This window comes from Avibacterium sp. 20-132 (genome assembly GCF_023611925.1).
In the GTDB taxonomy this organism is placed as follows: domain Bacteria; phylum Pseudomonadota; class Gammaproteobacteria; order Enterobacterales; family Pasteurellaceae; genus Avibacterium.
This window is the reverse complement of sequence record NZ_CP091456.1, coordinates 1,037,335-1,095,005: the sequence shown is the minus strand read 5'-3', so window position 1 is coordinate 1,095,005 and position 57,671 is coordinate 1,037,335. Positions and strand designations below refer to the sequence as shown.

60 protein-coding genes (2 of these 60 only partly in view) are annotated in these 57,671 nt (G+C 40.8%); 19 read left to right on the top strand and 41 right to left on the bottom strand.

The genetic code is table 11. The features are described 5' to 3' along the window. The 4 genes from tsaD to L4F93_RS05135 form a co-directional block, all read left to right on the top strand. Positions 1-732 carry the 3' portion of a tRNA (adenosine(37)-N6)-threonylcarbamoyltransferase complex transferase subunit TsaD gene (gene tsaD, locus L4F93_RS05150; RefSeq protein ID WP_250351420.1) on the top strand. The gene continues 300 nt to the left of window position 1, outside the view, so the window shows 732 of its 1,032 coding nt (coding positions 301-1,032); the start codon falls outside the window, past its left edge; it ends in the stop codon at positions 730-732. Between the two features lie 9 nt (positions 733-741). Beyond that, positions 742-975, top strand: coding sequence for a hypothetical protein (locus L4F93_RS05145; RefSeq protein WP_250351419.1), 234 nt, complete (start codon positions 742-744; stop codon positions 973-975). Between the two features lie 12 nt (positions 976-987). Continuing rightward, positions 988-1,569, top strand: coding sequence for a thymidine kinase (locus tag L4F93_RS05140; RefSeq protein WP_250351418.1), 582 nt, complete (start codon positions 988-990; stop codon positions 1,567-1,569). Between the two features lie 115 nt (positions 1,570-1,684). Then, positions 1,685-2,440 (top strand): class I SAM-dependent methyltransferase, encoded by a 756-nt coding sequence (locus tag L4F93_RS05135; RefSeq protein WP_250351417.1) that lies wholly within the window; start codon positions 1,685-1,687, stop codon positions 2,438-2,440. A 175-nt stretch (positions 2,441-2,615) separates the two neighbouring features. Here L4F93_RS05135 and L4F93_RS05130 read toward each other — a convergent pair whose 3' ends face one another. The 9 genes from L4F93_RS05130 to L4F93_RS05090 all read right to left on the bottom strand — a co-directional run bounded on the left by L4F93_RS05130 (position 2,616) and on the right by L4F93_RS05090 (position 13,468). Beyond that, entirely contained in the window at positions 2,616-4,412 is a 1,797-nt protein-coding gene (locus L4F93_RS05130) for a DEAD/DEAH box helicase (protein WP_250351416.1), read from the bottom strand. 141 nt (positions 4,413-4,553) lie between these two features. Next, positions 4,554-5,450: a lipoprotein NlpI gene (gene nlpI / locus L4F93_RS05125; RefSeq protein WP_250351633.1), complete on the bottom strand. Its 897-nt coding sequence runs from the start codon at positions 5,448-5,450 to the stop codon at positions 4,554-4,556. A 104-nt stretch (positions 5,451-5,554) separates the two neighbouring features. Then, positions 5,555-7,690 carry a polyribonucleotide nucleotidyltransferase gene (gene pnp, locus L4F93_RS05120; protein WP_250351415.1) on the bottom strand — a complete coding sequence of 712 codons (2,136 nt, stop codon included), beginning with the start codon at positions 7,688-7,690 and terminating at the stop codon, positions 5,555-5,557. 272 nt (positions 7,691-7,962) lie between these two features. Further along, a complete protein-coding gene (locus L4F93_RS05115) occupies positions 7,963-8,565 on the bottom strand; it encodes a NapC/NirT family cytochrome c (RefSeq protein ID WP_250351632.1) in 603 nt (200 codons plus the stop codon). An 11-nt stretch (positions 8,566-8,576) separates the two neighbouring features. Then, a complete protein-coding gene (locus L4F93_RS05110; protein WP_250351414.1) occupies positions 8,577-9,008 on the bottom strand; it encodes a nitrate reductase cytochrome c-type subunit in 432 nt (143 codons plus the stop codon). 1 nt (position 9,009) lies between these two features. Further along, positions 9,010-9,873 (bottom strand): quinol dehydrogenase ferredoxin subunit NapH, encoded by an 864-nt coding sequence (napH, locus tag L4F93_RS05105; protein ID WP_250351413.1) that lies wholly within the window; start codon positions 9,871-9,873, stop codon positions 9,010-9,012. Next, positions 9,873-10,625, bottom strand: coding sequence for a ferredoxin-type protein NapG (gene napG, locus L4F93_RS05100; RefSeq protein ID WP_250351412.1), 753 nt, complete (start codon positions 10,623-10,625; stop codon positions 9,873-9,875). The genes napH and napG overlap by 1 nt, the downstream gene beginning before the upstream one ends. Positions 10,626-10,670: 45 nt before the next feature. After that, positions 10,671-13,151 (bottom strand): nitrate reductase catalytic subunit NapA, encoded by a 2,481-nt coding sequence (napA, locus tag L4F93_RS05095; RefSeq protein WP_250351411.1) that lies wholly within the window; start codon positions 13,149-13,151, stop codon positions 10,671-10,673. Positions 13,152-13,177: 26 nt separating this feature from the next. Next, positions 13,178-13,468: a chaperone NapD gene (locus L4F93_RS05090; RefSeq protein WP_250351410.1), complete on the bottom strand. Its 291-nt coding sequence runs from the start codon at positions 13,466-13,468 to the stop codon at positions 13,178-13,180. Positions 13,469-13,782: 314 nt separating this feature from the next. On the opposite strand from L4F93_RS05090, the gene narQ reads away from it, so the two are divergent. The 5 genes from narQ (at position 13,783) to rpoH (ending at position 18,875) form a co-directional block, all read left to right on the top strand. Continuing rightward, positions 13,783-15,486, top strand: a complete 1,704-nt coding sequence (gene narQ, locus L4F93_RS05085; protein WP_250351409.1) for a nitrate/nitrite two-component system sensor histidine kinase NarQ — start codon at positions 13,783-13,785, stop codon at positions 15,484-15,486. A gap of 15 nt (positions 15,487-15,501) precedes the next feature. Beyond that, positions 15,502-16,536 carry a UDP-N-acetylmuramate dehydrogenase gene (gene murB, locus L4F93_RS05080; protein WP_250351408.1) on the top strand — a complete coding sequence of 345 codons (1,035 nt, stop codon included), beginning with the start codon at positions 15,502-15,504 and terminating at the stop codon, positions 16,534-16,536. A 33-nt stretch (positions 16,537-16,569) separates the two neighbouring features. Continuing rightward, positions 16,570-16,893 carry a DUF2322 family protein gene (locus L4F93_RS05075; RefSeq protein ID WP_250351407.1) on the top strand — a complete coding sequence of 108 codons (324 nt, stop codon included), beginning with the start codon at positions 16,570-16,572 and terminating at the stop codon, positions 16,891-16,893. Beyond that, positions 16,893-17,843 (top strand): dicarboxylate transporter/tellurite-resistance protein TehA, encoded by a 951-nt coding sequence (tehA, locus tag L4F93_RS05070; RefSeq protein WP_250351406.1) that lies wholly within the window; start codon positions 16,893-16,895, stop codon positions 17,841-17,843. The genes L4F93_RS05075 and tehA overlap by 1 nt, the downstream gene beginning before the upstream one ends. Positions 17,844-18,029: 186 nt before the next feature. Further along, positions 18,030-18,875 (top strand): RNA polymerase sigma factor RpoH, encoded by an 846-nt coding sequence (gene rpoH / locus L4F93_RS05065; RefSeq protein ID WP_250351631.1) that lies wholly within the window; start codon positions 18,030-18,032, stop codon positions 18,873-18,875. A 431-nt stretch (positions 18,876-19,306) separates the two neighbouring features. On the opposite strand, the gene lptD is transcribed toward rpoH, so the two are convergent. Both lptD and L4F93_RS05055 read right to left on the bottom strand, forming a co-directional pair. Next, positions 19,307-21,652, bottom strand: a complete 2,346-nt coding sequence (lptD, locus tag L4F93_RS05060) for an LPS assembly protein LptD (protein WP_250351405.1) — start codon at positions 21,650-21,652, stop codon at positions 19,307-19,309. 65 nt (positions 21,653-21,717) lie between these two features. After that, positions 21,718-22,275: a DNA-3-methyladenine glycosylase I gene (locus L4F93_RS05055; RefSeq protein ID WP_250351630.1), complete on the bottom strand. Its 558-nt coding sequence runs from the start codon at positions 22,273-22,275 to the stop codon at positions 21,718-21,720. A gap of 165 nt (positions 22,276-22,440) precedes the next feature. On the opposite strand from L4F93_RS05055, the gene tal reads away from it, so the two are divergent. Continuing rightward, positions 22,441-23,394: a transaldolase gene (tal, locus tag L4F93_RS05050; RefSeq protein WP_250351404.1), complete on the top strand. Its 954-nt coding sequence runs from the start codon at positions 22,441-22,443 to the stop codon at positions 23,392-23,394. A gap of 187 nt (positions 23,395-23,581) precedes the next feature. Here tal and L4F93_RS05045 read toward each other — a convergent pair whose 3' ends face one another. From L4F93_RS05045 to hslR, 16 genes are all read right to left on the bottom strand, one after another. Continuing rightward, on the bottom strand, positions 23,582-24,544 hold the full coding sequence (locus tag L4F93_RS05045; protein WP_326938206.1) for an asparaginase: 963 nt from the start codon (positions 24,542-24,544) through the stop codon (positions 23,582-23,584). A gap of 174 nt (positions 24,545-24,718) precedes the next feature. Beyond that, positions 24,719-24,973, bottom strand: coding sequence for a 30S ribosomal protein S17 (gene rpsQ / locus L4F93_RS05040; RefSeq protein ID WP_250351402.1), 255 nt, complete (start codon positions 24,971-24,973; stop codon positions 24,719-24,721). Further along, positions 24,973-25,164 (bottom strand): 50S ribosomal protein L29, encoded by a 192-nt coding sequence (gene rpmC / locus L4F93_RS05035; protein WP_017805230.1) that lies wholly within the window; start codon positions 25,162-25,164, stop codon positions 24,973-24,975. The genes rpsQ and rpmC overlap by 1 nt, the downstream gene beginning before the upstream one ends. After that, complete coding sequence (rplP, locus tag L4F93_RS05030; protein WP_103853558.1) at positions 25,164-25,574, bottom strand: 50S ribosomal protein L16; 411 nt, start codon at positions 25,572-25,574, stop codon at positions 25,164-25,166. The genes rpmC and rplP overlap by 1 nt, the downstream gene beginning before the upstream one ends. A 13-nt stretch (positions 25,575-25,587) precedes the next feature. Next, entirely contained in the window at positions 25,588-26,292 is a 705-nt protein-coding gene (rpsC, locus tag L4F93_RS05025) for a 30S ribosomal protein S3 (RefSeq protein ID WP_250351401.1), read from the bottom strand. Positions 26,293-26,310: 18 nt separating this feature from the next. After that, positions 26,311-26,643 carry a 50S ribosomal protein L22 gene (rplV, locus tag L4F93_RS05020; RefSeq protein ID WP_250351400.1) on the bottom strand — a complete coding sequence of 111 codons (333 nt, stop codon included), beginning with the start codon at positions 26,641-26,643 and terminating at the stop codon, positions 26,311-26,313. 10 nt (positions 26,644-26,653) lie between these two features. Beyond that, positions 26,654-26,929, bottom strand: coding sequence for a 30S ribosomal protein S19 (gene rpsS, locus L4F93_RS05015; protein WP_005539416.1), 276 nt, complete (start codon positions 26,927-26,929; stop codon positions 26,654-26,656). Between the two features lie 25 nt (positions 26,930-26,954). After that, the gene (gene rplB, locus L4F93_RS05010; protein ID WP_103853556.1) at positions 26,955-27,776 is read right to left on the bottom strand and encodes a 50S ribosomal protein L2; all 822 of its coding nucleotides are present in this window, start codon (positions 27,774-27,776) and stop codon (positions 26,955-26,957) included. Positions 27,777-27,797: 21 nt separating this feature from the next. Further along, on the bottom strand, positions 27,798-28,100 hold the full coding sequence (rplW, locus tag L4F93_RS05005) for a 50S ribosomal protein L23 (protein WP_035687397.1): 303 nt from the start codon (positions 28,098-28,100) through the stop codon (positions 27,798-27,800). After that, complete coding sequence (rplD, locus tag L4F93_RS05000) at positions 28,097-28,699, bottom strand: 50S ribosomal protein L4 (RefSeq protein ID WP_250351399.1); 603 nt, start codon at positions 28,697-28,699, stop codon at positions 28,097-28,099. Before rplD ends, rplW begins: the two co-directional genes overlap by 4 nt. A gap of 15 nt (positions 28,700-28,714) precedes the next feature. Then, the gene (gene rplC / locus L4F93_RS04995) at positions 28,715-29,344 is read right to left on the bottom strand and encodes a 50S ribosomal protein L3 (protein WP_035687403.1); all 630 of its coding nucleotides are present in this window, start codon (positions 29,342-29,344) and stop codon (positions 28,715-28,717) included. A gap of 16 nt (positions 29,345-29,360) precedes the next feature. Continuing rightward, positions 29,361-29,672, bottom strand: coding sequence for a 30S ribosomal protein S10 (gene rpsJ, locus L4F93_RS04990; protein WP_001181005.1), 312 nt, complete (start codon positions 29,670-29,672; stop codon positions 29,361-29,363). A gap of 244 nt (positions 29,673-29,916) precedes the next feature. After that, positions 29,917-30,234 carry a met regulon transcriptional regulator MetJ gene (gene metJ, locus L4F93_RS04985; protein ID WP_250351398.1) on the bottom strand — a complete coding sequence of 106 codons (318 nt, stop codon included), beginning with the start codon at positions 30,232-30,234 and terminating at the stop codon, positions 29,917-29,919. A gap of 186 nt (positions 30,235-30,420) precedes the next feature. Continuing rightward, on the bottom strand, positions 30,421-32,037 hold the full coding sequence (pckA, locus tag L4F93_RS04980) for a phosphoenolpyruvate carboxykinase (ATP) (RefSeq protein WP_250351397.1): 1,617 nt from the start codon (positions 32,035-32,037) through the stop codon (positions 30,421-30,423). A gap of 228 nt (positions 32,038-32,265) precedes the next feature. Next, positions 32,266-33,126, bottom strand: coding sequence for an Hsp33 family molecular chaperone HslO (gene hslO / locus L4F93_RS04975; RefSeq protein WP_250351396.1), 861 nt, complete (start codon positions 33,124-33,126; stop codon positions 32,266-32,268). 105 nt (positions 33,127-33,231) lie between these two features. After that, a complete protein-coding gene (gene hslR, locus L4F93_RS04970; RefSeq protein WP_250351395.1) occupies positions 33,232-33,645 on the bottom strand; it encodes a ribosome-associated heat shock protein Hsp15 in 414 nt (137 codons plus the stop codon). Positions 33,646-33,779: 134 nt separating this feature from the next. Between hslR and L4F93_RS04965 the strand changes: the two genes are divergently transcribed. The 8 genes from L4F93_RS04965 to L4F93_RS04930 all read left to right on the top strand — a co-directional run bounded on the left by L4F93_RS04965 (position 33,780) and on the right by L4F93_RS04930 (position 41,738). Next, a complete protein-coding gene (locus L4F93_RS04965; RefSeq protein WP_250351394.1) occupies positions 33,780-35,804 on the top strand; it encodes an OPT family oligopeptide transporter in 2,025 nt (674 codons plus the stop codon). A 166-nt stretch (positions 35,805-35,970) separates the two neighbouring features. Further along, the gene (cysQ, locus tag L4F93_RS04960; protein WP_250351629.1) at positions 35,971-36,741 is read left to right on the top strand and encodes a 3'(2'),5'-bisphosphate nucleotidase CysQ; all 771 of its coding nucleotides are present in this window, start codon (positions 35,971-35,973) and stop codon (positions 36,739-36,741) included. Positions 36,742-36,811: 70 nt separating this feature from the next. Next, positions 36,812-38,305 (top strand): glucose-6-phosphate dehydrogenase, encoded by a 1,494-nt coding sequence (gene zwf / locus L4F93_RS04955; RefSeq protein ID WP_250351393.1) that lies wholly within the window; start codon positions 36,812-36,814, stop codon positions 38,303-38,305. Positions 38,306-38,345: 40 nt separating this feature from the next. After that, entirely contained in the window at positions 38,346-39,044 is a 699-nt protein-coding gene (gene pgl / locus L4F93_RS04950; RefSeq protein ID WP_250351392.1) for a 6-phosphogluconolactonase, read from the top strand. A gap of 49 nt (positions 39,045-39,093) precedes the next feature. Continuing rightward, complete coding sequence (locus tag L4F93_RS04945; RefSeq protein WP_250351391.1) at positions 39,094-39,528, top strand: nucleotidyltransferase substrate binding protein; 435 nt, start codon at positions 39,094-39,096, stop codon at positions 39,526-39,528. Continuing rightward, positions 39,521-39,832: a nucleotidyltransferase family protein gene (locus L4F93_RS04940; RefSeq protein ID WP_250351628.1), complete on the top strand. Its 312-nt coding sequence runs from the start codon at positions 39,521-39,523 to the stop codon at positions 39,830-39,832. The genes L4F93_RS04945 and L4F93_RS04940 overlap by 8 nt, the downstream gene beginning before the upstream one ends. 46 nt (positions 39,833-39,878) lie before the next feature. Next, the gene (gene gnd, locus L4F93_RS04935; protein WP_250351390.1) at positions 39,879-41,333 is read left to right on the top strand and encodes a decarboxylating NADP(+)-dependent phosphogluconate dehydrogenase; all 1,455 of its coding nucleotides are present in this window, start codon (positions 39,879-39,881) and stop codon (positions 41,331-41,333) included. 120 nt (positions 41,334-41,453) lie between these two features. Continuing rightward, complete coding sequence (locus L4F93_RS04930) at positions 41,454-41,738, top strand: YfcZ/YiiS family protein (RefSeq protein ID WP_250351389.1); 285 nt, start codon at positions 41,454-41,456, stop codon at positions 41,736-41,738. Positions 41,739-41,899: 161 nt separating this feature from the next. On the opposite strand, the gene iolG is transcribed toward L4F93_RS04930, so the two are convergent. The 13 genes from iolG to yiaK all read right to left on the bottom strand — a co-directional run bounded on the left by iolG (position 41,900) and on the right by yiaK (position 56,294). Next, on the bottom strand, positions 41,900-42,910 hold the full coding sequence (gene iolG / locus L4F93_RS04925; RefSeq protein WP_250351388.1) for an inositol 2-dehydrogenase: 1,011 nt from the start codon (positions 42,908-42,910) through the stop codon (positions 41,900-41,902). Position 42,911: 1 nt separating this feature from the next. Continuing rightward, on the bottom strand, positions 42,912-43,808 hold the full coding sequence (gene iolE / locus L4F93_RS04920; protein WP_250351387.1) for a myo-inosose-2 dehydratase: 897 nt from the start codon (positions 43,806-43,808) through the stop codon (positions 42,912-42,914). 27 nt (positions 43,809-43,835) lie between these two features. After that, entirely contained in the window at positions 43,836-45,776 is a 1,941-nt protein-coding gene (gene iolD / locus L4F93_RS04915; RefSeq protein WP_250351386.1) for a 3D-(3,5/4)-trihydroxycyclohexane-1,2-dione acylhydrolase (decyclizing), read from the bottom strand. Positions 45,777-46,009: 233 nt separating this feature from the next. Further along, positions 46,010-48,007, bottom strand: coding sequence for a transketolase (tkt, locus tag L4F93_RS04910; protein ID WP_250351385.1), 1,998 nt, complete (start codon positions 48,005-48,007; stop codon positions 46,010-46,012). A 168-nt stretch (positions 48,008-48,175) separates the two neighbouring features. Then, a complete protein-coding gene (locus L4F93_RS04905; RefSeq protein ID WP_250351384.1) occupies positions 48,176-48,853 on the bottom strand; it encodes a 3-keto-L-gulonate-6-phosphate decarboxylase UlaD in 678 nt (225 codons plus the stop codon). 12 nt (positions 48,854-48,865) lie between these two features. After that, positions 48,866-49,561, bottom strand: coding sequence for an L-ribulose-5-phosphate 4-epimerase (araD, locus tag L4F93_RS04900; protein ID WP_250350878.1), 696 nt, complete (start codon positions 49,559-49,561; stop codon positions 48,866-48,868). Then, positions 49,555-50,415, bottom strand: coding sequence for an L-ribulose-5-phosphate 3-epimerase (locus L4F93_RS04895; protein WP_250351383.1), 861 nt, complete (start codon positions 50,413-50,415; stop codon positions 49,555-49,557). The genes araD and L4F93_RS04895 overlap by 7 nt, the downstream gene beginning before the upstream one ends. 46 nt (positions 50,416-50,461) lie before the next feature. Beyond that, the gene (locus tag L4F93_RS04890) at positions 50,462-51,913 is read right to left on the bottom strand and encodes an FGGY-family carbohydrate kinase (RefSeq protein WP_250351382.1); all 1,452 of its coding nucleotides are present in this window, start codon (positions 51,911-51,913) and stop codon (positions 50,462-50,464) included. A 123-nt stretch (positions 51,914-52,036) separates the two neighbouring features. Continuing rightward, positions 52,037-53,023, bottom strand: coding sequence for a TRAP transporter substrate-binding protein (locus L4F93_RS04885; RefSeq protein WP_250351381.1), 987 nt, complete (start codon positions 53,021-53,023; stop codon positions 52,037-52,039). A 16-nt stretch (positions 53,024-53,039) separates the two neighbouring features. Beyond that, positions 53,040-54,320: a TRAP transporter large permease subunit gene (locus L4F93_RS04880; protein ID WP_250351380.1), complete on the bottom strand. Its 1,281-nt coding sequence runs from the start codon at positions 54,318-54,320 to the stop codon at positions 53,040-53,042. Beyond that, positions 54,317-54,799, bottom strand: coding sequence for a TRAP transporter small permease (locus L4F93_RS04875; protein ID WP_250351379.1), 483 nt, complete (start codon positions 54,797-54,799; stop codon positions 54,317-54,319). The genes L4F93_RS04880 and L4F93_RS04875 overlap by 4 nt, the downstream gene beginning before the upstream one ends. Positions 54,800-54,807: 8 nt before the next feature. Continuing rightward, positions 54,808-55,272: a YhcH/YjgK/YiaL family protein gene (locus L4F93_RS04870; RefSeq protein ID WP_250351378.1), complete on the bottom strand. Its 465-nt coding sequence runs from the start codon at positions 55,270-55,272 to the stop codon at positions 54,808-54,810. Positions 55,273-55,295: 23 nt separating this feature from the next. Further along, entirely contained in the window at positions 55,296-56,294 is a 999-nt protein-coding gene (gene yiaK, locus L4F93_RS04865) for a 3-dehydro-L-gulonate 2-dehydrogenase (protein WP_250351377.1), read from the bottom strand. A 234-nt stretch (positions 56,295-56,528) separates the two neighbouring features. On the opposite strand from yiaK, the gene L4F93_RS04860 reads away from it, so the two are divergent. Beyond that, complete coding sequence (locus L4F93_RS04860; RefSeq protein ID WP_250351376.1) at positions 56,529-57,344, top strand: IclR family transcriptional regulator; 816 nt, start codon at positions 56,529-56,531, stop codon at positions 57,342-57,344. 212 nt (positions 57,345-57,556) lie between these two features. Here L4F93_RS04860 and L4F93_RS04855 read toward each other — a convergent pair whose 3' ends face one another. Then, positions 57,557-57,671: the 3' end of an ammonium transporter gene (locus L4F93_RS04855; RefSeq protein ID WP_250351375.1), read on the bottom strand. It continues 1,181 nt past the right edge of the window; only the last 115 of its 1,296 coding nucleotides appear in the window; its start codon lies beyond the right edge, outside the window; its stop codon occupies positions 57,557-57,559.

The window sequence follows — 57,671 nt, the reverse complement described above, 5'->3', positions numbered from 1 at the left end:
GCGTGGAATGTGCCAGCCATTGGGATTCATCATATGGAAGGGCATTTACTCGCCCCAATGTTAGAAGAAAATGCACCGCACTTTCCTTTTGTTGCCTTGTTGGTATCAGGCGGTCATACTCAGCTTGTACGGGTTGATCGCGTAGGACAATATGAAGTGCTTGGCGAAAGTATTGATGATGCTGCAGGCGAAGCCTTTGATAAAACAGCGAAATTACTTGGTTTGGATTATCCTGGGGGGGCGGCATTGGCACGCTTAGCGGAAAAAGGCACGTCTAATCGCTTTACTTTTCCACGCCCAATGACAGATCGCCCCGGCCTTGATTTTAGTTTTTCTGGCTTAAAAACCTTTGCGGCAAATACCATCAATCAAACCATTAAAGAAGAAGGAACACTCACCGAGCAAAGCAAAGCAGATATTGCTTATGCGTTCCAACAGGCGGTGGTAGAAACCTTAGTGATTAAATGCCGCAGAGCCTTGAAAGAAACGGGCTTTAAACGCTTGGTTATTGCAGGTGGGGTGAGTGCTAATCAACAATTACGCCAAGCCTTGGCAGAATTAATGGTACAGTTGGGTGGGGAAGTTTTTTACCCACAACCGCAATTTTGTACGGATAACGGGGCAATGATTGCCTATACAGGATTTTTACGCCTGAAACACGGTGAGCATTCACCATTAGAAATTGAAGTGAAACCACGTTGGGCGATGACAGAATTAAACGAAATTAAATAAGGAGCATTTATGCAATCTCACCAATCTAACGCAATGCGTGCCGCTGGCATCGGCTGCGTGCTTATGCTTATCGCTATCGCTGTTGTCTTGATCAAATTACCGACTGCACAGGTGATGGATCTACTTACCCTTGCAGGACAATGGGTAGGGCAAGGCACTACTGTTGGCATTTTTATGCTTGCCACGCTCCCACCATTGACGGGGCTGGTGTTTTACTTTATTTGGAAATGGCTAACAAAATAACCGCACTTTATTATGGCTAAACTTTATTTTTATTATTCTACGATGAATGCGGGCAAATCCACGACCCTGCTACAATCAGATTACAACTACCGTGAAAGGCAAATGAATACGCTGGTTTACACCGCTGCCATTGATGATCGCTTTGGGGTGGGCAAGGTAACCTCTCGCATTGGGATTAGCCAGCAAGCGAAATTGTTCCATAAAGAAACGGATCTTTTTGCCGACATTGCCCTGCACCTTGAACAAGAAAGTCTGCATTGTATTTTGGTGGACGAAGCACAATTCCTCACCAAAGCGCAGGTTTATCAACTAAGCGATGTGGTGGATAAATTACATATACCCGTTTTATGTTATGGATTACGCACCGACTTTCAAGCGGAACTCTTTGAGGGTAGTAAATATTTACTTGCTTGGGCTGATCAGCTAGAAGAATTAAAAACCATCTGCCATTGTGGACGCAAAGCCAATTTCGTATTGCGTTTGAATGATCAGGGTGAAGTGGTCAAAGATGGCGCGCAAATTCAAATTGGTGGCAATAATCATTATGTTTCCATATGCCGTCGTCATTACAAAGAAAAAATTGAACAGGCATAAAACAGACCATTTTTTCACCGCACTTTATTTGTAAACAAGAATTGATCGCATTTAACTAGGAAGGACACAGGAAAGCTGATATAGTTGAATGATGATTAATCCTAAGGGAGGTAATATGAAAAAAGAAGAAATGGGACATAATTTTCTTGCCCGATTAGGCAAAACACGTTTACGCCCGGGCGGGCGCAAAGCCACAGAATGGCTGATTGCTAACGGCGATTTCAACGCGCATAAAAAAGTCTTAGAAGTGGCGTGCAATATGGGAACAACGGCCATTGAGTTAGCCAGTAAATTTGGCTGCCATATTGAAGGTGTGGATCTTGATGAAAACGCATTAGAGAAAGCAAGAAAAAATATCGCTGAAAAAGGGCTACAAGATAAAATTCACGTTCAACGTGCCAACGCAATGAAATTGCCCTTTGCCGATAACAGTTTTGACATCGTTATCAATGAAGCAATGCTCACAATGCTACCAGTGGAAGCCAAAATTAAAGCGGTACGCGAATATTATCGCGTTCTCAAGCCCAACGGCTTTTTGCTCACTCACGATGTCCTTCTTACCACAGACGATGCAGACAAGGTGCTCCAACAGTTACGCGAAGCCATTAACGTTACCGTAACCCCATTGACAAAACAGAACTGGAAATCACTCTTTTTAGACGCAGGATTTCGCAACGTGGAAACCTATTCGGGCAAGATGAGCTTACTTTCTCCAACAGGAATGATTTATGACGAAGGGGTATTCGGCACAGCCAAAATTATCCGCAATGCCTTAAAGCCAGAAAATCGCCCAACATTTACAAAAATGTTTAAGGTTTTCAATGATCCTGAGAAAAAATTAGGCTTTATCGCCCTATGTAGTCAGAAATAAATTAAGCGGAAATCCTCCGCCCTTATCACACTAAAGTGCGGGGATTTTTTAGTGAATTTTGGTTTTTATACAAACAAATTTATGTGCAAGTTCCCGCTTTACGGAAAATGTACCGTCTTATATTTTACTATAAAAATAAAAAATAGCCCCAAGGGGCTATTTTCAACAACTAAAATTATCTTTTTCTTGAACGAGATTTAAAACCGCCTTCATCAAAAGTGCGGTGATTTTTTTCTTTAAATTTGCGTTCACCTTTGCCGCGGGCAAAACGCTCATCAGCGCGACTTTTGCCTTTTCCAGAAAAGCCTTTTCCTTTCCCCTCGCCCCCTTTCACTTCACCAAGGAAAGACATTTGCATTGGTTTGTTCATTACACGAGTTTTCGCGAAATGATTGAGCAATTCTTTCGGCATTCCTTGTGGTAATTCAATGGTGGAATGACTATCGTAAAGTTTGATATGCCCAATATAACGGCTGTTAATATCCCCTTCATTGGCAATGGCACCAACAATATGACGCACTTCAACACCATCTAAACGTCCAACTTCAATGCGGTATAAATCCATCGGCTGCGGATTACCATAGCCACGGCGTTCAGCTGAACGTGGATTCTCACGGCGGCTACGCTCCCTTGGGGTATGTTTATCAAATACAGGATCTGGTGGGAGAATTAATTTTTGTTTACCTTGTAATAGCATTAGCATTGCAGCAGCAATATCTTCCTGATCTTGATCAGCGGTGAATAGATCTTCTAATAAGCTACGATATTGTTCTAGATCGTGATGCTCTAGCTGTTTGGTAATTTGTGCCACAAATTTTTTACGACGGCAAGCCTGTAATGCTTCGTGGTTTGGAATTTCCACTTCTTCAATTGGCTTTTTGGTTAAGCGTTCAATATTTTTTAACAAGCGGTTTTCTCTTGGTTCAACAAAAAGTAAAGCTCGCCCTGCGCGTCCTGCACGACCAGTTCGCCCAATACGGTGAACATAACTTTCTGCATCAAGAGGAATATCATAATTTACCACTAAACTAATACGCTCAACATCCAGACCACGCGCAGCAACATCAGTTGCAACTAAAATATCTAAGCTTCCGCTACGTAAACGTTCAAGGGTTTGCTCACGCAATTGTTGCGTCATATCCCCATTTAATGCAGCGGCACGGAAGCCGTGTTTTTCCAGTAACTCAGTAATATCAAGGGTGGCAGTTTTAGTACGTGCAAAGATAATCGCCGCATCAAATTCTTCCACTTCAAGAAAACGTAATAATGCCTCGTTTTTACGAAATCCGCGAACATACCAACAGCTCTGTGTAATATCCGGTGCGGTGCGTTGTGTAGATTGAATTTTCACCTCTTTTGGCTCGTGCATAAAGCGTTTCGTAATACGGCGAATAGGTTCGGGCATTGTTGCCGAAAATAAGGCTGTTTGATGCTTCTCTGGCAGTGCTGCCATTACTGTTTCCACATCGTCAATAAAGCCCATACGTAACATTTCATCTGCTTCATCTAAAACAATGGCTTTTAACTCAGAAAGATCGAGGGTGTTACGTCTAAGGTGATCTAAAATACGCCCCGGTGTCCCCACCACCACTTGTGCCCCTTGTTTTAAGGCGCGCAATTGAATGTCATAACGTTGTCCACCGTAAAGGGTAACAATATTGATGCCTTTGGCATATTTCATAAATTGCTCACAAGCATCTGCCACTTGAATAGCAAGCTCGCGGGTTGGTGCCATCACTAACATTTGTGGCATTTTTTTATTTGGCTCAATTTGAGCTAAGAGTGGGAGAGAAAAAGCAGCGGTTTTTCCACTCCCTGTTTGTGCCATTCCCAGCACATCATCACCCGCCAAAAGGTGAGGGATACAAGCCTGTTGGATTGGTGAAGGGGATTCAAATCCCATATCTGTTACAGCATTAAGGATAAATTCAGGAAGTCCTAAATCATTAAAAGTGATGTTTGTTTCAGTCATTAAAATACTCGAATATAAAAGGAAAGCTCAATTACTTTCAGTTTGGCAAAGCCGAGGTGTTACTAATAGATAGCAGCTTTGCGGATAACATTGTTGAAAATTTTTACGTTTTACAACACCAAATCTAGGTAAATACCTAGCTTATTTTGCTTGCTGACGTTTTAATTTCGCCAATTCAAGCACTGCAAAACGATACTCAACAAAGTTATACACCTGATTCGCTATGGTCAGTTTAAACAGATTTTCTGCTTTTTCTTTTTGACCCAAATTGAGTTGTTGTTTTGCTAGATAAAAATAGGTTTCGGTCAATACTTCGGCATAAGGGATTTTTTGCGTTTCAGCAAATTCTCTCCCTTGCTGTTGTAGCTCTGCAAGCGATAACTGACCTAAATAATATTGCACAATATAACTGCCCCACTGCTTTTGCGAGAGTGCAGGGGCTTGTTGTGCTAACTGCTGTTTAGCCTTTTTAGGATTGATTTCTAGTTCATTGAGGTATAACCATAATGCACGGTAAGCATCGCTTTGATCTTGTTGATAAAACTGCAAAAAGTCCTGCTGTGCAAGTGGGTAACGCGCTATATAATAAAAACCTAAACCTCGATTGAATAAGCTATATTCATCTTTTGGATTAAATTCCAATGCCACATTAAACGCTTCTAAAGCCTCATCATAATTTTCATTAATAAGCTGATAGACGCCTAAATAATCATAAAGTGCGGCATTTTTTGGCTGAAAAATTAAAGACTGCAAAAAGTCATAACGTGCTAATCCCCAAAGACCAAGAGCGTCATACAGCACGCCTCGCTCAAAATGTAAGGAAGCACGATCTTTTTTATCCATTCCGCCAATTTGTAATACTTGGCTAATCCGAGCAATCATAATTTCTTGCTCAAGATGGCCATTTGGTGTCTGCGTCGCAATGAGCAATTTATTTTTTGCCATAAATGGTTGCGAATCTACACAGCCGACAAGTAACAACGTAAAACACCAGATTGAAAACAACCTGAAAGATTTTATACGCCAATTACATTGCATCATTGTTTAGCCTTAGTTTTTTAGCTTAAGTATGCCTGACTGACAATGTCAGCCAGTTTTCCATTAAGGAAAATAGCTCCCTAACAAGTAGGGAGCAGAGTTTGTTATTCTTGCTCGCTCACGTCAAGCACAATCTCTTCTGATTGGCTTGTTTCTTGTTTTGGAGCAATATCTTTCATCGTTAAACGGATACGACCTTGACGATCAATTTCAACCACTTTCACGCTCACTTCCTGACCAACAGTCAAGTAATCACTTACTTTCTCTACACGTTCATCAGCAATTTGTGAAATGTGAACTAAGCCTTCTTTATTGCCTACTAATGAAACAAATGCACCGAAATCAGCAAGGCGAGTTACTTTACCTTGATAGATTGCACCTGCTTCCACTTCCGCAGTGATATCTTCAATGCGAGCCATTACTTCTTTCACCGCATTATTATCCACGGCTGCGATTTTCACTGTACCGTCATCATCAATATCAATCGAGGTACCCGTTTCTTCCGTTAATGAGCGGATCACAGCGCCACCTTTACCGATCACATCTTTAATTTTCTTCGGATCGATTTTCATCGTGTGAATACGCGGTGCAAAATCTGAAATATCTTCACGCGGTGCGGGAATGGCTTGTTCCATTACACCAAGAATGTGCATTCTTGCCCCTTTCGCTTGATTAAGCGCAATTTGCATAATTTCAGGCGTAATTCCTTCAATTTTGATATCCATTTGCAGTGCAGTTACCCCTTCGCGTGTCCCTGCAACTTTAAAGTCCATATCACCTAAGTGATCTTCATCACCTAAAATATCAGAAAGCACGACAAATTTTTCGTCTTCTTTCACTAAGCCCATTGCAATACCCGCAACCGCCGCTTTAATTGGTACACCTGCATCCATTAAAGCTAATGATGCACCACATACTGAAGCCATTGATGAAGAACCATTTGATTCGGTAATTTCAGAAACAACACGAACAACATAGGGGAATTCGCTCAAACTAGGCATTACCGCAGCCACCCCACGTTTTGCCAAGCGACCGTGACCAATCTCACGACGTTTTGGTGAGCCGATCATACCCGTTTCACCCACAGAATATGGCGGGAAGTTGTAGTGGAATAAGAAATGATCGGTTTTTTCACCGGTTAATTCATCAATAATTTGTGCATCACGCTCTGTACCTAAGGTTGCCACTGCCAACGCTTGAGTTTCACCACGAGTGAAAATCGCTGAACCATGTGTACGTGGTAATACACCGGTACAAATATCCAGCGCACGCACCGTATCCACGGTACGACCGTCAATACGAGGCTCACCATTTAAAATGCGTGAACGAACGATTTGACTTTCAAGTGCGGTAATAATATCAACAATTTTTCCTTCGCTGATGCTTTCATCTTCCGCTGTGAGTTGGCTCACAACATCTGCTTTAATCGCATCAATTTGCTCATAACGTGATTGTTTTTCGGTAATACGATAAGCATCGCCTAAACGGCTTTCGGCTAATGCTTTCACTTTATCAATCAACGCGGTATCTGGTGCTGGAGGCTGCCAATCCCAACGAGGTTTACCTGCTTCTTGAGCAAATTCTTTAATCGCTTCAATCACCACTTGTTGCTGTTGATGACCGAACACCACTGCGGCTAACATTTGTTCTTCGGTTAAAATATCCGCTTCCGATTCCACCATTAATACGGCTTTATCAGTGCCTGCTACCACTAAGTCTAAACGGCTTTGTTTTTGTTCGCTCGTGGTTGGGTTTAAAACAAATTGACCATCAATAAAACCAACGCGCGCCGCACCAATTGGTCCGTTAAATGGCACGCCTGAAAGAGTAAGTGCCGCAGAAGCCCCTATCATCGCGACTAAATCAGGGCTAATTTGTGGATTTACCGAAACCACGGTTGCCACGATTTGAATTTCGTTGAAAAAGCCTTCAGGGAATAATGGACGAATTGGACGATCGATTAAACGAGCAATTAAGGTTTCGCCTTCTGATGGACGGCCTTCACGTTTGAAAAATCCTCCTGGAATACGTCCCGCTGCATAAGTACGCTCTTGATAATTTACCGTTAATGGGAAGAAATCTTGTCCTTCTTTAACCTCTTTTTTCGCTACCACAGTAACGAAAACGCTGGTATCGTCCATACTCGCCATCACTGCTGCCGTGGCTTGACGGGCAATTGCACCGGTTTCTAAGGTTACCGTGTGCTGACCATATTTAAATTGTTTAACAATTGGATTCACAATATTTTCCTTTCAATTAAATGAAATAAGTGCGGAATATTCCGCGTGAAATGCTTTTCGTAAATCAACCTTTTATCTAACCAGTTGATTTTACTACTTTTCCCAATTGCGACTAGCAAAAATCATCTCAAAAAAAGACCGCACTTAATCTCTTACCAAAGATCATTTTTGATAGCCGCACGCCAACGGGAAAATAAAAGCCCTGCTATTATACAGGGCTTTTTCGTTTATTGATACCAATTCAACCAAATATCTTTTTCGCTGAGGAAAAATTAGTGTTCTTTGCTACCTTCAGCTTTCTCTGGAAGGAAACCTGATCTCACGTCTTTCATATTCGGTAAGTGGTGAGCAATCCCTTTATGGCAATCAATACAGGTTTTCCCTTCTTTAATCGCCATCGCGTGCATTTTCTCTGCCACTGTTTTTTGTTGCGTGAAATCCATTGCTTCAAAATTATGACAGTTGCGACATTCTTGTGAGTTATTGGCTTTCATTCTTGCCCATTCACGTTCTGCCATTTCTAGACGAGCAGCTTCAAATTTTTCTTTGGTGTCCACTTTACCTGTAAGGTGTGCATAAACTTCTGTTGCTGCTTTGATTTTTCTTGCCCATTTAGGAATAAATTCGTGCGGTAAATGGCAGTTCGCACAAGTAGCTTTCACGCCTGTGCGATTCATATAATGCACAGATTGGCGATATTCTGGTACAACATCATTCATATGACAGCTTGAACAGAATTCTTCCGTATTGGTATGTTCAAGAGCGGTGTTAAATCCTCCCCAAAAGAGAATACCAGCAATAAACGATAACGTGATTAAAACACCGACTGCCATACGACTCGGTGAGCGAAACCAATGCCAAAACTTTTTGATCAATTTCAACATTTTTATTCTCCGTAACCTTTCATAGGTTTAAATTCATTTGGCACGATTGGCTCGACATCCGACTGTGAAACGTGGCATTGCAAGCAGAAATAACGTCTTGGTGAGGTTTCACCGCCGACAATATTGCCTTGGCGATCCATAAAGTGCGTTGGGCTAATGCGTGTTGCCCCTGTAATGCGTGATGCTTCAACACTGTGGCAGTTTAAGCACTGATTGACATTTTTCGTCACTTGATAATTTTTCACACTATGTGGAATTGTTGGTGGCTGATTGACATAGTTAAGTGCTGGCAGCTCACTTTGTTTTGGTACATTGTGGAAAGCTGGCTTCACATCTTCTGCCGCCCCTTGTAAATAGTTGTCAATTTTATCTTCCGCAGCCATTACGCTGGTGGCGAAAAGTGCGGTTAAAATTACTAAGGTTTTTTTAATCATTTTATTCCCCCGAATGATTAAATCTAGTGGTAAAAGTAAATACATTTTCAGCACAAACATCAATGCAACGTCCGCAACTGATACAATCTTTAGAAAGTACGAGCAGGCTTTCATCTTTTTTGCCGTGCAATGGGCTGCGTAACACTTGTGGCTCAGGGCAAACATTGTAGCAATCCATACAATTATCACAGCGTGAGCGATCAATGACTTTAATACGCGCAATGCTTTTCGCACCAATTAAGCCATAAGTCGCCCCGATAGGGCATAAATGCCCACACCAGCCATGCTCTGCAATCAATAAATCAAATAAAAATATCGCTAAAATTAACCAAGTTGTTGCACCAAAGCCATAAATTAACGCACGTCCAAATGCACTCACTGGGTTGATCCATTCCCACAACATAATGCCACTCATTGCACTGCCGATAAGAATCATCAATAAAATACCGTAGCGTAATCCACGTGGGATTTTGGCATTTTGCCGAATGCCTAATTTACGTCTTAACCAAGCTGCACTGTCGGTAACAAGGTTTAACGGGCAAACCCAGCCACAAAATATTTTGCTCCCTAACAAAGCATAAAGGGCGATCACAATACTCGCACCAAGTAGCGTTGTGAAGTTTGGTAAATGGCCTGTTGCAAGGCTTTCTGCGGTAATGAGGGGATCACTCATTGGGATTAAATCTAAAAATAGACTCCCACTATAATTGCCACGCAAAATCCACACACCAAGCCAAGGGCCACTTAGAAACATTGCGAGAATGCTTAACTGGGTTAAACGACGCCAAAACAAAAAGCGATTAGCACGCCATAAACCAAGCTTTTCTCTTGCTTCTCTTCCTGCATATTTCGGTGAATTTGCCATTAACGCCCCTCCGGTTTGCGTACAGGTAAAGAAATCATATCCTCAGGGGCAAGAGAATGCCCAGCCTTTTCTTTTTCTTGCCAACCTAAGCGATAATGTTTACCCAACATTCCTTTTGCTAAAGAGAGAGGTAACACTTTAATTGCCGCCTCGTCCAGTACACAGGCCTCTTCACATTTTCCGCAACCTGTGCAAGCATCAGAATGCACAGTTGGGATAAATAATGCGTGTTTACCCGTGCGATCATTACGTTGCATTTCTAACGTGATCGCTTTGTCAATAAGCGGACAAACGCGATAACACACATCACAGCGTAAGCCTTGCCAATTTAAGCAAGTTTCGTGATCTAGCAACACCGATAAACCCATTCGAGCGTCATTAATATTATCCTGTGTAGAATCTAACGCCCCACTTGGACAGGCTTTTGCACAAGGAATATCTTCACACATTTCGCAAGGTTTCTCCCGTGCGATAAAGTAAGGTGTGCCAGCTTCCATAGGTGAAAGCAAGGAAGCAAGGTGTAACATTTCATAAGGACAGGCTTGCACACATTGTCCGCAGCGAATACAGGCAGCGGCGAATTTTTTCTCATCTTCAAGGGCAAACGGTGGACGTAATGCCACGCCTTGACGTGCAAGGCTTTGCTCTTGTTGAAGTCCGAGTAAAATGCCAAGACCTCCTAATCCGCCCGCAGTACGAGCAGCGTCTTTAAAAAATTTACGGCGTTCCGGTGTTTGGGTTAATTTTTTCATCGTTTTTTCACCGCACTTTAGCTATATCAAAGTGCGGTTATTTTTTTAAGCTTTTTCCACTTTAACGGCACATTTTTTGAAGTCCGTTTCTTTAGAAATAGGATCGGTTGCATCTAACGTAAGTTTATTAGCAAGCTGACCTGCATCAAAGAAAGTGGTAAAGACTAAGCCTTCAGGACATTTATTACGTCCACGGGTATCCACATAAGAAATAATTTCACCGCGACGTGAAGACACTTTGATCTTATCACCGTGACGTAATCCCCGTTTTTTCGCATCATTTGGGTGCATCCAAACGACGTTATTCGGGAATGAACGGTGTAATTCAGGAACACGGCGAGTCATTGTGCCAGTATGCCAATGTTCTAATACACGCCCCGTAGATAACCATAAATCATATTCTTCATCAGGCACTTCCGCTGGTGGCTCATAAGGAACCGCTAAGATCACGGCACGTTTGTCAGGCTGACCATAGAATGCTACGCCTTCACCAGCTTTGACATAAGGATCATAGCCTTCACGATAACGCCACAATGTTTCTTTGCCATCAACCACAGGCCAACGTAAACCACGCGCTTTATGATAGAGATCATAATCTGCTAAATCATGCCCATGTCCACGACCGAAAGAGGCATATTCTTCAAATAATCCTTTTTGAATGTAGAAACCAAAATCATAAGCTTCATCATTTAGGCGATCATTTAGCTCTGCATTAGAATATTTATCTACATTACCGTTACGGTATAACACCTCATATAATGTTTTGCCTTTAAATTCTGGATTTGCATCTAAAATGTCAGCGGGCCAGACTTCATCCGTTGTGAAGTATTTTGAAAATTCTACTAATTGCCATAAGTCAGATTTTGCTTCACCCGGTGCTTTCACTTGCTGACGCCATACTTGTGTGCGGCGTTCGGCATTACCGTAAGCCCCTTCTTTTTCTACCCACATTGCGGTTGGTAACATTAAATCTGCAGCTAATGCGGAGACTGTTGGATAGGGATCGGAAACCACGATAAAGTTTTCAGGATTACGCCAACCCGGGAAAGTTTCTTGATTGATATTTGGGCCACCTTGCATATTGTTAGTACACATTTGCCATAACACACGCATTTTGCCATCTTTTAATGCACGGCTTTGTGCCACAGCGTGATAGCCTAGTTTATCGGTGATCACACCTGCTGGAATTTTCCACGTTTTCTCTGCTTTAGCACGATGTTCAGGTTTTGTTACCACCATATCAGCGGGTAAGCGGTGGATAAAGGTACCTACTTCACGCGCGGTACCACAAGCAGATGGCTGACCGGTTAATGAGAATGGTCCACAGCCCGGAATGGAGATTTTCCCAGTTAATAAGTGAATGTTATAAATCAAGTGGTTTGCCCACACACCACGCGTATGTTGGTTAAAGCCCATTGTCCAGAACGAAACAATTTTGCGTTTTGGATCGGCATAAAGCTGCGCCAAACTTTCAAGTTGCTCTTTTGGTACGCCTGACATTTCGTGTGCTTTATCAAGGGTATATTCAGACACAAGGGCTTTGAGTTCTTCAAAGTTACTGTCATACATTTTACCGCTATTAGCATTTTTTGCTGCTTTCTGGCGCGGATCGCTATCACGCAAGCCATAACCAATATCGGTTTCACCACGTTTAAATTTAGTATGTTTATTAACGAAATCCCAATTAATGGCATCATTTTGAATTAAATAATTAATGATGTAGTTCAAGATCACTAAATCTGATTGTGGTGTGAAAACCATTCCATTATCGGCAAGTTCAAAACTACGATGCTCAAAGGTAGAAAGCACGGCCACTTTAACATCAGGATTAGATAAACGGCGATCAGAAATACGCGACCATAAAATTGGGTGCATTTCTGCCATATTTGAACCCCATAACACGAAAGCTTCCGCTTCTTCAATATCGTTATAGCAACCCATCGGCTCATCAATACCAAAGGTACGCAAAAATGCAACCGCCGCAGAAGCCATACAATGACGCGCATTTGGATCAATATTATTAGAACGGAAACCGGCTTTCCAAAGTTTGGCTTTCGCGTAACCTTCAAAAATGGTGCTTTGCCCAGAGGTGAACATTCCCACTCCATTCGGTCCACGTTCTTTCATTGCCGCCAAGAATTTTTCTTTCATCGTTTTGAAAGCGGTATCCCAAGTTACTGGCGTGAAATCACCATTTTTATCATATTTACCGTCTTTCATACGTAACATTGGCTGAGTTAGACGGTCTTTTCCATACATAATTTTTGGTAAGAAGTAACCTTTAATACAGTTTAATCCACGGTTTACTTCCGCATCAGGATCCCCTTGTGATGCCACAACACGTCCATTTTGCGTACCAATTAATACTCCACAGCCTGTACCACAGAAACGGCAAACACCCTTGTCCCATTTGATACTGTTATCCTGTGTGGCTTCCACATTTTTTACTGGAATGGTTAATCCAGCAACCGCCGCAGCGGCAACGGCTGCATTGGTTTTCATAAAGTCTCGGCGACTTAAATTCATCTCATTTCCCCCACGAGTATGATTAATTATTCATCATTGCCTTCATCTTGTTGATGATAGACTAAAGATACGGTAATCACGCCATCAATATTGCGCGCTTGCTCCATTTGCTCGAGCAAAAGATGTTGATCGTGCGATTGCATCACCACCACCAACTTGCCTTTTTCAACATCTTCGGCAGGCACTTCGGTATAAGGTACAGCTAAAAGTGCGGTCTTAATTTTTTCAATTTTTTGCGGATTACATTGAACAATCACGCCACAAACGTGCCAATCTTCCGCTTTATCCATTGGGATAGTCGAGTGTTTATTTAACATTTTTATTCCTGTGGATATATCATATATTGAGTGCTAGTAGGTTCACTCAATTTTATTTAAATGGTGATATTGACCACGACTCAAATAACTTTTACTAGGCTTACTATTTTCTTGAGGGATTGATCTATTTTTAATAACCTAAATTAAGTATTTATCCGATTAAAAACTAATTTATTGTTTTAGATCAAAATTATTCCAGTATCAGATAAGGGGATAAATTACTTTCTTTAACTCATTGACTAACATTTCTATGAAAAAAGAATTTTTTTGTTAAAATGCTGGAAGATTAGAATTATATTTGATACTAAAAATTCGTGAAAATAAGAAAACACTCTGTTGCCACCAAAATTGCTAATTACTTGCTACTTATTATTATTTTTGCAACGGTGATTAGTGTATTAAGTTTAATTATTATGCTAAGTAATAAATCTGATGCCGAATTAATCAATATATCCGGTTCATTACGAATGCAAAGTTATCGTATTTTATACGAAATGGAACATGCACCTGAGTTAGTGTCAAAAAATTTACTTCAATACCGTTCCACCTTACATTCCTCTACCTTAACGGATATTAACCATCAGTTTTTTATGCCCAATGATATTAAGCAGGCTTATCAACATCTGATTGTACGTTGGAAGGAAATGGAGAATTATGCCAAACAAATGAATTATCCTTCCTATCAAAAAGAAGTAGCAAACTACGTTGCTGAAGTGAACCAATTTGTTGAAGATTTACAACATTTTGCTGAGAAAAAACTTTATCTTGCAGTATATTGCATTCTTTTTGCAATGCTTTCTATTGTCGCAATGGTGTCTTATGTGGTGTGGTTTACCAAAAAACAAATGGTAAAACCGTTGGAAAAATTAGCCTTAGCAAGTACCCAAGTGCAAATTGGGCAATTCAACCACATTCCACTAGATAGTAATAATAATGATGAAATCGGACGACTTGCGTTAGTTTTTACCCAAATGGCGAGTGATTTGAAAAAGCTGTATGCAGGGCTGGAAGAAAAGGTCAATGAGAAAACACAAAAATTGAGCCAAGCTAACCGCTCTCTTTCAATGCTTTACCAATGTTCTCAATTAGTTACCACGAATAATATCGATCCTACGTTACTCAAGCAAGTCTTAAAACAAATAAAAGTCAATGAACATTTACGCTATATCGAATTACTGGTATATGGCGCAGAACATTGGAATATCCAGCTCGGTGAGAAAGAAGCCCCACTCTCGACACAACAAATGGAACTTTGTGTTGAAGGGGATAAACTTGGGCGACTATCTTGGCAAGCGGGGCTGCCTTGCCCTGATTTACGCACAATGCAAAATGTCTCACAAATGTTGAGCCGTTCACTGTATTTTCACTATACGCAACGTCAGCAACAACAGCTTTTATTAATGGAAGAGCGGTCAATTATTGCACGAGAATTACACGATTCATTGGCACAAGTGCTGGCGTATTTACAAATTCAACTCACCTTGCTAAAGCACAATCTGAACAAGGATGGCGAGCAAAATAAAGAAAAAAGCCTGACAATTATTCGTGATTTTGAACAAGCCTTAAATGATGGTTATGTTCAACTGCGCGAATTGCTTGCCACCTTCCGTTTAACGGTGCAAGAAGCAAATTTACAGCTTGCACTTGAACAAGTGATTGACTCTTTACGCAATCAAACAACAATGAAAATGCGCGTGGAATGTAGTTTGCCGTCTCACACTTTCAATGCGCAACAGCTCGTACACGCCTTGCAAATTGTCCGCGAGGCAGCATTAAATGCGATTAAACATTCTCAAGGTACAGAAATTGAAGTGGTTGCTCACACCAATGAAGACGGAGAATATGAGCTGTTGGTGCGCGATAATGGCGTGGGTATTCCTAGCCTCGATGAACCAGCTGGGCATTACGGTTTAAATATAATGAATGAACGCAGCGCCCAACTCAATGCTATACTAAGCATCAATAATCGCCCTGAAGGCGGTACAGAAGTGAAAATGACACTGCCAAATAAATTATAGACGTTAAGGAATAAAATGGAAAATCTTCAACCATTTCATACATTTGGAATAAATGCGCAAGCAAAAATGGTAAAAAAAATCACCGCACTTGAACAAATCCTCCCTCTTTGGCAAGAAGCCCAACAGCAACAGCTTCCCGTGCTTTTTCTTGGGCAAGGTAGCAATGTGTTATTTGTGGAAGATTTTAACGGAATCGTACTGATAAACGCATTAAAAGGCATTGAACATCACCAAGATGAGCACTTTCATTATCTTCACGTCCAAGGGGGCGAAAATTGGCACGAGCTGGTTCAGTGGAGCTTGGAACAAGGTATTTATGGTTTGGAAAATTTGGCATTAATCCCCGGCTGTGTCGGCTCCGCCCCAATCCAGAATATCGGTGCTTACGGGGTAGAATTTAAAGATCTGTGCGATTATGTAGAGGTACTTAACCTTAATACAGGCGAAATCTTCCGTTTAAACAAGGCTGAATGTCAATTTGGCTACCGTGAAAGCCTCTTCAAACATCAATATAAAGAGGGGTATATGATTGTTGCAGTCGGATTAAAATTAGCTAAAGATTGGCAGCCTGTATTAAGTTATGGCACCCTTTCGCGTTTTGATCCTGCCACGGTAAAAGCCGAAGACATTTTCAATGAAGTCTCTACGGTACGCCGTGCGAAGTTGCCTAATCCACAAGAATTCGGCAACGCAGGAAGTTTTTTCAAAAACCCCGTTATTTCCAGCGCACTTTTTGCACAATTAAAACACCAATACCCCGAGATACCGAACTATCCGCAGCCAGATGGCACGGTGAAGTTAGCCGCCGGTTGGCTGATTGATCAATGTGGCTTAAAAGGCTATCAACTTGGTGGTGCGGCAGTGCATCAAAATCAAGCGTTGGTACTGATCAATAAGGCACAAGCAAGTGGTAAAGATGTGGCAAACCTTGCCCATCATATTCGTCAAACTGTGGCAGAAAAATTTGCGGTGTATTTACAACCTGAAGTTCGTTTTGTCGGTGCAAAAGGCGAAATTGACAGCGAACAATTTATTTCATCGCAACATTAATCATTATTCTCATTTAACTAAAAAGGAAACAAAATGGATTTCAAAACAATTTTAGAAACGTTACCTACTATCGATCACCTTTCGGGCTTAAGCGTATTTGACGGTGAAACACCACTTCATCACATTCCTGCCATTGCTGGCAAACTTGGCTCATTACGCGTGTATCATGCCCTTGCGCAAGAATTTAACGGAAAATTAGACCGCACTTGCGCAGAGAAAGGCTTACAACTTTTTGCTGAACATACCGCGGATGCGAAACAATTCCCCGGTAAACACCCCAATATTGATTTATTGTTTGCTATGATAACAGAAGGAAAAGAATACCGCCTTGTACCTGAAATAGCAGAGGGAAAATAATGTCGCAAGCCAAGCCTTTTCCTATTGGGGTAAACTATTTCAGTATTGTATTGGGCATTTCTGCCCTCGGTTTAGCGTGGCGTTATAGTGCTAATGTGTTGGCTGTGCCAACGCTTATCGCAGAAACCTTGATCGGCTTTGCAGCCTTGCTTTGGGGACTACTATTTTCGATTTATGTGTATAAATGGATACGCTATCCCACCCAAGCTAAAGCCGAATTGCATCACCCAATTTTAGGTTGTTTTGTTAGCCTGATCCCAATTACACTTTTATTAATCGCGATGGGATTATCACCTTATAGTAAAGGATTGGCACAATATTTAGCTGGGCTTGGCATTGTGGCACAACTTGCATTTTCTACCTACCGTTACGGTGGATTATGGCGTGGTATTCATCCGCAAGATGCCACGACCCCTGTGCTATATTTGCCAACCGTCGCAGCAAATTTCGTCAGTGCAACGGCATTAGGCTTATTAGGTTATTCAGAATTAGGAATGTTATTTTTCGGTGCAGGAGTGATTGCGTGGATTATTCTTGAACCCGCCGTGCAACAACGTTTACGCAATTTAACTGAATTGCCAACAGTAATTCGTCCAACGATTGGTATCCAACTTGCGCCTGCTTTTGTTTGCTGTTCAGCCTATCTTGCCTTAAATGGCGGTCATATTGATTGGATAGTGAAAAGTTTGATCGGATACGGCCTGCTACAATTATTATTTTTAATTCGCCTACTACCTTGGATCGGCAAACAATTCCGTCTCACTTATTGGGCCTTTTCATTTGGCTTAGCCTCAATGGCTGGAGTAGGCATTCGTCTTTACGGCAAAGGTGAGAACCTCAGCCTTGCCCTACAACATTTAGGTTTAACGATGTTCATCATTGCCAGCTTGTGCATCGGATTTCTCATTGTGGCAACACTTAGATTAGTCATAACAAAGCAAATTCCCTAGCTTTGCAATTGACTAAAATAGATTTATTTTATTGCGTAAAAATTTAATCAAAAGAAATGAACTTTCTGATCCCACAATAGTCTAAATTTACAAGAAAAGGATAAATTAATCGTTATAATCGATTGACCTTATAATAAATTATGTTATAAATAGACCCAAATTGGGCATAAAATAAGAAGGAATATGATGAACAAAGATACACAAGCTCTAATGTTAGTTCCTCAAGGCAGCTTAGAAGGCTATATCCGTGCTGCAAACGAATATCCTATGCTAAGTGCAGAGGAAGAAAAGGAATTAGCGGAACGTTTGTATTATAAAGAGGATCTTGAGGCAGCCAAAAAATTGATTTTGTCTCATCTTCGCTTTGTGATCCACGTTGCGCGTGGTTATTCTGGTTATGGATTGCCACAAGCGGATTTAATTCAAGAAGGTAACATTGGCTTAATGAAAGCGGTAAAACGCTTTAACCCTGAAGTGGGCGTTCGCCTTGTTTCCTTTGCTGTACATTGGATTAAAGCAGAAATTCACGAATATGTACTACGTAACTGGCGTATCGTCAAAGTGGCAACGACGAAAGCACAACGTAAATTGTTCTTTAACCTACGCAAAACTAAACAATGCTTAGGTTGGTTCAATGATAATGAAGTGGATATGGTGGCTGAGGAACTAGGCGTATCAAAACAAGATGTCATTGAAATGGAAAGCCGTATGACAGGGGCAGATGTTGGCTTTGATCTGTCTAATGATGACGATGATGAAAGTTATGCTCCAGCGCTTTATCTTGAGGATAGAAACTCAAATTTTGCCGCAGAATTAGAAAATGAAAATTACGAAACCCAAGCCGCAGATCAGGTTGCCGCAGCGCTTGAAGGTTTAGATGAACGTAGCCAAGATATTATCAAAGCACGTTGGTTAGATGAAAATAAAGCAACGCTACAAGATTTAGCTGCGAAATATAATATTTCCGCTGAACGTGTTCGCCAGCTTGAAACCAATGCACTGAAAAAACTTAAAAGTGCGGTAACGTTCTAAAGCCAAACAATATAAAAAGCACTGGATTACATCAGTGCTTTTTCAGTTATTTTCTTTACATTTTCCCATTACCCATCCTAAATACGAAGAAAAATCAATGACGACTGCTATTGCTCCTTAAAAACAAATCTTGACAGTTTCTATGTAACTCTCACATTCTTAGGAACTTAAATTCCGTTACCCACCATTTTAGGTTTGAGTAATAAACCATTTACTGACGCTTCTCAAGAACCTACAACTATTAGCTTATAACATCTAAATGACCTATTCCAAAATATAAAATAGGGATATTCCGTGCTAAATAACAGATTATTTGAACTGCTAAGTTTTATTACGTAATACAAAAAGTCTGCACCTTAATAAATTGCTTGTTGATTCCAACTTTTAAGATGCAGCTAAAACAATCTATTTTTTACTTTCTTATGATTACTTTAATATAGGCTAAATGATTGAATATAAGGCAATTTTCCTGCTTTTAGCATTTTTTCAATGCCGCTGCGGTGATCGGTGGTGCCTAAGCCACGTAACTCAAAGTTTACCCCAAAACTATGATCGTAAAGCACTTCGTTTGACGTTTGTCCTTCTTTGCTTGTTACATAACGGCGTGCGCCCACTCCCACCGACCAACAGCAGGTGTTGTATTTTACCCCGAGATATTGCTCAACAGGCTTTTTCAAGGCTAGATCTTGGTAATAATGTCCAACCACTGCCCATTTGTCCGCAATTTCCCACGCTGCCACTAAACCAAGCTGTTTAATGTCTTGATTATACGCATTTGCACCAGTGAGATTTTGGTCAATATATTGCTGGCTGGCATAGCGATAACTTAATTGAACGAGGTTATTACCACTTGGATTAAATTCTAATACAGTATTTGCCAAAGAAGTTTGATGCAAGCTTGTATCATATTGGTAACTTGCACGCCAGTTCCATTGTTTATTAATTCGCCAATTGGTTTCTAATGACCAAGAGGAGGTGGAACGATCACTACTGTTGTTTGAGTTATTATCAATCCTTGAATCACTGAGGTAATAAATTTGCCCTAAAGAGAGGTTAAAACGTTCATTTCCTTCTTTATCATAAAAACGCGTTGTTCCCCCGAGGGTAAACTGATTCGCTGAGGCAATGCGGTCTAATCCACTATAACGGCGATCACGGAACAAGGAAAAATAATCTTGTTGCAATAATGCGGAATCATAACCAAAACCAAGATATTGGCTATTTAATTTTGAACCGATATTGCTTTGGTCCTTATAAGGGCGATAAAGATATTGAATATGCGGCTCAATCGTTTGTGTATAGCCATCAAACAAGGTTTCTTTGCTTGCAAGTAAGGTTTGAAAATCAACCTTCACTTGTGGCAAGACACGGGTTACCGAGCGTTCAACCTCTTCCGCATTTTGCCCTTTTCCTTTTGTTTGATTATAGTGAGTTGCGTAAAGTTTTGTTTCAATATTCACACTGCCGTAACGGTTCGTAAGCGGAATATTAAGGCTTGGTTCAAGATGATAACGCCAAGCTTTCGGCATTAAGGCACTGTCATTCTCAAAACGCGAAATTTGTGAGAATACGCGAAAATCCATTAAGCCGTTGGCAAGTCCATCGCGATAATAATTAAAATCTAATTGTGGAAAAACACGATAAGGTCCGATATCCACATCGTCAAACACTTGGAACTGTTTCGCTGATAAAGCGAAATTGTAGTTCGGCTGATAGTAAGCAATACGGAAATTTTGATCGGCATAACCGTCTGTACTGCTCCCATAAGCAGAATCAAAATCAGAGAAATAACGTTTATCGCTTACCCTTGTGTAATCCACATTTAAACGCCAATTTTCTAAGAAACTGGAACTATGTCGCCAGTGGAATAAATGACGAGAGCGGTTGTCTCCTTGGTAATCATCATAGCGATCACGTGCTAAATATTCTCCTGCAATTAGTCCCTCACCAATTTGCGTGAGATAACGTGTTTCACCGTTAAATTGCCAGCCTCGTTTTGACATATATTTTGGTGTTACGGTCATATCAAAATTGGGGGCAATGTTCCAATAAATTGGCTGTGCATACGAATAACCATCACGGCTAGACATTCCCACATTTGGAATTAACAAACCAGAACGGCGACGATCGCCGATAGGAAGTTGCAAATAAGGGGTATAGAAAATCGGCACGCCATGTACTTTAAAGCGTGCGTGCCACATTTCGGCGTATTCTTCTTGGATATGCTGACGCATTTCACTTGCTTCAATCGACCAACTATTATCATCAGGCAAACAAGACGTAAAAGTCGCATTTTTAAGTAAGCGATAATCATTGCGTAGCTCAACGTGTTGTGCATTACCTCGCCCTTGACGCCCAACAAATTGGTAATCTGCGCCCTCTACATCCGCATCTTTATTATTCAAGTTTATCTTGGCAGAATGCCCTGACAAATTGATAAGATTATCTTTATAATCAAACCCCTTTTGGGCATAGGCAAAACGCTGTACATTAGCCCCTTCGCCACGTTGAACAATTTCTGCAATTTGGGTAGTTAAATGGCGATTACCCTGTTTAATCTCAACATCACCCTCATAACGCGCACTAACAGGCTGATTTAATTCTGCGCGATCTGCCTCGATATAAACAGGCAATTGGTTTGGATCGCCCTGCACCACCTCACCTTGAAACTGTGGTACGCCAGCTAAGCATTGCTGCTGTAAACTTGCCCAACTTGGTACACCATAAAGTGCGGTCAAAATTGAGAAAGAAAGCATCGTGTAGTAATTTTTTTTCATTAATAACCCATTTTTTAAGGTGTGAAATTAAGCCGATTATAAAGAAAAATGATGAAAAAAGCATTTTATTTATACTTACAAAAACAGCTATTCAGATGATCGTTTACCAGCCCCATAGATTGCATAAAAGCATAACAAGTGGTCTCTCCAACAAAGACAAAACTACGTTTTTTTAAAGCCTTTGAAAGCTGTTTTGAAACCGCTGTCTTCGCTGGCACTGCGGATAAATCAGGGACATCATTTATTTGTGGCTGGTGATTAACAAAGGCCCAAATAAAATCGCTAAAATTTTCACCGCACTTTTGCATGGCTAAATAGGCTTTTGCATTCTTTACAATTGCCTCTAATTTCGCACGATGACGAATAAGCCCAGCATTTTGCATTCTCTCATCAATATCTTGTGCCGTCATTTGCGCAATCTTTTCAGGATTAAAGTGAAAAAATGCCTGACGATACTGTTCCCGTTTTTTCAAAACGGTAATCCACGAAAGCCCTGCTTGCTGTCCTTCTAAACAAATTTTCTCAAATAATTTCAGACTATCATATTCTGGCTTGCCCCATTCATTATCGTGATAATCTTGATAAATAGACGAGCCTTCTGCCCAACTGCAACGTGTTTTCATCATTCATTCCTTATATTGTGATCAGGATCACAGATTTTCTTTTCCTCATTCATTGAATTTAATTTAGAATCTACCTATTAATACTAGAGCTAAAATAGCTATATGCTCATCAATAAGATGTGATATTGTATTCCAACTTAACCAACAATCAAATTAGAGGTAAATATGACAACACAATTAGACGCATTACGCGAAATGACCGTAGTTGTGGCAGATACAGGAGATATCGAAGCCATTAAAACCTACCAACCACAAGATGCCACCACGAACCCATCACTCATTTTAAGCGCCTCCGCATTGCCTCAATATGCGCCGTTAATTGACGAAGCCATAGCCTATGGCAAAAGCAAAAGTGCTGACAAAGCACAGCAACTTATTGATGCCGAAGATAAATTAGCGGTAAATATCGGTTTAGAAATTCTTAAAATCGTACCCGGACGCATTTCTACCGAAGTGGATGCACGTCTTTCTTACAATACCCAAGCCACTGTTGAAAAAGCACGTAAATTAATCGCACTTTATAATGAAGCTGGGGTTTCCAATGATCGTATTTTAATTAAAATTGCCTCCACTTGGCAGGGTATCCGTGCAGCAGAAATTCTTGAAAAAGAAGGCATTAACTGTAACTTAACCCTCTTATTCTCAGAAGCCCAAGCTCGTGCTTGTGCTGAAGCGGGGGTATACTTAATTTCACCATTCGTCGGTCGTATTCTTGACTGGTACAAAGCCAACAGCGATAAAAAAGAATATGCACCAGCAGAAGATCCCGGTGTGATTTCAGTAACTAAAATTTACAACTATTACAAACAACACGGCTATCAAACCGTAGTAATGGGCGCAAGTTTCCGTAATGTGGGCGAAATTACTGAACTTGCCGGTTGCGATCGCTTAACCATTGCTCCTGCTTTATTAAAAGAATTACAAGAAAATAACACCGCACTTGCTCGCAAACTAGAATATAAAGGTGAAGTGAAAGCTAAGCCACAACCACTTACAGAAAGTGAGTTCTACTGGCAACATAACAGCGATCCAATGGCTGTCGAAAAACTGGCTGAAGGTATCCGTAAATTTGCCATTGACCAAGAAAAATTAGAAGCGATGTTATTGGCGAAGTTCTAATCTCCTCTCAATAAGACAAAGCTCCAACTCACTGGGGCTTTTGCTATATATGAAAATTCTGCCAAAAATCTCACCGCACTTTTAATACTTGTAATGGGACAAACGCAAAACATTCGACCGCTTTTAGCGGTTTCTTACAATGTGTCTCACCACAATAAAGTGCGGTGCAAATGTTAAACTTTTTTCTTTATCCTTCCATATAGCTTTTTAGTGCCTCGCCTTGCAATCCTGCATTCAGCGCGATGAGTAATTTTAAGCGAGCTTTCGGGGCATTCAGTTCTTTCACAAACATTACGCCCTGTTCCTGCAAACTTGCCCCACCGCCATCATAACCATAAACCGGCTCAGCAATACCGTTAAAACAACGAGAAACTAACGCAACAGGAATATTATGAGCTAGCAATCGCTGTAATCCTTTCGCAGCTTGCGGTGGAATATTTCCTGCCCCTAATGCTTCAATCACTAAGCCGTCCAATTGTTGCAAATCTAATTGCTCAAACAGCCAGCTATCCATTCCCGCATAAGTTTTGATGACTTGCACATTTCCACTCACTGTTTCTAAATCAAAACGCACGCGAGGCTCGGCGGTTTTGAAAAAGAGAATATCTTTTTTCATAATCACCCCCAAAGGACCGTGAGTGGGTGTTTGAAAGGTGGAAACATTAGTGGTATGGGTTTTGGTTACATATTTCGCCGCGTGAATTTCATCATTCATAACAACTAACACGCCTTTATCTGCGCTTTTCTCAAAAACTGCCACGCGCAATGCAGAAAGGTAATTATAAATGCCATCACTGCCTAACTCATTATTTGAACGCATTGCTCCCGTAATGACGATAGGTATTTTAGGAAGTTGCATTGTATCAAGAAAATAAGCCGTTTCTTCCAGTGTATCCGTCCCGTGTGTAATCACCACACCATCATAATTTTGTGCCTCTTGCTTAATTTTCTGGCTTAGGGCAAGCATATGTTCAAGGCGAATATGCGGGCTGGGTAAGTTGAGAAAATCCACCGATTCCACTTCAACATTATGTAAATCCAAACCGACTTTGGTCATAGGATTACGGCTATTTGGCGTCACTTTTCCACTGCTATCCGCGTGCATTGAAATTGTGCCTCCTGTGTGGAGGACGAGGAGTTTTTTCATTATTATTTGATCTATAGGTTATTTTAATTACGCTATTTTAGCATAGCTATCAACAAAAAATTTTTACAACCTTCACATAAATAAAAGAGCGGTCAAAATTTTTATTATTTTTATCAACAAAAAAGCCAATGGTATTCACCATTGGCTATTATTTTATTTAAAGCGATAACTAATAAATTAGATTACTGCTTTTTCAACAACGCGAACCAAAGTATGTGATTTAGTTTTTGAAAGAGGACGACATTCCTTAATTTCAACAACATCACCTAATTTTGCTTCGTTATTTTCATCGTGCACATGTAATTTAGTTGTACGACGGATAAATTTACCATAAAGAGGGTGTTTCACTTTGCGTTCAATTGCAACTGTGAATGATTTATCCATTTTGTCGCTAATTACACGACCTTGCACAGTACGAATTTTATCAGTCATTACTCACCCGCCTTCTCGGTTAATACAGTTTTCACTTGTGCAATACTGCGACGCACTTGTTTTAACTGATGGGTTTGTTGAAGCTGACCGGTGGCTGCTTGCATACGCAATTTGAATTGCTCACCTAACAAGTTAACCAATTCAGCATTCAGCTCTTCAACAGTTTTTGTACGTAGTTCTTGAGCTTTCATTACATCACCGTTTTAGTTACGAATGTGGTCTTAATTGGCAATTTAGCCGCTGCAAGTGCAAATGCATTTCTTGCTAGCTCTTCAGACACACCATCCATTTCATAAAGTACTTTACCCGGCTGGATTAAAGCTACCCAGTATTCAACGTTACCTTTACCTTTACCCATACGGACTTCTAATGGTTTTTCAGTAATTGGTTTATCTGGAAAAACACGGATCCAGATTTTACCTTGACGTTTAATCGCACGAGTCATCGCACGACGTGCTGCCTCAATTTGGCGAGCTGTTAAACGACCACGGCCAACTGCTTTCAAACCGAAGGTACCGAAGCTAACTTCTGTACCACCTGCAATTCCACGGTTACGACCTTTTTGGACTTTACGGAATTTTGTACGTTTTGGTTGCAACATTTAGCAATTCTCCTTACTTACGACCTTTACCACGTGGCTTTTTAGGCGTGGTAGGTTGTTGTTCTGGTTGTTGTGCAATTGCAGCCATTCCACCAAGAATTTCACCTTTGAAGATCCACACTTTAACGCCGATTACGCCGTATGTAGTATGTGCTTCAGCAGTGTTATAATCGATGTCCGCACGTAGTGTATGTAATGGCACACGACCTTCACGATACCACTCTGAACGAGCAATCTCTGCACCACCTAAACGACCGCTAACTTCAACTTTGATACCTTTGGCACCTAAACGCATTGCATTTTGTACCGCACGTTTCATTGCACGACGGAACATTACTCGACGTTCAAGTTGAGAAGCGATGCTATCTGCAACTAATTTCGCATCTAATTCAGGTTTTTTCACTTCAGCGATGTTGATTTGAGCTGGAACACCTGCGATAGCTGCAACAGCGTTACGTAATTTTTCAACATCTTCGCCTTTTTTACCAATTACGATACCTGGGCGAGCTGTGTGAATTGTTACACGAATACTTTTCGCTGGACGCTCAATAGTGATGCGTGAAACGGAAGCATTCGCTAATTCTTTATTTAAGAATTGACGCACTTTGAAATCGCCGTCTAAGTTAGACGCGAAGTCTTGTGTATTCGCAAACCAAGTAGAGCTCCAAGGCTTAACAATACCTAGGCGAATACCATTTGGATGGACTTTTTGACCCATTGCTATTCCTCTACTAAATTAACGATCTGACACAACCACAGTAATGTGGCTTGTACGTTTTAAAATACGATCTGCACGACCTTTAGCACGTGGCATAACACGTTTCATACTAGGACCTTCGTCTACGAAAATCTTAGTCACTTTTAGATCATCGATATCTGCACCGTCATTATGCTCTGCATTAGCAATTGCAGACTCAAGCACTTTCTTAACAAGCGATGCTGCTTTTTTGTTAGTGAAAGTTAAAATTTCTAATGCTTGACCTACTTTTTTACCACGGATTAAATCCGCAACTAAACGAGCTTTTTGCGCTGAAGTGCGAGCGTAACGATGTTTTGCGATAGTTTCCATCTTTTACCCCTTACTTCTTAGCTTTCTTATCCGCAGCGTGTCCGCGGTAAGTACGAGTCGGTGCAAATTCACCGAGTTTATGACCAATCATTTCGTCCGATACATAAACTGGAACGTGCTGACGACCATTATGGACTGCGATGGTCAATCCGATCATTGATGGAATGATCATTGAACGACGGGACCAAGTTTTAATTGGCTTTTTATCCCCGCTTTCCACCGCCTTCTCTACCTTCTTCAACAAGTGTAGGTCAAGGAAAGGACCCTTCTTGAGAGAACGTGGCATGGCTAATCCTCTTATTTAATTAATATTATTTACCACGACGACGTACGATATATTTATCAGTACGTTTGTTATGGCGAGTTTTCTTACCTTTGGTTTGAACGCCCCAAGGAGTAACTGGGTGTTTACCGAAGTTACGACCTTCACCACCACCGTGTGGGTGATCAACAGGGTTCATTGCTGTACCACGAACTGTTGGGCGAACGCCTCTCCAGCGGTTAGCACCAGCTTTACCAAGAACGCGAAGCATATGCTCTGAATTACCCACTTCACCAATGGTTGCAGAACATTCAGCTAATACTTTACGCATTTCACCTGAGCGAAGACGTAAAGTAACATAGTTACCTTCACGCGCAATAATTTGTACATAAGCACCAGCAGAACGTGCAAGTTGTCCGCCTTTACCTGGTTTTAATTCGACGTTATGTACAGTTGAACCAACAGGGATATTACGCATTGGTAATGAGTTACCAACTTTAATTGGAGCGTTTACACCTGCTTGGATTTGATCGCCTGCGCTTAAACCTTTAGGTGCTAAGATATAACGGCGTTCACCATCTTTATAAAGCACTAAAGCAATATTTGCAGAACGATTTGGATCATATTCAAGACGCTCAACAACCGCTGGGATATCTAACTTGTTACGTTTGAAATCGATTAAACGGTAATGTTGTTTATGACCACCACCAATATGGCGAGTAGTAATACGTCCTAAATTATTACGACCACCTGTTTTAGATTTGCTATCTAATAATGGTGCGTAAGGTTTCCCTTTATGTAATTCAGGGTTTACGATTTTAACAACGTGACGACGACCAGCGGAGGTCGGCTTACATTTTACGATAGCCATTTATTTCTTTCTCCTCCGTAATTACTCTGCACCTTCAACGAAGTCAAGTGATTGACCTTCTTGAAGAGTTACATAAGCTTTTTTCCAGTCACTGCGATGTCCCATCTTAGTACCACGACGTTTAGTTTTACCTTTAACGACAACAGTACGAACAGAATCTACTTTCACTTCAAATAATTCAGCAACAGCTTTTGCAATTTCTGCTTTGTTGGCATCTAAAGCGACTTTGAAAACGATGGTGTTTGACTTCTCAGCGTTATTTGTTGCTTTCTCAGAGACGTGAGGTGCTTTTAACACTTTTAGCAAACGTTCTTGTTGAATCATGCTAACATCTCCTCAATTTGTTTCACTGCATCAACAGTTACAACCACTTTATCAAAAGCGATTAAACTGACTGGATCAATACCTTGCACATCACGTACATCAACTTTATATAAGTTACGTGCAGCTAAGAATAAATTCTCATCTAAACTTGCAGTGATGATAAGCGCGTCAGTTAACGCCATATCTTTTAATTTTTGAACTAAGGCTTTTGTTTTTGGCGCATCAATTTCGAATTTTTCAACTACAACTAAACGATCTTGACGAACAAGCTCAGATAGAATGCTTTTGATTGCACCACGGTACATTTTTTTGTTCACTTTTTGGCTGTGATCTTGTGGTTTCGCTGCAAAAGTTACACCACCAGAACGCCAAATTGGCGATTTAATATCACCAGCACGAGCGCGACCAGTACCTTTTTGACGCCAAGGTTTTTTACCTGAACCAGACACTTCAGCACGAGTTTTTTGCGCACGTGAACCTTGACGAGCACCTGCTGCATAAGCAACAACTACTTGGTGGATCAATGCTTCATTAAACTCACGTCCGAAGGTAGTTTCAGAAACAGTTAGTGCGTTTGCACCTACAACTTGTAATTCCATCTCTATCTCCTAGACTTATGCTTTAACTGCTGGTTTTACGATAACATCACTATTAGTTGCACCAGGTACAGAACCTTTAACTAATAATAAATTACGCTCAGCATCAACACGAACAACTTCAAGTGATTGAACGGTTACACGCTCAGCACCTAAGTGTCCAGCCATTTTTTTGCCTTTAAACACACGACCTGGAGTTTGGTTTTGACCAATAGAACCAAGCACACGATGTGATAAAGAGTTACCATGGCTCGCATCTTGAGTACGGAAATTCCAACGTTTAACACCACCTTGGAAACCTTTACCTTTAGATGTACCAGTAACATCAACTTTCTTAACATCTGCGAAGATGTCAACATTAATTTCTTGACCTAAAGTGAATTCTTCACCTTCAGTTGTACGAAATTCCCATAAACCGCGACCAGCTTCAACACCTGCTTTCACGAAATGGCCTGCTTCAGGCTTAGTTACACGGCTCGCTTTTTTAGAACCAGTAGTAACTTGAATTGCAGTATAGCCATCGTTTTCAAGAGTTTTAACTTGAGTTACACGGTTTGCTTGGATTTCGATAACAGTAACAGGTACAGAAACGCCATCTTCATTGAAGATACGAGTCATACCAACTTTACGACCGACTAAACCAATCATTGTCATAACCTCTTAATTAACCTAGGCTGATCTGCACGTCAACGCCGGCAGCCAAATCTAAACGCATTAATGCATCAACAGTTTTTTCTGTTGGTTCTACGATATCTACTAAACGTTTGTGAGTACGAATTTCGTATTGGTCACGTGCGTCTTTATTAACGTGTGGAGAAATCAACACGGTAAAACGTTCTTTACGCGTTGGTAAAGGAATTGGACCACGAACTTGTGCGCCAGTACGTTTAGCTGTTTCTACGATCTCCGCTGTAGATTGATCAATTAAACGATGATCAAATGCTTTTAAGCGGATACGGATTCTTTGGTTCTGCATTAGACCAGAGCTCCAATAATTTTTAGCTAAAATAAAACTGACACCATCACCTTTCATAAACTTCATTGAAAGGGAAGTGCAGTAACCTAATATTATAGTCCCCCAATCGGGGACATTTTATGTATTACAAAATCTGTAATACGCCTTTAATAAATGATTACATCAAAGGGCTTTCTAAGAAAGCGTGTGGATTATACTTAGCTCAAATAGGAATTGCAACCTATTTCTCAGCAAAATCTGAAATTTAGTATTCCCATTCTTCAGGCTTCAAGCCTAACTCACGCATCATTTTTTTCGCCTGCTCAGGTATCTCGTCGTGGCGCTCTTTTAACAAATCGTCATCGGTTGGTAACGGCTGCCCTGTAAATGCGTGCAAAAATGCCTCACATAATAATTCACTATTTGTCGCGTGACGTAAATTTTTCAGCTGACGTCTTGTCCGCTCATTAGTCAAAATTTCTAACACTTTAATTGGAATAGACACCGTAATCTTCTTTACTTGCTCACTTTTCTTACCGTGTTCTGCATAAGGACTAATATATTTACCATCCCAATTCACCATAATGACACCTTAAATCTCCACAAAAATTGTGTTTATTCTAATGAAAAATTGCTGAAATCACAATCTAGACATTAAGACTGCTAGATAGCTAGATGAATGATTAAAAATCCACAAAAAACACCGCACTTTGATTTTTCTCCAAAATCATCAGTGCGGTGTAAATTTTAGCAAATTTTTGTTATGTAATTAGGCTTTTGGTCCCGCGTTGATCAATGCTTTCCCTTCTTCGTTTGTTGCATATTTTTCAAAGTTTTTCACAAAACGCCCCGCCAAATCTTCGGCTTTCGCTTGCCATTGTGCTTTATCTGCATAAGTATCACGCGGATCTAAAATGGCCGGATCGACACCCGGCAACGCATTTGGAATGGCTAAGTTAAAGATTGGTAATTCAGACATTTCCGCACTATCAATAGCACCATCTAAAATCGCATCAATAATGCCACGAGTATCTTTAATAGAGATACGTTTACCTGTGCCATTCCAGCCTGTGTTTACAAGATATGCTTCCGCCCCCGATGCTTCCATACGTTTTACTAACACTTCTGCATATTGTGTTGGGTGAAGTGATAAGAATGCCGCCCCAAAACACGCAGAGAACGTTGGAGTTGGTTCGGTAATACCACGTTCTGTCCCCGCTAATTTCGCTGTAAAACCAGATAAGAAGTAGTATTTGGTTTGCTCTGGTGTCAATTTTGCTACTGGTGGTAACACCCCGAAAGCATCAGCGGTTAAGAAAATCACTTTTTTCGCATGACCCGCTTTAGAAACGGGTTTTACAATGTTCTCAATGTGATAGATTGGGTAAGAAACACGGGTGTTTTCTGTTTTTGATCCGTCATCATAATCCACGGAGCCATCTGCTCTCACCACCACATTTTCTAACAAAGCATCACGCTTAATTGCACGATAAATATCTGGCTCACTTTCTTCCGATAATTTGATGGTTTTAGCATAACAACCACCCTCATAGTTAAATACGCCATCATCGTCCCAACCGTGTTCATCATCACCGATCAATTGGCGTTTTGGATCTGTTGAAAGCGTGGTTTTCCCTGTACCAGATAAACCGAAGAAAATTGCCACATCACCTTCTTTGCCAACGTTGGCAGAACAGTGCATTGAGGCGATACCTTTAAGCGGAAGGAAATAATTCATCATTGAGAACATTCCTTTTTTCATTTCACCGCCGTACCAAGTTCCACCAATTAGTTGAATACCTTCTGTAATATTAAACGCCACAAAGTTTTCAGAATTTAAGCCTTGTTCTTTCCAATTTGGATTAGTCACTTTAGACCCATTCATTACCACAAAATCTGGTTTAAAGTTCGCTAATTCAGCAGCAGATGGGCGGATAAACATATTCGTTACAAAGTGGGCTTGCCACGCAACTTCAGTGATAATACGCACCGCTAAACGGGTATCTGGATTTGCCCCACAGAACGCATCCACCACAAACAGACGTTTGCTAGAAAGTTGTTTGGTGACTAATTCTTTTAAACTTTGCCAAGTGGCTTGATTCATTGGTTTGTTATCGTTTTTCGCCGCATCACTTGTCCACCATACGGTATCTTTGGTTTTTTCATCTAAAACAATATATTTATCTTTTGGCGAACGTCCGGTAAAAATCCCCGTATCCACAGCGACTGCCCCCGATTTTGTTACCGTACCTTTTTCAAATCCCTCTAGGCCTTCTTTGGTTTCTTCCTTGAATAATTGTTCATAGCTTGGGTTATAAACGACTTCTTTTACATCATAAATGCCTAACTCACCAAGTTCTTCAACTAATTTAGTTACATCTGTCATAATACACCTCAATTAAAAGTTAATATTTAAAATTAAAAGGAAAGTGAGGGCTATTTTATGCAAAGAAGATGAAAAAAAATGTTAGGTAGATCGCAAAATCAGAAAAAAACAGCTTACTCACTCAAAATAGTTAATTTTTATGACCTTAATCAAAAAATAAATTGAAAAATATGAGAAATAAAAAAGCACGAACCCAGTCCGTGCTTTCTTTGTTATTGTTTATGAGGGTTACTCTCGCAATTTCTCAATTGCTTCTTTATTAAAGAAATAATGCGTGCCGCAACATTCACATTGCATATCAATGCTACCATTATGCTCTGCAAGAATTTCATCAATTTCATTTTCTGGTAGTAAAAGCAATGCACTTCCTGAACGCTCTTGGGTGCAGCCACAGAAAAATTCCACATTTTGTGCGGGATAAATTTCTACGGTTTCTTCGTGATATAAACGGTAAAGTAGCTCTTCGGCACTTAATCCAAAGATTTCCTCATCTTTTACCGTCGCAGTCAGCGTAGCAAGATGCTCAAAATCCCCTTCTTCGCCCACGCCGTCAGGCATTACTTGCAATAACATTCCTGCTGCCACAGGTTCGCCATTCAATTCGCCCGTACGAATAATTAACTGCGTTTGTAACTGTTCAGAACGTACAAAATAATCTTCTAAACATTCCGTAATCGTCGGTTTATCTAAGCTAATCACACCTTGATAACGTTCCCCTTCAGTAGGCGTAATAGTGATGACTAACACCCCTTTACCAATCATTTCACTTAGTGTCATCTCATCACGTACTTCACCTTGTAAACGGGCTAATGCGCGGATTTTTTGATCATCCGAACCATTCACTAAGGCTAAAGAAAGTGGTCCATCACCTTGAATTTGTACGGTAATACTGCCATTAAATTTTAATGTGGCGGTGAGTAAACTGGTTGCCACCATCATTTCACCCAGTAAGTTTTGCACCACTTTCGGATAATGGTGGGTATTTAAGGTCTCTTTAAAACTTTGATTTAACCGTACCCATTCACCACGTACCGCTCGATGTTTAAATAAATAACGATAAAGTTTGTCGTTGTCAGCTTGATATGTCATATTGTCCTCAATAATACTTAAATAACGCCAAGTACAGATTAGATCAATGAGTTCATTAACTTGGCAATTTGCCTTTATATTGGGATCATTCTACAAATAACAAGGCTACTCTTGATATTTAAACTTAAGTAAATCTCGTCGCTCTTTTTTATTTGGTCGGCGTTCAGGGTTTGGCATAGAAAGGGCATTATTTTTGCGTGCAATGGCCCATTTTTCCCGTTTTTCAACACTCTGTGCGGTTTCTTGATATAATAATTGTGCTTCTGGCGCACCACGTCGCTGGGTGGAAAGGGCTAACACTTGCACTTCTTTTTCTTCATTGCCTTGACGTAATTTGATCAATGCGCCCACTTCGACGGTTTTATTCGGTTTAGTACGCTGATTATTGTAATGGACTTTACCGCCATCGATCATTTCTTTTGCGATGGTACGCGTCTTATAAAATCGAGCTGCCCAAAGCCATTTATCTAGACGAACTTCATCATTTTTATCCGCATTACGCACGTTTTGTTTTGCCATTTCTTTCTCCTAATCAAGTGCGGTCATTTTTTATCGTATTTTATGCCATAACGGAAGATGAAAACAAAAAATTGATCTTATTAGATAAAATTGATATAGAATGAAATGTTTTTATTACAAAATTTGGGAGAAATATGCAAACTTCGTATCACTCAGCGCCAAGTTTAAAAGAACTTACCTTCCGAGGAATGTTCTTAGGTGCGTTAATTACGGTGATTTTCACCGCATCAAATGTCTATTTAGGCTTAAAGGTGGGGCTAACTTTTGCTTCATCCATTCCTGCCGCTGTAATCTCTATGGCAGTATTAAAAATGTTTTCTGGGTCAACTATTCTAGAAAATAATATGGTACAAACCCAAGCCTCTGCCGCAGGTACACTCTCTTCGGTGATTTTTGTTATCCCGGGCTTATTAATGATGGGATATTGGCAAGATTTTCCATTCTGGCAAACCCTTTTAATTTGTGCATCAGGGGGAATTTTAGGGGTGATTTTCACTGTCCCGTTGCGTCAAGTGATGGTGGCTAAAAGTGATTTACCTTATCCTGAAGGGGTTGCTGCGGCTGAAATTCTTAAAGCAGGAAATCACCAAGAAGGAGAAAATGATACAGGTATCAAAGAAATTGCGACTGGAGGTATCATTGCTGCAATAGTCAGTTTTGCAACAAATGGCTTGCGCATTATTGCTGATGGGGCAAGTTTATGGTTTAAAGGTGGTAATGCAGTTTTCCAAGTACCGATGGGGTTTTCTTTCGCTTTATTAGGCGCAGGTTATTTAGTCGGTATTGTCGGTGGTATTGCAATTTTAATCGGTATTTTTCTCACTTGGGGAATTGCTGTTCCCTATTTCACTAGCGCATCATCAATGCCTGTTGATGGCGAGATGATTAGCTATGCAATGGGTATTTGGAAAAGTAAAGTGCGTTTTATTGGTGTGGGTACCATTGGTATTGCGGCGATTTGGACCTTACTTGTCTTAATGAAGCCTATGATCCAAGGAATGGCACAATCTTTCCGAGCATTAAAAGATCCATCAGCGCAAAGTAGTGAACGTACTCAGTTAGATTTATCACCTAAATCAATGATCTATATCACGATTACATCTGTTGCATTAATTATGGTTGCATTACACCATTTTATCGCAGAAGCGCCAATTGCGACTGAGTATGCCTTCTTATTTGTTATTGTATGTACGCTATTAGCAGTATTTATTGGTTTCTTCGTTGCTGCAGCCTGTGGATATATGGCTGGACTTGTAGGATCATCATCTAGCCCAATTTCAGGAATTGGAATCATTTCTGTGGTACTTATTTCCTTAACCTTACTCGCATTAGGTAAATTCACAGGGCTTATTGAAAGCGCAGAAGGAATGAAATTTTTAACTGCACTGACTATTTTTTCTGGTTCTATTGTGGTTACCACAGCGGCAATCTCAAATGACAACTTACAAGATTTAAAAACAGGGCTATTAGTTGAAGCCACACCTTGGCGTCAGCAAGTCGCACTGATTATCGGTTGTGTTGTTGGTGCATTAGTTATTGCCCCAGTATTAGAAATTCTTTATCACGCTTATGGCTTTACGGGAGCATTACCACGCGCTGATATGGATCCTTCTCAAGCACTTTCAGCGCCACAAGCAACCTTAATGACTACCATTGCAACAGGTATTTTTTCTAGCAATTTAGAATGGTCTTATATCTTTATGGGGATTGGATTAGGTTTAGTCCTCATTATGCTTGATCTTCTATTGAAAAAAGCAAGCCATAATCGTTTTGCGTTACCTGCACTTGCCGTGGGAATGGGGATTTATTTACCACCTGTTGTAAATATGCCAATTGTCATTGGTGCGGTACTGGCTTGGTTTATTAATCGCCATTTAACCGCTTATGCCCATCGTAATGGTAAAAATGTGGAAGAAGTGAAGAAAAAAGCCGATCGCTACGGTACGCTATTTGCCGCAGGCTTAATCGTTGGGGAAAGTTTAATTGGCGTTATCCTTGCCTTCATTATTGCTGCCTCCGTGACTTCTGGTGGCTCAGATGCACCATTAGCACTTTCGCTGGAAAACTGGGATAGCACAGCAGAATGGCTTGGTTTCGCGGTCTTTATCGCGGGTATCGTGATTTATGCATTACGTGTACTTCGGGCGAAAAAAGGATAAGCGATAATCTGTTTCAATTTATCTCTATTTGTTAATTAAGGGCAAGATAATACTTGCCCTTTTTTCTTTTTATCCCCTTTGCTATACTCATTTCATTATCTGGATCTGGTTCATCTTTTGGGAGGCGGTTTTGTTATTTGATTCTTCTTTATTACAATCGGTACTAATGATCGCAGAACAAGCGGGCCATCACCTCAATCGGTTTTACAACAAAAATCTTACTTCATACATAAAAGCGGATAATACCCCAGTTACAGAAGCAGATCTTTTTGTCAGTCAATTTTTAATGGAAAAGCTTCGCGCCCTTACCCCTGCTTATCCCGTCTTATCAGAAGAATATTGTAAAATCCCTTTTCACGAAAGACAGCAATGGCAAACCTATTGGCTTGTTGATCCCTTAGATGGCACGCAACAATTTATCAATCGCACAGGGCATTTTTCAGTATTAATTGCCTTGGTACATCATCATCGCCCTGTGCTAGGTGTGATTCATTGCCCGCAAACCAAACAAACCTATTACGCCGCACAGGGCTTAGGCGCCTATAAAAAAACAACTCAAAAAACCACCGCACTTAACAGACAACCGGTTAATTTATCACAGCCCATTCGTATTGTTGTGGGATCGCATTCTGCGAAAAAGAAAGTGCGGTCAATTTTGCAACCAAATTTTAATTACCATTTTGAGATTATTGGCTCAAGTGGCATAAAAAGCGTAAAAGTTGCAGAAGGGGCGGCAGATTGTTATATTCGATTAGGCGAAACAGGGGAATGGGATACCGCAGCAGCTGAAATTATTTTAGCTGAAATGGGCGGTAAAATTTTTGATCGCCATTTCCAGCCACTCACTTACAATCAGCGTGAAAGCTTAGTAAACCCTGATTTTGTTATGGTGGCAGACGCACAATTAAACTGGCACAACATCTTTCAATTTAATTAATGAGAACTATTGGTAATTTGCCGAGTTTGCGCATATTATTACCACTCTTTTAAAAATGGATAGCAATCATATGACAAACCACAACGCAGAAAAAAACTGTATCGTGATTTTTGGGGCATCAGGTGATTTAACGCACCGTAAATTAATCCCTGCACTTTACAACTTATACAAACTCGGGCGTTTAGCGGAAGATTTCTCCGTGCTAGGCGTAGCAAGAACAGAAATGACGGATGAGCAATTCCGCACAAAAATGCGTCAAGCCTTAATCAAGACAGAAAAAGCGGAAGGCGAAATACTTGAGCAATTTTGCAGCCATCTGTATTACCAAACCATCAACACCTCTGATGCCAAAGATTACGCCAAACTCGTGCCTCGCTTAACCGAATTGCACGAAAAATATCACACTGAAGGCAACACACTTTATTATATGTCCACACCACCAAGCCTGTACGGCGTGATTCCTGAATGTCTTGCGGCACACGGGTTAAATACCGAAGACTATGGCTGGAAGCGTTTAATTGTGGAAAAACCCTTTGGCTATGATATTAAAACTGCCAAAACACTTGATATTCAAATTCATCGCTTTTTTGAAGAACATCAAATCTATCGTATCGACCATTATCTTGGCAAAGAAACCGTTCAAAACTTATTAGTATTACGTTTTTCTAATGGTCTATTTGAGCCGTTATGGAACCGTAATTTCATTGATTATATTGAAATTACTGGGGCTGAACAGCTTGGTGTAGAAGAACGTGGAGGATATTACGATGGCTCTGGCGCAATGCGTGATATGTTCCAAAATCACCTATTACAAGTGCTTGCGATGGTTGCAATGGAACCGCCCGCCATTATTAACGCGGATTCAATGCGTGATGAAGTGGCAAAAGTATTGCATTGCCTACACCCATTAAGTGAAGAAGATGTGAAAAATAATCTCGTGCTAGGGCAATATACTCGTGGCGTTATTGACGGTAAAGAGGTTAAGGGCTACCTTGAAGAAAAAGGCGTACCACCGGATTCTAATACTGAAACTTATATGGCATTACGTTGTGAAATTGATAACTGGCGTTGGGCTGGCGTGCCGTTTTATATCCGTACAGGAAAACGCTTACCAACCCGCGTAACTGAAGTGGTTATTCATTTTAAAACGACGCCACACCCAGTATTTAGCCAAAATGCCCCTGAAAATAAACTGATTATTCGTATTCAGCCTGATGAAGGTATTTCAATGCGTTTTGGTTTGAAAAAGCCGGGCGCAGGTTTTGAAGCAAAAGAAGTCTCAATGGATTTCCGCTATGCGGATCTTGCTCAACCAAGCTTATTAAGTGCTTATGATCGTTTATTACTGGACGCAATGAAAGGCGATGCCACCTTGTTTGCGCGTACTGATGCCGTACACGCCTGTTGGAAATTTGTGCAACCTATTTTAGATTACAAAGCCGCTCGTGGACGTATTTATGACTATGAAGCCGGCACTTGGGGGCCAAAGGAAGCCGATAAACTGATTGCACGCACAGGACGAGTTTGGCGTAAACCAAGTGGGCTGATGAAGAAAAAAGTATAATATCTTTCCCTCAATGATTGAGAGGAAATGGGAGAACACAATGAACACCGTTATTTTTGATAATGCGCAATGTGCGGTAGAAAAAATTGCTGAAGAATTAAAGCAATATAGTCTTGCAGGACGCCCTGTGCATATTTCTCTTTCAGGTGGCAGCACGCCAAAACTTTTGTTCAAAACCTTGGCAACAGCACCGTATAACCAAGCTATCCAATGGCAAAACTTGCATTTTTGGTGGGGCGATGATCGTATGGTTGCGCCTTCTGATCCTGAAAGCAATTATGGCGAAGTGCAAAAATTATTGTTCGATCATATTGCGATTCCAGCAGAAAATATTCACCGCATTCGTGGTGAAGCCCCTGTGGAGCAGGAACTCTCACGCTTCCAAAATGAACTTGCAGAAGTCGTGCCAAACGGCGAGTTTGATTGGATTATTTTGGGTATGGGGGCAGACGGGCATACCGCTTCATTATTCCCACATCAAACCAATTTTGATGACGAGAGTTTAGCAGTGATTGCCAAACATCCAGAAACAGGGCAAGTGCGAATTTCCAAAACCGCCAAATTGCTTGAGCAAGCCAAACGCATTACCTATTTGGTAACAGGGGGAGCTAAAGCGGAAATTTTAAAAGAAATTCAAAGCACGCCAGCCGAAAATCTGCCTTACCCCGCCGCGAAAATCAAGGCGAAAAATGGCGTAACGGAGTGGTATTTGGATAAAGAGGCAGCAAAGTTGTTGTAATAAAATAAAAGTGCGGTGATTTTTTAGCAAATTTTTATTGGGAAAATAAATGGAGCAACTGGATCTCTCAGCCTTAGAAAAGGCGTTTAATTCACTTGAAATGACCTTAGCCAAATTGGCGGATAAGCAATGGTTTACAGCACAAGAAAATATTGTGCAAGATACCCTTATCGCTGGTTGCATTCAAAAATTTGAATTCGTTTATGAGTTAAGCATCAAAATGATGAAACGCCAATTAAAACTGATTGCAGAAGCCCCCGATGAAATTGACAGTGCAGATTTCCGTGATATTTTGCGTTTGAGTGCAAAAGCAGGCTTAATTGAGCAAGTGGAAGATTGGTTGCTCTATCGCAAAATGCGCAACGTCACCTCGCATACTTACGATCAAAATAAGGCGCAACAAGTTTATGAACAAATGATCGGTTTTTTAGCTTCCGCCAAGAACTTGCTCAACCAATTACAGCAGCGTAATAATGATGATTGATATTCAACCCCAACATCTTGAAATTGTAGAAAAAATACTCCGCACTTACTTGAGCGAGTATGAAGTGCGTGCCTTTGGCTCAAGGGTAAAAGGCACAGCACATCCCTTTTCAGATCTCGATTTAGTGGTAATGACAACACAGCCCCTTTCCTTAAGAACGCTGTGTAAAGTAGAAAACGCTTTTTCAGAAAGCGATTTACCTTGGCAAGTGGATCTTGTGGATTGGGCAGCAACATCATCAGAATTTCAGCAGATTATTTTGCAGAAATCTGTGGTTATTCAACAACAGATTTCATCAACCTAGCCTTTCATAAAGGCAGCAACTGATTATAACGAAACAGGAGAAAGTTATGAGTCAAAAAGGCGATATCGGCGTTATCGGTTTAGCGGTAATGGGACAAAACTTAATTTTAAATATGAATGACCACGGCTTTAAAGTGGTGGCGTATAACCGTACTACCTCAAAAGTGGACGAATTTTTAGAAGGCGCGGCAAAAGGCACAAATATTATTGGCGCTTACTCGCTAGAAGATTTGGCGAGCAAATTAGAAAAACCGCGCAAAGTGATGTTAATGGTACGTGCAGGTGAAGTGGTTGATCAATTTATCAATGCCTTACTACCTCACTTAGAAGAAGGCGACATCATTATTGACGGGGGAAACTCAAACTACCCAGACACTAACCGCCGCGTGAAAGAATTAGCAGAAAAAGGCATTCGTTTTGTCGGTGCTGGTGTCTCTGGTGGTGAAGAAGGTGCGCGCCACGGGCCATCTATTATGCCCGGTGGTAACGCTGAAGCTTGGCCTTATGTGAAACCTATTTTGCAAGCGATTTCCGCCAAAACAGATAAAGGCGAACCTTGCTGTGATTGGGTTGGGCAAGAAGGCGCTGGACATTTCGTCAAAATGGTGCATAACGGCATTGAATACGGTGATATGCAATTAATTTGTGAAGCTTACCAATTCTTAAAAGATGGCTTAGGCTTAAGCTATGAAGAAATGCAACAGATTTTTGCTGAATGGAAAAAAACAGAACTAGATAGCTACCTGATCGACATCACCACCGATATTCTTGGCTATAAAGATAGTGATGGTGAGCCATTAGTTGAAAAAATTCTGGATACCGCGGGACAAAAAGGAACGGGTAAATGGACAGGAATTAATGCCCTTGATTTCGGCATTCCACTCACTTTGATTACAGAATCTGTGTTTGCACGCTGCGTTTCTTCCTTTAAAGATCAACGTATTGCCGCCTCTAAATTGTTCAACAAAACCATTCAGCCTGTGGAAGGAGATAAACAGATTTGGATTGAAGCGGTGCGTAAAGCGTTACTTGCCTCAAAAATTATCTCTTATGCACAAGGCTTTATGTTAATCCGCGAAGCCTCTGAAAACTTCGGCTGGAATATTAACTATGGCGCAACCGCATTATTATGGCGTGAAGGCTGTATCATTCGTAGCCGTTTCTTAGGAAATATCCGTGATGCTTATGAAGCAAACCCAGATTTAATTTTCTTAGGATCAGATCCATACTTTAAAAACATCCTAGAAAATGCCTTAAGTGATTGGCGTAAAGTAGTGGCAAAATCTATCGAAGTGGGCATTCCAATGCCGTGTATGGCAAGTGCGATCACCTTCTTAGATGGCTACACTTCAGCAAATTTACCAGCTAACCTACTTCAAGCACAACGTGATTACTTCGGCGCACATACTTATGAACGTAAAGATAAAGCACGTGGTGAATTTTTCCATACTAACTGGACAGGACGTGGTGGTAATACCGCATCAACCACTTATGATGTGTAAATGATTAAAGAGCGATGAGATAACTCATCGCTTTTTTTGCATAAAAATAAAGTGCGGTATAAAATTTCAATATTTTTAAACCGCATTTATCATATAAAAATTAAAAATAGGAGTCATAAAATGAAAAAAGAGAATCCCGTAGAATGCGTTGGCTGTAATACCTTTGATGTCGGAACAATTATTGATAACAGTAATTGTACCAGCCATCTTGAACGTGTTTATACCAGCAAAGAAGACGCCGAACAGGCTTTAACCGAATTCACAGCCAAAGCGCGAAGTGCAGAAACTGAGCCTTGCCAAATTAAGGCAGAAATTACCCCGGTTGAAAATGGCTTTTTACTCAGCGCAGATTTTACCTTTAGCTGCCAAGCCGAATCCCTTATTTTTGAATTGGGGTTACGTTAATCAAACAAATCACAATGTAAAACAAGGTAGTGTTGATAACCACAATAAACGATATTGCGTACAGTCATATCGATGAGTTGTTAAATGTTTTGGAATACACATACATCTTGTTTACCCATAAAAAATGAGAGCTGTTTGGCTCTCATTTGTTTTCAATCCTTTTAAGCAATGTCACTCAACTTAACAGGTCGCCCTTCATCTAAAGATTTTTTTGCTGCAAGGGCAATAAGTACGGGTTGTAAACCATCGTTACCATTGACTAATGTGGGTTTATCATTCACCACTGAATCCACAAAGCATACCATTTCATCGGCAAAAGATTGCATATAGCGCTCTAAAAAAAAGTATTTTGGTTTTTCTGAGATAATGCCTGTTTCGCAAGAATATACTGCAGTAGAATCTGTATCATTACGCGTTTGTACTGCACCTTTTGACCCAAATACTTCCGCACGTTGATCATAACCATAAACGGCTTTACGACTATTATCAATTATGCCAATTGCGCCATTAGCTAATTTCAAGGTGATCACAGCAGTATCAATATCACCAGCCTCACCAATAGCTGGATCAACAAGTACACTACCTGTTGCATAAACTTCTATGACTTCACTGCCAGATAAATAGCGGATCATATCAAAATCGTGAATTGTCATATCAAAGAACATTCCTCCCGATACTTTAACATATTCTATCGGCGGTGCAGCTGGATCCCTTGAGGTAATACGAATTAAATGAGGCTCACCAATATCACCTGCAATTACACGTTGTTTTATTGCTTTGAAGTTATGATCAAAACGACGGTTAAATCCCACTTGGAATTTCACCCCAGCTTTTTCCACTTCTTTAAGCACTTCTTGAATGCGCGCCACATTCGCGTCAATTGGTTTTTCACAAAAAATATGCTTACCAGCCCGCGCTGCTTCGATAGAAATTGGGGCGTGGGTGTTGGTTGAAGAACAAACTAGCACAGCATCAATTTCAGGATCTTGCAGAATCTTTTGGTAATCATCATAAACATTTGGAATACCTATTTCTTTCGCCCATTGCTGAAGTTCATCTGTGACACGAATATCTGAAATAGCTTTAATTTCTGCCCCTTTAACATATTTACTAATGCTTTCAGAATGCACGCGGCCAATACGGCCAGCACCAATAATACCTACTTTAATCATATTAAACTCCTGCTACCTCTTTAATATATTTACGACCTTTCACCGCATATTCAAATGGATTAGCAACAGCAGGATCTTGTTCTGCTTCTACCACCATCCAGCCTTTGTAATTATGTCTATCTAAGATTTCAAAGATAGGTTTAAAATCAATCACGCCATCACCTGGTACAGTAAATGTTCCTTTTTTCACGCCTTCTAAAAAACTAAGATTTTTCGACCGCACTTCATTAACCACTTCATCACGAACATCTTTCAAATGAACGTGAATAATGCGATCGATATATTTCTCTAGGACATCAAGCATCGCGTGTTGAGAACCTTCAGAGTAGTACAAATGACCAGAATCAAATAAAAGATAGACATCATCATTTACTACGGACATATAACGATCAATTTCTTCTGGCGTTTGAATCCCTGTTCCCATATGGTGATGTAAACACACTCGCATTCCTTTTTCGGCTGCTAATTTAGCTAATTCATTGTACCCCTCAGCTAATAACTGCCATTCTGCATCCGTAAAAACCGTTTTCTCATTAAAAATTGATTTCGGTAAGCCTTGAATGCTGCGACTTTGTTCGGAACAGCCAATTACTTTCGCTCCCATTGCGTGTAAAAAATCACGATGTTTAATAAAATCTTGTAGAGTCTGCTCTTTTTTTCCATCCACAAAGAAAGTACTAAACCACGCGTTACAAATTTGTATGCCACGAACACTGAGCTTATGCTTCAATACGTCCACATCGCGCGGGTATTTATTTCCTACTTCACACCCTGTATAACCTGCCAGCGCCATTTCACTCACACATTGCTCAAAAGTATTCTCTGCGCCTAATTCAGGTAAGTCATCGTTTGTCCAACCAATAGGTGCAATCCCCAATCTTACATTTTCAGCTTTCATAATTTTTCCTTCTTAAACAATGAATAATTAATAACGTCTTGCTTCATTTATGCGTTTTACTGCATTTTCATAAGCCTGTTGAATTCGTTCTTTTTCGGAAACTTCTGCGACGCCAACGTGCCACCAACTGCCGTACGAATGCAACATTGTTTTCGGTAGTACTTTCACATCAATTAAGGTAGAGACAGATTGTTTTTGTGCATCATACAAGGCTTCGAACAGTTCTTCTTCTGTCGTTACACGGTAGGTTTTACAACCATAAGAAGCCGCATTCATAGCAAAATCAACGGGAACAAAACCGCCATTGAGCTTATTTGTTTCCGCATTTCTAAAACGAAATTCTGTCGCAAAGCTATCCATACCGTGTCCAATTTGAAGATTGTTAATACAACCATTGGTCATATTATCAAACAAGACTACATTAACTTTCTTGCCTTCTTGAATAGAGGTAACCAATTCAGAATGAAGCATCATATAAGAACCATCACCTAACAACGCATAAACTTCTCGTTGTGGCTGTGCTAATTTCACCCCAAGAGCAGCATTTACCTCATAGCCCATACAAGAATAACCATATTCCAAATGATAAGTATTAACACCTTTAGATTGCCATACTCGTTGTAAATCACCAGGTAAACTACCTGCTGCTCCAACAATCACATCATTATCCCCTAATGTTTCATTCAAAATACCCAGTACACGGCTTTGGGTTAAATGAGAATCAGTAAGCCTAATAAATTCTTCAAATACTTCTGCACGATTTAAATTATCATCTACTTCTGGGATAAAATTATTTTCGTTATAAGATAGGTGGTAAAGACGCTCCAATTCTTGTTCAAACTGTTGCTTAGCTTGAGAAATTGCTTCCCCCCACGCACTTTGATAGCCTGTTGATGCGAGAAGTGCGGTCAATTTTTCTAACGTTTCTTTTGCATCCGCAGTGATTTGTACACCATCTAATTTATAAGCATCAAAACGAGCAATATTGATGTTAAGATATTTCACTTCAGGGTGTTGGAAAATCCATTTTGAAGAAGTGGTAAAATCTGTATATCTTGTCCCAATACCAATAATTAGATCCGCTTCTTTGGCAAGTAAATTAGCAGATAAACACCCCGTTTCACCCACCCCGCCAACATTCAGATAATGGGAAGAAATCACCGCACTTTTTCCTGCTTGCGTCTCGGCAAAGGGGATATTATAGATTTCAGCAAAGGCTTTTAATTGTTCTGCTGCCTCTGAATAACGTACTCCACCACCACAAATAATAAGTGGTTTTTTCTTTGATTGAATTAATGCCAATGCATCTTGTAACATTGGTTCTGTTGGTAATGTACGCTCAATACGATGAATACGTTTTGTTAGGAATGCCTCTGGAAAATCATAAGCCTCCCCCTGTACATCTTGTGGCAAAGCAATCGTTACTGCCCCCGTTTCCGCTGGATCTGTCAGTACGCGCATTGCATTAATACAGGCTGTCATTAGCTGCTCTGGACGATTTACACGATCCCAATATTTACTCACCGCTCGAAAAGCATCATTCGTGCTAATACTTAAATCATAAGGTTGCTCAATTTGTTGCAACACTGGATCTGGCTGACGTGTCGCAAATACATCGCCCGGTAATAAAAGTAAAGGGATACGGTTGGCTGTTGCAGTTGCAGCAGCAGTAATCATATTCGCAGCACCTGGTCCAACTGAAGATGTACACGCATAGATTTGTTTACGTAATTTCTGTTTAGCAAAACCGATAGCAACGTGTGCCATTCCTTGTTCATTACGTCCTTGTCTAACGATTAAATCGCCTGAATTTTGCTCAAGCGCTTGTCCTAATCCCAGCACATTTCCGTGTCCAAAGATCCCAAAGATACCCTCAATAAACTTCGTCACTTTGCCATCAAATTCAACATACTGATTATCTAAGAATTTTATTAAGGCTTGTGCAACTGTCAGTCTAACTGTTTTCATCTTTCTCTCCTCGTTACCCTAAGACTTATTCAGGCACTATATAATCACACTTTCATTTCAAATAAAATAAAAATGAAAAATAAATTTCATTTTTGTGGCAGGGATCAAATTTTGAGAGAAAAGATTTGAAAAATATAGCAAGAACTCAGGATAATTCAGAGACTCTATACACAAACAAAAAAACCTTGAGCCGAAACTCAAGGTTTTTACCAAAATGACAGTGCGGTCAAAAATTATAGAATTTCTTTCGCTTTTGCGATGACATTTTCTACGGTAAAGCCGAACAGTTTGAATAATTCACCCGCTGGTGCTGATTCGCCAAAGGTGTTCATTCCCACGATTCGTCCACCAAAACCAACGTATTTATACCAAAATTCGCTAATGCCTGCTTCAATAGCAACACGTTTGGTCACGTTACTTGGCAACACGCTTTCACGGTATGCGTCATCTTGTTTGTCAAACACGTTAGTTGAAGGCATTGAAACCACACGCACGTTTTTACCTTCTTGACGAAGTTGCTCCGCGGCTTTTACGGCTAATTCAACTTCTGAACCAGTTGCAATGAAGATTAAATCTGGCGTACCTTCGCTATCTGTTAAAATATAACCACCACGTGCGACATTTGCTAATTGTGCTGGGGTTCTGTCCATTTGAGTTAAATTTTGGCGGCTGAAAATCATCGCGCTCGGGCCATCTTTACGCTCAATGGCGGCTTTCCACGCGACTGCTGATTCCACTTGGTCGCACGGACGCCACGTTTCTAAATTTGGGATTAAACGTAATGTCGCGGTTTGTTCTACTGGCTGGTGAGTTGGGCCATCTTCACCTAAACCAATGGAGTCGTGAGTATAAACAAATAACGCACGTTGTTTCATTAATGCTGCCATTCTTACGGCATTATGCGCATATTCCATAAACATTAAGAACGTTGCACCATAAGGAATGAAGCCACCGTGTAAGGCAATTCCATTCATAATGGCAGACATACCGAACTCACGCACACCGTAGTTGAGGTAATTACCATCTTGGTTTGCTGTTGCACGAATTGGGCGTGAACCTGACCATAAGGTTAAGTTAGACCCGGCTAAATCCGCTGAACCGCCTAACAATTCTGGCAATAATGGCGCATAAGCTTCAATGGCGTTCTGTGAGGCTTTACGGCTCGCAATGCTGGCAGGATTTGCTTGTAATTTTTCAATGAATGCTTGGCTTTCGGTTGTCCAATTCGCCGGTAATTCCCCGCTTAAGCGACGTTCAAGCTCAGCACTTAATTCAGGATAAGCTTGGCGATAGGCTGTCCATTTTTCATTCCACGCCTGTTCTGCTTGCTGACCTTTTTCTTTCGCATCCCATTGGGCATAAATTTCTGCTGGAATGTCAAACGGTGCGTAGTTCCATCCTAAATTTTTACGGGTTAAGGCGATTTCTTCCTCACCTAATGGCGCACCGTGACTGTCGTGTGAACCGGCTTTGTTTGGTGAGCCATAACCAATGGTTGTTTTACAGATAATCAAGGTTGGGCGATGTTTCTCTGCTTGCGCTTGTTTAATTGCCTCAGCAATGGCTTCGGGATTATGCCCGTCAATTTGACCAATGACTTGCCAATTATAGGCTTCAAAACGTTGTTTTGTGTTATCGGTGAACCAACCGTCTACTTCGCCATCAATGGAAATATTGTTGTCATCATAGAAAGCGATTAATTTGCCTAAGCCTAAGGTTCCCGCTAATGAACACGCCTCGTGTGAAATCCCTTCCATTAAACAGCCGTCACCCAAAAAGGCGTAAGTGTAGTGGTTGATAATTTCGTGGTCTGGGCGGTTAAATTGGGCAGCAAGGGTTTTCTCTGCAATTGCCATACCTACCGCATTGGTAATACCCTGACCTAATGGCCCGGTGGTGGTCTCTACGCCCGGTGCATAGCCATATTCAGGGTGTCCCGGAGTTTTGGAATGTAATTGACGGAATTGTTGAAGGTCGGAAATAGATAAATCATAGCCAGTAAGGTGTAATAAGCTATAAATAAGCATCGAGCCGTGACCATTTGATAACACAAATCTATCGCGGTTTGACCATTTAGGATTGGTTGGGTTATGTACTAAAAAATCACGCCATAATACTTCTGCAATATCCGCCATTCCCATTGGCGCCCCCGGATGCCCTGATTTGGCTTTTTGTACGGCATCCATACTTAAAAAACGAATGGCATTGGCTAATTCTTTTCGATTCGACATTTTTGTTCTCCTAGTTATCAAATGTAAAAACTGAATTCTGGCTATTCTACCCGATTTATTGTGAAAAAATAGCAATTAATTTGATTAGTATTTATAAGCTTTATGCCTAATGAATAAAAGATACCAAACATCATCGTTTGGTATCTGATAAGGGGCTGAAAGAATGCATTACGACCAGTAACGATCTATTTCAGTTAATATTGCGCTCGCCGTCGCTTGTCCGCTATCCCCAACCAACGCTCTGCCTGCAATAAAGGCTTTCACGTTTTTAATCTCTTTAAATAAATGAATATCTTGTGGAACAATGCCTCCCGTAATAGAAAGCGAAAAACCAAGTTCAGAAAGTTGTTTCATCAAGTGAAGATCCGTCTCTGTCCAGCCTTTCCCTGCTAATTCAGCATCTCTAGAACGGTGATAAATCGCCTGCGTTACACCGAGATCTAACCATTGTTTTGCATCATCAAGTGTCCAGTTACCATACAATTCAATTTGAATTTCTTTTTTTACTTTCAGATCGGGGTGGGCTTTATTAAAGGCGTCTGCAACTTGCTGACAACTTGCTTTGGTTGCTAGATGTGCTGCCGCCGAAACTGTCAGCCAATCAGCGCCGGCATCAAAGGCCATTTGCGCGAGAATTGCGCCACCATCGGTTGTTTTTAGATCACAGACAATAATATGTTCAGGATAAAGTGCGGTCAAAATTTTGACTGATTTCATTCCTTCTGCACAAGCTAAAATCGTCCCGACTTCAATCACATCAACAAAAGGGGCGGCCTGTTTGGCATCCACTAATCCTTTTTCAAGAGTTAGTGAATCTAATGCAATTTGTAATAACGGTTTTGCCATTATTGCCTCCTTTTACTGCCCATAATACGCATTTTTGCCGTGTTTACGCAAATAATGTTTATCCAATAACACGGGTTGCATTGAGGTTAAATTTGCATTTAACTGATGGCTGAATAAATTCATATAGCCAATTTCTTCTAACACAACCGCGTTATGCACCGCATTTTCCGCATCGCTTCCCCACGCAAAAGGTCCGTGTGAATGGACTAATACGGCTGGCACCTCTTTCGCATTAATCTTGCGTTGGCGGAAGGTTTCTACAATCACATTGCCGGTTTCAAGCTCGTAATTCCCGTTAATTTCTTCGTCAGTCATTTTTCGCGTACAAGGAATGCTGCCATAAAAATAATCCGCGTGGGTTGTGCCGGCGGCAATTAAATCTAATCCAGCTTGCGCCCAAATGGTGGCGTGCCGTGAGTGGGTATGCACAATCCCGCCAATGTCAGGAAATTGACGATACAGAGCAAGATGGGTTGGGGTATCTGAAGACGGTTTTTTATTTCCCCACACGCGTTCCCCTGTATGCATATCGACAATCACAATATCCTCTGCCGTCATCTTGTCATAGTCCACCCCTGATGGCTTAATGGCGAGCAGCCCTGAAGTGCGGTCTATTTCGCTGACATTTCCCCACGTAAAGGTGACCAAATGATGTTTTGGTAGGGCGAGATTGGCGTGTAACACTTTTTCGCGTAATTCGGCTAGCATTGGAATCCTCCTTGTTGCATTTGTTGTTCAATAAAACGGCGTGCGTTGATGATTTCTTCAATCGGTTCATCGGCTTTTTCTGTCCACATTTCAATGAGAAACGCCCCGCGATAATTTAGCTCGGCAAGGGTTTTAAAGCAGGTAACAAAATCTACGCAGCCTTTGCCAAAGGGGACATCGCGGAACTGTCCTTTGCAGGTTTCGGTAACTTTATAGGTGTCTTTCAAATGAATCGCGGAAATTTTTTCGATGCCTAATTGTAATTCTTCGACCACATTATCATTCCACGCAGAAAGATTGCCGAGGTCAGGATAGACAGTAAACCAAGGGGAGCGAATGAGGTTATCCCATTTTTTCCAGCGGGTAATGGAACTCATAAAGGGGGTATCCATAATTTCCATTGCAAGTGTGACTTGATTGCTTGCCGCTAACTCAACCGCCCATTCCATTCCTTGTTGAAAGCGTGCTAACGTACTTTCGTCTTGTTCTTCGTAATACACATCATAACCCGCTAATTGAATGGTGCGGATACCCACATCTACCGCCAACTGAATAGCTTTTTCCATAATCTCATAGGCTTTTTGGCGAAGCGTTTCGTCGTGACTGCCAAAAGGAAAGCGGCGATGGGCAGAAAGGCACATTGAGGGAATGGTGACGCCCGTATTGATAATGGCTTGCACCAGTTCAAGGCGTTGCGCCTTGCTCCAATCTAACCGGCTCAATCGTTCATCTGTTTCATCAATGGAGATTTCGACAAAATCAAAGCCACAGGCTTTGGCGATGGAAAGTCTATCTTGCCAGCTGATGTTTTTGGGTAGGGCCTTTTCGTAAATGCCGAGTTTGTGTTTTCTCATTGTTTCGTCCTAATAAAAAGTCATAAAATTTCAACCGCACTTTTGTTTACAGCAAGGCTTGTAATGCGGAAACAAACTGTTGATAACGCTGATATTTTTTCTGATAAATTGCAAAGTTTTGCGAATTAGGTATAAAGTATTGTTGTTTGGCTGTTATTGGCATTGTATGCCCTCGCGTGCCTTCCATTGCCATCATTGCCGCGCCAAGACAGCCTGTTTCTTCAATCTCAGGGACTTCAATTTTCATTCCCGTGAGATCAGCGAGCATTTGCATCCATACTTGGGATTTTGCAGGACCACCTGTAATACGCAACACTTGTGGATTAGGGAATCGTTGCAACATACGATCAAGGTGATATTTCATACTAAATAGCACACCTTCATAAATCGCTTGGAATAAATGCATTTTGTTGTGATGAGCTTGAATACCATAAAACCCTGATTTCATACCAAGCCCTGCATTTGAACCATATAAAAATGGCACAAAAAGCACCGCACTTTCACTGACGGGTAATGCGGCAACGCCATCATTGATGGTTTGATAACTCAGATTGCCCCATTCTTTTACAAACCATTCAAGATTGCCCGCTGAAGTGGGGCTAGCTTCGTGAATAATAAATTTGCCTTTTTGTGCATAACGTCCATATACGAAGGGAATGTGTTGAGTATCATCAATATGATCTGTCACGCCACTCACAACAGACCAAGTCCCTAACACGATATTTAATTTTGTTTCATCATCTAATCCAGCACAAAGTGCCGTAGAAACCACATCAAACAATCCCCCTACAACGGGCGTACCTTGGGCTAAGCCAGTGAGTTTGGCAGCTTCGGCATTGACGTAGCCGGCAATTTGATTGGCTTTGACAATTGGGGGCAGTTTTTCGGTGATGTGATCTAATCCAAGCATTTCCGCTAACTGAGGATCATAGTGTTGCGTCTGCATATTGTATAAATTGGATTCCGAAATATTGGTTTCTTCACAAGCCAATTCCCCCGTTAAACAAAAACGTAGGTAATCGTGCGACATCAAGATTGCCCCGATATTGTGATAACGCTCAGGTTCATAGTCTTTAAGCCAGCGTAAGATCGAAACAGGGTGTCCGGTCCATAATGTCTGCCGTGTGTGGGGATATAATTTTTCAGAAATCCCAGCTTGTTGCCATTGCCGTACAATTTCTAATGCGCGTTGATCTGAGGAAAGAATGGCTCGTCCAAGCGGGGCATTTTGTTGATCAAGTAAAAAAACACCTTTACCTTGAGCAGAAATGCCAACTCCTTTAATATGTGTCGGGCAGATCTCACTTTGCGTAATGGTCTTTTTGATGACGTTAGCACAAACTTGCCATAAATGCGTCATATCACGCTCCGCATAGCCGGCTTGCTCACTAATGACTGGCACATTTTCTCGTATGCAGGCAAACATTTTGCCCTTTGCATCAAATAATGCGGCTTTGATAAAGGTACCACCGCAATCAATGCCTAAATAGTAATCCATTCTTTCTACTCCAAACTGCAATTCATCAGGCAACCTCTTTTATTCTTCAATCAAAAAGTGGCGGTGTTCTATACAAAATGCGTAAAAATTACACCGCACTTTCTCTAATGATTGACCGATGAATTATTGTGCTAACGCATCAATTTCTTTTACTAAGGTATCGCCGTGTTTATCAATAAACGATTTGCGTACGTCCGCTTCAATTACTGTTTTAAATGGGGTAGTATCGACTTTTTCAATCACTTCTACCCCTGCTTTGCGTAAATTCGCGATAATCTCTTGTTCATTTTTTACATTCAGATCACGCTGATATTGCCCCGCTTCTTTTGCCGCAGAAACAATCGCTTGTTGTAATGCTGGGCTAAGCCCATCAAATTTGGCTTTGTTCATCACAACAATTAATGGCGTATAACCGTGATTGGTTTGGCTTAAATATTTTTGTACTTCATACAATTTTGCTGACCAGAAAATGCCAATGGGATGTTCTTGTGCATCCACCGCACGGGTTTCAAGCGCGGTATAAAGCTCTGAAAGTGGCATTGGAACGGGGTTTGCACCTAATAGGCTAAAGGCTTGAATGTACATTGGATTTTGGTTTGTACGCACTTTCAATCCTTTAATGTCTTCAGGTTTAGTTACGGGGTGTTTAGAATTAGAAAAGGCACGGAATCCGACGTCCCAAAATGCTAAGCCTTTTAATCCTTGCGCTTCAAGATCTTTCAATAACCCTTGTCCAATCTCACCGTCTAGCACTTTATACACGTGTTCACGATCTTTAAAAATAAACGGAATATCAATCACATTTAATTTCGGTTCTAACCCAGTAAAATTCGGTGAACCAGACATTTCAATATCAATAGTGCCGCCGCGTACTGCACTAATCATCGTTTGTGCATTACCTAAGGTGCTATCTGGAAATAAGCTGAGCTTTAATTCTCCTTTGGTTTTTTCTTTTAACAATTCATTAAATTTTTTCGCGGCAATGTGTTGTGTATCACTACGAGGAGCTTCATAACCAAAACGTAATGTGGTTGCCGCATTAGCGGTTGAAGCAAGCATAAACGCACTGGTTACTAAGGTTGCTAAGGTTTTTAGATTGAATAGTTTCATAGTTCTCTCCTTGGGTTTAAGGTTGCATCCACGAAAGTGGCGTTAAAATTAATGAAGGGACAAAGATGAAAGCAAAGAGCAAAATAATCATCATTAACATATAAGGTAAAATGCCTTTTGCGGCTTCATCAAATGGCAGTTTTGACACGCCCGTAATTACATTTAATACATTACCGACAGGTGGGGTAATTAACCCAATCGACGTATTTAAAATAAATAGCACGCCGAAATACACGGGATCAATGCCCGCCTCTTCAACTAGTGGCATTAACACAGGGGTTAAAATCAACACGGTTGGGGTTAAATCCATTACCATACCCACAATAAATACCACCAGCATAATGACAATCAGCAATAAAGTTGGTGAGTTAATCAAAGGTTCTAATAACTCTGTAATCATTTGAGGCAACTCTGCAACGGTGATGAGCCACCCCGTTACATTCGCAGCTGCCACTAAAAACATTACCACGCCGGTTGTTTTTGCTGCGGAAAATAACACTTTATATAACGCGCTGATCTTTAGTTCGCGATAGATAAATACTGCCACAAACAGGGCATAGAACGTCGCAACTGCCCCGGCTTCTGTTGGAGTGAAGATGCCTAAACGGAATCCGCCAATAATAATGACAGGTAATAACAACGCCCATACACTGTTTTTAAAGGAAATACATAGTTCTTGTTTTGTTGCTTTAGAAAATGTCATTAAATTAAGCCGTTTTGCTTGCCACCACCATAGTGCGGCTAGGCAACAGCCCATTAATACGCCGGGGAAGATACCTGCTAAGAAGAGTTTTGTAATGGATACCCCGCTCGCCACGCCAAACACAATAAACGGAATTGAAGGGGGAATGATCGGGGCAATAATACCCGCAGTACCAATTAATCCCGCAGAACGCCCTAAAGGGTAGCCTGTGGTTTTCATCATTGGTAATAACATTGCTGCCACTGCCGCGGTATCCGCCACCGCCGAGCCGGATAAACTTGCCATAATCATTGCAGCTAAAATAGCAACAAATCCTAGCCCACCACGCTTATGTCCGACTAATTTCATTGGCAAATCAATAATGCGTTTGGACAACCCGCCCTCATTCATAATTTCGCCGGCAAGAATAAAAAAGGGAATAGCCATTAATGAAAAGCTATCTGCACCGCTCACAATTTGTTGTGCCAAAATTTGAGCATCAAATAAATCCAAATGGATCATCAAGGCAATCCCACAAATTAAGAGTGAGAAAGCAACGGGAATACCTAAAATAATCGCACCGAGTAAAACAGAAAGGAAAATAATAACGGTCATTGAATGCCCCCTTTCAATAATAAACGAAGGTTTGCAACGAAACGTATGCTTAGCAGTAAGCCAATAAAGACACCAGCAACAACGCTTGCTAAGTAGGTGATCCCCTGTGGTAATCCAGAAATGGGGGCATAATTGGTTAAATTAAGCTCAAATTGTGTCCAGCCACCGCGAATAATCAAATAGCAACAGAACAACATAAGTCCGTCAGTCAATAGACTGAGAAGATGACGCTGATAAGCAGAAAGCTTATGGGTTAAAATCGTTACGTGAACGTGTTGATCATCATTAAAGGCTAAAATTGCGCCAAGGAAAGTCAGCCACACAAATAAATAGCGAGAGACTTCCTCGGTGATGTTAATACTACTGTTGAAGCCATAACGTAACACCACATTGAGAAAAACTAAGCACGACATCGTAGCAAGAATGCTCACCACGGTAATGCTGAGTGTTTTTTGAATAAAATTGACAAGAGATTTCATTTTTCACCTCAAATCTCACTGATTGCAATTTTGACGACAACCTTACGAATATTGCTAGATTGCAGATCAATACACGCAGGGCGATGAATGTCTTCAGGAAAGAAAATCGCAAAATTCCCTTTTCGCATAATCAATTCACTTTCATTTTCTGCATCTTGGTAAAACAGGATGTCTCTTTCCGCATTGTACGCTTGTGCAATCTGGTTATTGCCAAGATCTGGTGCAATACCGATACGTTCTTGCCCTGAATGTAGGTATTGCACATCAAGGTAACGACGATGAACTTCGGGCAAAATCTCAGATTTAGGCTTTGTTTCGAGATCTAAAACTTGGGCAAAAATCAACCGCTCTTTAATTTCATAACAGCCCGCAGGCAGGGTGTCAAAATCGGTATTTTTTAGATAAGCCAAGGCAATGTTAATCGCCTCGGGAAACCCATTATTATTTACATTAGAAATATGTCCAAAGTACATCCTGTCACTCCTTCTATTTCAGCTTATAAGGCTTTGAGTTTTGCCCATACCGTATCATCAACGGGAATGCCATTTGCTTTATTCTCCGCTAAAATCGTGGTAAATTCGTGTCCCGGCAGACGTATCGCCACCTCAGGATCAGCACGTTCCGCAGTACGGACATAATCCATAATACGTGTGAGTTTCTCTTCTTTGGTTTTTCCATCAATAAGACGATCCACTTCGATAGCAATAAACACTTGTGAAACACAGTATTCATCATCTTTATCTTCTGTCACGGCAGCGGTGGATAGCCCATTAGAAAGCAAGGTGGCGATCATATCTAGTACGATAGATAATCCCGACCCTTTCCAAAATCCCATTGGTAATAAACGACGATTATTTTCTACTGTGGCAGGATCGCGCGTTAAGTTGCCTTCATCATCAAATCCGGCATCAACAAATGTTTGTCGTCCAGCTAAACGGTGAACTTCTAACATTCCGTAGGAATACATCGAACAAGACATATCTACCATTGTAATTGGCGTAGTTGGGACAGCAACAATCAAAGGATTTGTGCCAATTCGACATTCTTTTGCTCCCCAAGGCGGCATTACTGCCAGTGCATTGGTCCAGCAAATGCCGATATAACCTTTCTCTGCAGCTTGCCAGCCGTAACTTCCTCCGCGCATCCAGTGGTTTGCGTTACGCAATGCCACCACGCCGATACCATATTGATCGGCAATTTCCATTGCACGATCCATCATTTTTTTAGCGGTTAAATTCCCCATTGCCTGATGGGCATCCCACTGTTCAACCGCCCCTAAAGAAAGCACTTTGGTCGGCACGGCTTCTGGCACAATGTCGCCATTTTCTAGTTGTTGAATAAAACGCGGAAAACGATTCACGCCGTGAGAATAAGCCCCCGCCTGCGTGGTATCTGCAAAGGCCGTTGCGCATTCTTCGGCAATCTCTTCACGGACATTACGTGCAAGCAACACGCGTTTAAATTCAGCTTTTAACTCATTATAAGAAACTAACATACTCACCTCTTATTTCATATTGTGAAATTATGTTTCATAAGTTACATTATGGCTATGTAGAAAGTCAATCTTAAAGAGAAAATAAAACCCATTAAAAATCAATATGTTAAAAACATTTTTCTAGAATTGTGATCTATATCTCAATTAATCGAAATAATATTTCACAATGTGAAATAGAAAAGGAAGTAAAAATTCATTATACTTCTGGCTAACAGAAAAGAGAGGAGCAACCTTATGTCAGACGATAAATCCAATGGAAATCAGAGCTTAAGTCGTGGTTTAAGATTACTTGAAATTTTGAGCAATTACCCGAATGGCTGCCCATTAGCAAAATTATCAGAGATTGCGCAGCTCAATAAAAGTACCGTACATAGATTATTACAAGGCTTACAAAGTGAAGGTTATGTACAGCCTACGGCAACCGCTGGCAATTATCGTTTAACTACAAAATGCTTGAGTATTGGGCAAAAAATCTTAATGTCGTTAAATATTATTAATATTGCCGCTCCTTATTTAGAAGCGCTGAATTTAACCTTAGGCGAAACTGTGAATTTTTCTAAACGGGAAAACGACTATGCCATTATGATCTATAAATTAGAACCGACAACAGGAATGCTGAGAACACAGGCCTATATTGGGCAACGTTTACCCCTTTATTGTTCCGCGATGGGTAAACTTTATCTCGCCTATGAAAAAAATAAAGATTATCTGCCACATTATTGGCAAAGCCAAGCCGAGAATATCAAACCACTCACGGCAAATACCGTAACCCATCTTCCTTTAATGGAAAAAGAACTGAATGATATTCGACAAGAGCAATTTGCAATGGATCGTGAAGAAAATGAAATTGGCGTTGTTTGCGTTGCCTGCCCGATTTTTAATTATCAAGGAAATGTGGATTATGCCGTTTCGGTGTCAATGTCGTCTTATAAATTAAAACAATTAGGCATTCCCTATCTGTTGAATGAAATTCAAAAAACAGCGCTACTTATTTCACAAGAATTGGGGTATAAGCCAGATCACGCTCTGCCACAGCCGAAAAAACAATAGAAAAAAGCACCGCACTTTGATTTGTCCATAAAAGTGAAACCATATCTCAATGGATTAAGGGCTGATAGGGGTGTTTCTGTTAGCTGTATCCCTTGCTAATATTAAGCGTGAATACACGGAAAAGGAAATAAATTATCTCCCAAGTCAGAAAGAAGAATTTCAACGTTCAACGCATAAAAAAATCAGGAGCTACGCTCCTGATAAGCCCCTGATTATTCCAAACGTTCACCGTGAGAAATCAGATCTAAACCTTGGCGTTCTTCATCTAAGGTGACACGAAGATCCATACATTTATTCATTATCCATAATAGAAGCAGTGAGATAATA

Coding starts and splice junctions, on each gene's coding strand:
- iolD (WP_250351386.1), bottom strand. CDS start 45,776: ATGAAAACAGTTAGACTGACAGTTGCACAAGCCTTAATAAAATTCTTA.
- gnd (WP_250351390.1), top strand. CDS start 39,879: ATGAGTCAAAAAGGCGATATCGGCGTTATCGGTTTAGCGGTAATGGGA.
- napG (WP_250351412.1), bottom strand. CDS start 10,625: ATGAAAAAATTAACCCAAACACCGGAACGCCGTAAATTTTTTAAAGAC.
- tkt (WP_250351385.1), bottom strand. CDS start 48,007: ATGTCGAATCGAAAAGAATTAGCCAATGCCATTCGTTTTTTAAGTATG.
- rpsQ (WP_250351402.1), bottom strand. CDS start 24,973: ATGACTGATAAAATTCGTACTGTGCAAGGTCGTGTAATTAGCGACAAA.
- L4F93_RS04930 (WP_250351389.1), top strand. CDS start 41,454: ATGAAAAAAGAGAATCCCGTAGAATGCGTTGGCTGTAATACCTTTGAT.
- pgl (WP_250351392.1), top strand. CDS start 38,346: ATGAACACCGTTATTTTTGATAATGCGCAATGTGCGGTAGAAAAAATT.
- rpsJ (WP_001181005.1), bottom strand. CDS start 29,672: ATGCAGAACCAAAGAATCCGTATCCGCTTAAAAGCATTTGATCATCGT.
- metJ (WP_250351398.1), bottom strand. CDS start 30,234: ATGGTGAATTGGGATGGTAAATATATTAGTCCTTATGCAGAACACGGT.
- L4F93_RS05135 (WP_250351417.1), top strand. CDS start 1,685: ATGAAAAAAGAAGAAATGGGACATAATTTTCTTGCCCGATTAGGCAAA.
- L4F93_RS04860 (WP_250351376.1), top strand. CDS start 56,529: ATGTCAGACGATAAATCCAATGGAAATCAGAGCTTAAGTCGTGGTTTA.
- rpoH (WP_250351631.1), top strand. CDS start 18,030: ATGAACAAAGATACACAAGCTCTAATGTTAGTTCCTCAAGGCAGCTTA.
- hslR (WP_250351395.1), bottom strand. CDS start 33,645: ATGGCAAAACAAAACGTGCGTAATGCGGATAAAAATGATGAAGTTCGT.
- napH (WP_250351413.1), bottom strand. CDS start 9,873: ATGGCAAATTCACCGAAATATGCAGGAAGAGAAGCAAGAGAAAAGCTT.
- L4F93_RS04885 (WP_250351381.1), bottom strand. CDS start 53,023: ATGAAACTATTCAATCTAAAAACCTTAGCAACCTTAGTAACCAGTGCG.
- rplV (WP_250351400.1), bottom strand. CDS start 26,643: ATGGAAACTATCGCAAAACATCGTTACGCTCGCACTTCAGCGCAAAAA.
- lptD (WP_250351405.1), bottom strand. CDS start 21,652: ATGAAAAAAAATTACTACACGATGCTTTCTTTCTCAATTTTGACCGCA.
- L4F93_RS05055 (WP_250351630.1), bottom strand. CDS start 22,275: ATGAAAACACGTTGCAGTTGGGCAGAAGGCTCGTCTATTTATCAAGAT.
- L4F93_RS05075 (WP_250351407.1), top strand. CDS start 16,570: ATGGATTTCAAAACAATTTTAGAAACGTTACCTACTATCGATCACCTT.
- L4F93_RS04905 (WP_250351384.1), bottom strand. CDS start 48,853: ATGGCAAAACCGTTATTACAAATTGCATTAGATTCACTAACTCTTGAA.
- L4F93_RS05130 (WP_250351416.1), bottom strand. CDS start 4,412: ATGACTGAAACAAACATCACTTTTAATGATTTAGGACTTCCTGAATTT.
- yiaK (WP_250351377.1), bottom strand. CDS start 56,294: ATGTTAGTTTCTTATAATGAGTTAAAAGCTGAATTTAAACGCGTGTTG.
- pckA (WP_250351397.1), bottom strand. CDS start 32,037: ATGACAGATGTAACTAAATTAGTTGAAGAACTTGGTGAGTTAGGCATT.
- iolE (WP_250351387.1), bottom strand. CDS start 43,808: ATGAAAGCTGAAAATGTAAGATTGGGGATTGCACCTATTGGTTGGACA.
- L4F93_RS04940 (WP_250351628.1), top strand. CDS start 39,521: ATGATTGATATTCAACCCCAACATCTTGAAATTGTAGAAAAAATACTC.
- nlpI (WP_250351633.1), bottom strand. CDS start 5,450: ATGCAATGTAATTGGCGTATAAAATCTTTCAGGTTGTTTTCAATCTGG.
- L4F93_RS04895 (WP_250351383.1), bottom strand. CDS start 50,415: ATGAGAAAACACAAACTCGGCATTTACGAAAAGGCCCTACCCAAAAAC.
- rpsS (WP_005539416.1), bottom strand. CDS start 26,929: ATGCCACGTTCTCTCAAGAAGGGTCCTTTCCTTGACCTACACTTGTTG.
- L4F93_RS04965 (WP_250351394.1), top strand. CDS start 33,780: ATGCAAACTTCGTATCACTCAGCGCCAAGTTTAAAAGAACTTACCTTC.
- L4F93_RS04870 (WP_250351378.1), bottom strand. CDS start 55,272: ATGTACTTTGGACATATTTCTAATGTAAATAATAATGGGTTTCCCGAG.
- L4F93_RS04875 (WP_250351379.1), bottom strand. CDS start 54,799: ATGAAATCTCTTGTCAATTTTATTCAAAAAACACTCAGCATTACCGTG.
- L4F93_RS05110 (WP_250351414.1), bottom strand. CDS start 9,008: ATGATTAAAAAAACCTTAGTAATTTTAACCGCACTTTTCGCCACCAGC.
- rpsC (WP_250351401.1), bottom strand. CDS start 26,292: ATGGGTCAAAAAGTCCATCCAAATGGTATTCGCCTAGGTATTGTTAAG.
- hslO (WP_250351396.1), bottom strand. CDS start 33,126: ATGACATATCAAGCTGACAACGACAAACTTTATCGTTATTTATTTAAA.
- rpmC (WP_017805230.1), bottom strand. CDS start 25,164: ATGAAAGCTCAAGAACTACGTACAAAAACTGTTGAAGAGCTGAATGCT.
- L4F93_RS04945 (WP_250351391.1), top strand. CDS start 39,094: ATGGAGCAACTGGATCTCTCAGCCTTAGAAAAGGCGTTTAATTCACTT.
- tal (WP_250351404.1), top strand. CDS start 22,441: ATGACAACACAATTAGACGCATTACGCGAAATGACCGTAGTTGTGGCA.
- L4F93_RS04880 (WP_250351380.1), bottom strand. CDS start 54,320: ATGACCGTTATTATTTTCCTTTCTGTTTTACTCGGTGCGATTATTTTA.
- zwf (WP_250351393.1), top strand. CDS start 36,812: ATGACAAACCACAACGCAGAAAAAAACTGTATCGTGATTTTTGGGGCA.
- murB (WP_250351408.1), top strand. CDS start 15,502: ATGGAAAATCTTCAACCATTTCATACATTTGGAATAAATGCGCAAGCA.
- napA (WP_250351411.1), bottom strand. CDS start 13,151: ATGAATTTAAGTCGCCGAGACTTTATGAAAACCAATGCAGCCGTTGCC.
- rplP (WP_103853558.1), bottom strand. CDS start 25,574: ATGTTGCAACCAAAACGTACAAAATTCCGTAAAGTCCAAAAAGGTCGT.
- tehA (WP_250351406.1), top strand. CDS start 16,893: ATGTCGCAAGCCAAGCCTTTTCCTATTGGGGTAAACTATTTCAGTATT.
- L4F93_RS05090 (WP_250351410.1), bottom strand. CDS start 13,468: ATGTTAAATAAACACTCGACTATCCCAATGGATAAAGCGGAAGATTGG.
- araD (WP_250350878.1), bottom strand. CDS start 49,561: ATGCTAGCCGAATTACGCGAAAAAGTGTTACACGCCAATCTCGCCCTA.
- rplW (WP_035687397.1), bottom strand. CDS start 28,100: ATGATTCAACAAGAACGTTTGCTAAAAGTGTTAAAAGCACCTCACGTC.
- L4F93_RS05140 (WP_250351418.1), top strand. CDS start 988: ATGGCTAAACTTTATTTTTATTATTCTACGATGAATGCGGGCAAATCC.
- rplD (WP_250351399.1), bottom strand. CDS start 28,699: ATGGAATTACAAGTTGTAGGTGCAAACGCACTAACTGTTTCTGAAACT.
- rplC (WP_035687403.1), bottom strand. CDS start 29,344: ATGATTGGTTTAGTCGGTCGTAAAGTTGGTATGACTCGTATCTTCAAT.
- L4F93_RS04890 (WP_250351382.1), bottom strand. CDS start 51,913: ATGGATTACTATTTAGGCATTGATTGCGGTGGTACCTTTATCAAAGCC.
- iolG (WP_250351388.1), bottom strand. CDS start 42,910: ATGATTAAAGTAGGTATTATTGGTGCTGGCCGTATTGGCCGCGTGCAT.
- L4F93_RS05145 (WP_250351419.1), top strand. CDS start 742: ATGCAATCTCACCAATCTAACGCAATGCGTGCCGCTGGCATCGGCTGC.
- cysQ (WP_250351629.1), top strand. CDS start 35,971: ATGATCGCAGAACAAGCGGGCCATCACCTCAATCGGTTTTACAACAAA.
- rplB (WP_103853556.1), bottom strand. CDS start 27,776: ATGGCTATCGTAAAATGTAAGCCGACCTCCGCTGGTCGTCGTCACGTT.